General features: G+C 71.6%; 56 protein-coding genes (2 of these 56 running past the window's edge). 20 read left to right on the forward strand and 36 right to left on the reverse strand.

Features of this window, described 5'->3' with window-relative positions; genetic code table 11:
* A protein-coding gene (purL, locus tag AB0J40_RS05015) for a phosphoribosylformylglycinamidine synthase subunit PurL (protein ID WP_364448687.1) crosses the window boundary here: on the reverse strand, nt 1-1012 show its 5' portion. It extends 1271 nt beyond the left edge of the window; the window shows 1012 of its 2283 coding nt (coding positions 1-1012); its start codon is at nt 1010-1012; its stop codon lies beyond the left edge, outside the window.
* A gap of 312 nt (nt 1013-1324) precedes the next feature.
* Here purL and AB0J40_RS05020 point away from each other — a divergent pair, with 312 nt between their 5' ends.
* Genes AB0J40_RS05020 through AB0J40_RS05030 form a run of 3 tightly spaced genes read left to right on the forward strand, consistent with a single transcriptional unit; the run spans nt 1325 to nt 5187 of the window.
* Complete coding sequence (locus AB0J40_RS05020) at nt 1325-2959, forward strand: ABC transporter ATP-binding protein (protein ID WP_364447769.1); 1635 nt, start codon at nt 1325-1327, stop codon at nt 2957-2959.
* Nucleotides 2956-4701, forward strand: a complete 1746-nt coding sequence (locus AB0J40_RS05025) for an ABC transporter ATP-binding protein (RefSeq protein WP_364447772.1) — start codon at nt 2956-2958, stop codon at nt 4699-4701. The genes AB0J40_RS05020 and AB0J40_RS05025 overlap by 4 nt, the downstream gene beginning before the upstream one ends.
* 60 nt (nt 4702-4761) lie before the next feature.
* Nucleotides 4762-5187, forward strand: a complete 426-nt coding sequence (locus AB0J40_RS05030; RefSeq protein ID WP_364447774.1) for a pyridoxamine 5'-phosphate oxidase family protein — start codon at nt 4762-4764, stop codon at nt 5185-5187.
* 102 nt (nt 5188-5289) lie between these two features.
* On the opposite strand, the gene purQ is transcribed toward AB0J40_RS05030, so the two are convergent.
* Both purQ and purS read right to left on the reverse strand, forming a co-directional pair.
* The gene (gene purQ, locus AB0J40_RS05035; protein WP_364447776.1) at nt 5290-5967 is read right to left on the reverse strand and encodes a phosphoribosylformylglycinamidine synthase subunit PurQ; all 678 of its coding nucleotides are present in this window, start codon (nt 5965-5967) and stop codon (nt 5290-5292) included.
* Entirely contained in the window at nt 5964-6203 is a 240-nt protein-coding gene (gene purS, locus AB0J40_RS05040; RefSeq protein ID WP_125308766.1) for a phosphoribosylformylglycinamidine synthase subunit PurS, read from the reverse strand. The genes purQ and purS overlap by 4 nt, the downstream gene beginning before the upstream one ends.
* A gap of 149 nt (nt 6204-6352) precedes the next feature.
* On the opposite strand from purS, the gene AB0J40_RS05045 reads away from it, so the two are divergent.
* Nucleotides 6353-7912, forward strand: a complete 1560-nt coding sequence (locus AB0J40_RS05045) for a GMC family oxidoreductase N-terminal domain-containing protein (RefSeq protein WP_364447780.1) — start codon at nt 6353-6355, stop codon at nt 7910-7912.
* A gap of 367 nt (nt 7913-8279) precedes the next feature.
* Here the strand turns inward: AB0J40_RS05045 and AB0J40_RS05050 are convergent, their stop codons facing one another.
* Nucleotides 8280-9776: an aldehyde dehydrogenase family protein gene (locus AB0J40_RS05050; protein ID WP_364447783.1), complete on the reverse strand. Its 1497-nt coding sequence runs from the start codon at nt 9774-9776 to the stop codon at nt 8280-8282.
* Nucleotides 9777-9810: 34 nt separating this feature from the next.
* Complete coding sequence (locus AB0J40_RS05055) at nt 9811-10950, reverse strand: MFS transporter (protein WP_364447786.1); 1140 nt, start codon at nt 10948-10950, stop codon at nt 9811-9813.
* A gap of 61 nt (nt 10951-11011) precedes the next feature.
* On the opposite strand from AB0J40_RS05055, the gene AB0J40_RS05060 reads away from it, so the two are divergent.
* The 3 genes from AB0J40_RS05060 to AB0J40_RS05070 are packed head-to-tail and all read left to right on the forward strand — an operon-like array spanning nt 11012 to nt 13388.
* Entirely contained in the window at nt 11012-11944 is a 933-nt protein-coding gene (locus AB0J40_RS05060; protein ID WP_364447788.1) for a DUF5937 family protein, read from the forward strand.
* A 3-nt stretch (nt 11945-11947) separates the two neighbouring features.
* Complete coding sequence (locus tag AB0J40_RS05065; RefSeq protein ID WP_364447791.1) at nt 11948-12718, forward strand: tyrosine-protein phosphatase; 771 nt, start codon at nt 11948-11950, stop codon at nt 12716-12718.
* A 34-nt stretch (nt 12719-12752) separates the two neighbouring features.
* A complete protein-coding gene (locus AB0J40_RS05070) occupies nt 12753-13388 on the forward strand; it encodes an MBL fold metallo-hydrolase (RefSeq protein ID WP_364447794.1) in 636 nt (211 codons plus the stop codon).
* On the opposite strand, the gene AB0J40_RS05075 is transcribed toward AB0J40_RS05070, so the two are convergent.
* The 3 genes from AB0J40_RS05075 to AB0J40_RS05085 form a co-directional block, all read right to left on the reverse strand.
* Nucleotides 13385-14080, reverse strand: a complete 696-nt coding sequence (locus AB0J40_RS05075; protein ID WP_364447797.1) for a DUF2334 domain-containing protein — start codon at nt 14078-14080, stop codon at nt 13385-13387. The two genes, AB0J40_RS05070 and AB0J40_RS05075, sit on opposite strands and share 4 nt — an antisense overlap.
* A 74-nt stretch (nt 14081-14154) precedes the next feature.
* Nucleotides 14155-14619 (reverse strand): NADPH-dependent FMN reductase, encoded by a 465-nt coding sequence (locus AB0J40_RS05080; RefSeq protein WP_364447800.1) that lies wholly within the window; start codon nt 14617-14619, stop codon nt 14155-14157.
* Nucleotides 14540-15544 (reverse strand): phosphoribosylaminoimidazolesuccinocarboxamide synthase, encoded by a 1005-nt coding sequence (locus tag AB0J40_RS05085; RefSeq protein WP_364447803.1) that lies wholly within the window; start codon nt 15542-15544, stop codon nt 14540-14542. The genes AB0J40_RS05080 and AB0J40_RS05085 overlap by 80 nt, the downstream gene beginning before the upstream one ends.
* 47 nt (nt 15545-15591) lie before the next feature.
* Here AB0J40_RS05085 and AB0J40_RS05090 point away from each other — a divergent pair, with 47 nt between their 5' ends.
* The gene (locus AB0J40_RS05090; protein ID WP_364448689.1) at nt 15592-16398 is read left to right on the forward strand and encodes an SAM-dependent chlorinase/fluorinase; all 807 of its coding nucleotides are present in this window, start codon (nt 15592-15594) and stop codon (nt 16396-16398) included.
* Here AB0J40_RS05090 and AB0J40_RS05095 read toward each other — a convergent pair.
* The 11 genes from AB0J40_RS05095 to AB0J40_RS05145 form a co-directional block, all read right to left on the reverse strand.
* The gene (locus AB0J40_RS05095; protein WP_364447805.1) at nt 16281-17162 is read right to left on the reverse strand and encodes an MOSC N-terminal beta barrel domain-containing protein; all 882 of its coding nucleotides are present in this window, start codon (nt 17160-17162) and stop codon (nt 16281-16283) included. The two genes, AB0J40_RS05090 and AB0J40_RS05095, sit on opposite strands and share 118 nt — an antisense overlap.
* Nucleotides 17163-17205: 43 nt before the next feature.
* Nucleotides 17206-17946, reverse strand: a complete 741-nt coding sequence (locus AB0J40_RS05100) for an amino acid ABC transporter ATP-binding protein (protein WP_364447807.1) — start codon at nt 17944-17946, stop codon at nt 17206-17208.
* The gene (locus tag AB0J40_RS05105; RefSeq protein WP_364447809.1) at nt 17943-18695 is read right to left on the reverse strand and encodes an amino acid ABC transporter permease; all 753 of its coding nucleotides are present in this window, start codon (nt 18693-18695) and stop codon (nt 17943-17945) included. Before AB0J40_RS05105 ends, AB0J40_RS05100 begins: the two co-directional genes overlap by 4 nt.
* Nucleotides 18696-19463: an ABC transporter substrate-binding protein gene (locus AB0J40_RS05110; protein ID WP_364447812.1), complete on the reverse strand. Its 768-nt coding sequence runs from the start codon at nt 19461-19463 to the stop codon at nt 18696-18698.
* A 1-nt stretch (nt 19464) separates the two neighbouring features.
* On the reverse strand, nt 19465-20280 hold the full coding sequence (locus tag AB0J40_RS05115; RefSeq protein WP_364447814.1) for a transporter substrate-binding domain-containing protein: 816 nt from the start codon (nt 20278-20280) through the stop codon (nt 19465-19467).
* A 120-nt stretch (nt 20281-20400) separates the two neighbouring features.
* Nucleotides 20401-21828 carry an adenylosuccinate lyase gene (purB, locus tag AB0J40_RS05120; RefSeq protein ID WP_364447817.1) on the reverse strand — a complete coding sequence of 476 codons (1428 nt, stop codon included), beginning with the start codon at nt 21826-21828 and terminating at the stop codon, nt 20401-20403.
* Nucleotides 21829-21850: 22 nt separating this feature from the next.
* Nucleotides 21851-23182 (reverse strand): peptidoglycan recognition family protein, encoded by a 1332-nt coding sequence (locus AB0J40_RS05125; protein WP_364447820.1) that lies wholly within the window; start codon nt 23180-23182, stop codon nt 21851-21853.
* The gene (locus AB0J40_RS05130; RefSeq protein ID WP_364447822.1) at nt 23158-24030 is read right to left on the reverse strand and encodes a DUF4380 domain-containing protein; all 873 of its coding nucleotides are present in this window, start codon (nt 24028-24030) and stop codon (nt 23158-23160) included. Before AB0J40_RS05130 ends, AB0J40_RS05125 begins: the two co-directional genes overlap by 25 nt.
* Nucleotides 24024-25169 (reverse strand): galactonate dehydratase, encoded by a 1146-nt coding sequence (gene dgoD / locus AB0J40_RS05135; RefSeq protein WP_364447824.1) that lies wholly within the window; start codon nt 25167-25169, stop codon nt 24024-24026. Before dgoD ends, AB0J40_RS05130 begins: the two co-directional genes overlap by 7 nt.
* 13 nt (nt 25170-25182) lie before the next feature.
* Nucleotides 25183-25866, reverse strand: coding sequence for an SDR family oxidoreductase (locus AB0J40_RS05140; RefSeq protein ID WP_364447826.1), 684 nt, complete (start codon nt 25864-25866; stop codon nt 25183-25185).
* Between the two features lie 14 nt (nt 25867-25880).
* Nucleotides 25881-27920 carry a hypothetical protein gene (locus tag AB0J40_RS05145; protein WP_364447828.1) on the reverse strand — a complete coding sequence of 680 codons (2040 nt, stop codon included), beginning with the start codon at nt 27918-27920 and terminating at the stop codon, nt 25881-25883.
* 112 nt (nt 27921-28032) lie between these two features.
* Here AB0J40_RS05145 and AB0J40_RS05150 point away from each other — a divergent pair, with 112 nt between their 5' ends.
* The 3 genes from AB0J40_RS05150 to AB0J40_RS05160 all read left to right on the forward strand — a co-directional run bounded on the left by AB0J40_RS05150 (nt 28033) and on the right by AB0J40_RS05160 (nt 31227).
* The gene (locus AB0J40_RS05150; RefSeq protein ID WP_364447830.1) at nt 28033-28650 is read left to right on the forward strand and encodes a bifunctional 4-hydroxy-2-oxoglutarate aldolase/2-dehydro-3-deoxy-phosphogluconate aldolase; all 618 of its coding nucleotides are present in this window, start codon (nt 28033-28035) and stop codon (nt 28648-28650) included.
* Entirely contained in the window at nt 28643-29641 is a 999-nt protein-coding gene (locus AB0J40_RS05155) for a beta-propeller fold lactonase family protein (RefSeq protein WP_364447833.1), read from the forward strand. Before AB0J40_RS05150 ends, AB0J40_RS05155 begins: the two co-directional genes overlap by 8 nt.
* A gap of 389 nt (nt 29642-30030) precedes the next feature.
* Complete coding sequence (locus AB0J40_RS05160; protein WP_364447835.1) at nt 30031-31227, forward strand: glycosyltransferase; 1197 nt, start codon at nt 30031-30033, stop codon at nt 31225-31227.
* Here the strand turns inward: AB0J40_RS05160 and AB0J40_RS05165 are convergent.
* The 4 genes from AB0J40_RS05165 to AB0J40_RS05180 are packed head-to-tail and all read right to left on the reverse strand — an operon-like array spanning nt 31210 to nt 36254.
* Nucleotides 31210-33204, reverse strand: a complete 1995-nt coding sequence (locus AB0J40_RS05165; RefSeq protein ID WP_364447838.1) for an alpha-galactosidase — start codon at nt 33202-33204, stop codon at nt 31210-31212. The two genes, AB0J40_RS05160 and AB0J40_RS05165, sit on opposite strands and share 18 nt — an antisense overlap.
* A 14-nt stretch (nt 33205-33218) precedes the next feature.
* Nucleotides 33219-34040 (reverse strand): carbohydrate ABC transporter permease, encoded by an 822-nt coding sequence (locus AB0J40_RS05170; RefSeq protein WP_364447841.1) that lies wholly within the window; start codon nt 34038-34040, stop codon nt 33219-33221.
* On the reverse strand, nt 34037-34954 hold the full coding sequence (locus tag AB0J40_RS05175; RefSeq protein ID WP_364447844.1) for a sugar ABC transporter permease: 918 nt from the start codon (nt 34952-34954) through the stop codon (nt 34037-34039). Before AB0J40_RS05175 ends, AB0J40_RS05170 begins: the two co-directional genes overlap by 4 nt.
* Nucleotide 34955: 1 nt before the next feature.
* Nucleotides 34956-36254, reverse strand: coding sequence for an extracellular solute-binding protein (locus AB0J40_RS05180; protein WP_364447846.1), 1299 nt, complete (start codon nt 36252-36254; stop codon nt 34956-34958).
* 157 nt (nt 36255-36411) lie between these two features.
* Here AB0J40_RS05180 and AB0J40_RS05185 point away from each other — a divergent pair, with 157 nt between their 5' ends.
* From AB0J40_RS05185 to AB0J40_RS05195, 3 genes are read left to right on the forward strand one after another with little or no spacing between them, the layout of a single operon-like run.
* Nucleotides 36412-37122: a FadR/GntR family transcriptional regulator gene (locus tag AB0J40_RS05185; protein ID WP_364447849.1), complete on the forward strand. Its 711-nt coding sequence runs from the start codon at nt 36412-36414 to the stop codon at nt 37120-37122.
* Between the two features lie 58 nt (nt 37123-37180).
* The gene (locus tag AB0J40_RS05190) at nt 37181-37948 is read left to right on the forward strand and encodes an inositol monophosphatase family protein (protein ID WP_364447851.1); all 768 of its coding nucleotides are present in this window, start codon (nt 37181-37183) and stop codon (nt 37946-37948) included.
* Nucleotides 37945-38553 (forward strand): NAD(P)H-binding protein, encoded by a 609-nt coding sequence (locus AB0J40_RS05195; protein ID WP_364447853.1) that lies wholly within the window; start codon nt 37945-37947, stop codon nt 38551-38553. The genes AB0J40_RS05190 and AB0J40_RS05195 overlap by 4 nt, the downstream gene beginning before the upstream one ends.
* 75 nt (nt 38554-38628) lie before the next feature.
* On the opposite strand, the gene AB0J40_RS05200 is transcribed toward AB0J40_RS05195, so the two are convergent.
* From AB0J40_RS05200 to AB0J40_RS05215, 4 genes are read right to left on the reverse strand one after another with little or no spacing between them, the layout of a single operon-like run.
* Nucleotides 38629-39507, reverse strand: a complete 879-nt coding sequence (locus AB0J40_RS05200; RefSeq protein WP_364447855.1) for a LysR family transcriptional regulator — start codon at nt 39505-39507, stop codon at nt 38629-38631.
* A gap of 18 nt (nt 39508-39525) precedes the next feature.
* The gene (locus AB0J40_RS05205) at nt 39526-40122 is read right to left on the reverse strand and encodes a TetR family transcriptional regulator (RefSeq protein WP_364447858.1); all 597 of its coding nucleotides are present in this window, start codon (nt 40120-40122) and stop codon (nt 39526-39528) included.
* 34 nt (nt 40123-40156) lie between these two features.
* Nucleotides 40157-40873: a hypothetical protein gene (locus AB0J40_RS05210; RefSeq protein WP_364447861.1), complete on the reverse strand. Its 717-nt coding sequence runs from the start codon at nt 40871-40873 to the stop codon at nt 40157-40159.
* The gene (locus tag AB0J40_RS05215) at nt 40866-41375 is read right to left on the reverse strand and encodes a SigE family RNA polymerase sigma factor (RefSeq protein WP_364447864.1); all 510 of its coding nucleotides are present in this window, start codon (nt 41373-41375) and stop codon (nt 40866-40868) included. The genes AB0J40_RS05210 and AB0J40_RS05215 overlap by 8 nt, the downstream gene beginning before the upstream one ends.
* Nucleotides 41376-41512: 137 nt before the next feature.
* Between AB0J40_RS05215 and AB0J40_RS05220 the strand changes: the two genes are divergently transcribed.
* From AB0J40_RS05220 to AB0J40_RS05230, 3 genes are all read left to right on the forward strand, one after another.
* The gene (locus AB0J40_RS05220; RefSeq protein WP_364447867.1) at nt 41513-42535 is read left to right on the forward strand and encodes a GntG family PLP-dependent aldolase; all 1023 of its coding nucleotides are present in this window, start codon (nt 41513-41515) and stop codon (nt 42533-42535) included.
* A 32-nt stretch (nt 42536-42567) separates the two neighbouring features.
* A complete protein-coding gene (locus AB0J40_RS05225) occupies nt 42568-43146 on the forward strand; it encodes an HAD family phosphatase (protein WP_364447869.1) in 579 nt (192 codons plus the stop codon).
* Between the two features lie 86 nt (nt 43147-43232).
* Nucleotides 43233-44051, forward strand: coding sequence for an SAM-dependent methyltransferase (locus AB0J40_RS05230; protein WP_364447871.1), 819 nt, complete (start codon nt 43233-43235; stop codon nt 44049-44051).
* Here the strand turns inward: AB0J40_RS05230 and AB0J40_RS05235 are convergent.
* From AB0J40_RS05235 to purD, 9 genes are all read right to left on the reverse strand, one after another.
* Nucleotides 44048-44239 (reverse strand): hypothetical protein, encoded by a 192-nt coding sequence (locus AB0J40_RS05235; protein WP_086675979.1) that lies wholly within the window; start codon nt 44237-44239, stop codon nt 44048-44050. The genes AB0J40_RS05230 and AB0J40_RS05235 overlap by 4 nt on opposite strands.
* A gap of 102 nt (nt 44240-44341) precedes the next feature.
* The gene (locus tag AB0J40_RS05240) at nt 44342-45514 is read right to left on the reverse strand and encodes a pyridoxal phosphate-dependent aminotransferase (RefSeq protein ID WP_364447874.1); all 1173 of its coding nucleotides are present in this window, start codon (nt 45512-45514) and stop codon (nt 44342-44344) included.
* Between the two features lie 9 nt (nt 45515-45523).
* Nucleotides 45524-46651: a transglycosylase SLT domain-containing protein gene (locus AB0J40_RS05245; RefSeq protein ID WP_364447877.1), complete on the reverse strand. Its 1128-nt coding sequence runs from the start codon at nt 46649-46651 to the stop codon at nt 45524-45526.
* 20 nt (nt 46652-46671) lie between these two features.
* The gene (locus tag AB0J40_RS05250) at nt 46672-46983 is read right to left on the reverse strand and encodes a hypothetical protein (protein ID WP_364447879.1); all 312 of its coding nucleotides are present in this window, start codon (nt 46981-46983) and stop codon (nt 46672-46674) included.
* A gap of 133 nt (nt 46984-47116) precedes the next feature.
* On the reverse strand, nt 47117-47875 hold the full coding sequence (locus tag AB0J40_RS05255; protein ID WP_364447882.1) for an ESX secretion-associated protein EspG: 759 nt from the start codon (nt 47873-47875) through the stop codon (nt 47117-47119).
* A gap of 2 nt (nt 47876-47877) precedes the next feature.
* Nucleotides 47878-49446: a hypothetical protein gene (locus AB0J40_RS05260; RefSeq protein ID WP_364447884.1), complete on the reverse strand. Its 1569-nt coding sequence runs from the start codon at nt 49444-49446 to the stop codon at nt 47878-47880.
* A gap of 9 nt (nt 49447-49455) precedes the next feature.
* A complete protein-coding gene (locus AB0J40_RS05265) occupies nt 49456-50022 on the reverse strand; it encodes a DUF3558 domain-containing protein (RefSeq protein WP_364448692.1) in 567 nt (188 codons plus the stop codon).
* Between the two features lie 25 nt (nt 50023-50047).
* Entirely contained in the window at nt 50048-50428 is a 381-nt protein-coding gene (locus tag AB0J40_RS05270; RefSeq protein WP_208608264.1) for a hypothetical protein, read from the reverse strand.
* 114 nt (nt 50429-50542) lie between these two features.
* Nucleotides 50543-51814 (reverse strand): phosphoribosylamine--glycine ligase, encoded by a 1272-nt coding sequence (purD, locus tag AB0J40_RS05275; protein WP_364447886.1) that lies wholly within the window; start codon nt 51812-51814, stop codon nt 50543-50545.
* A 507-nt stretch (nt 51815-52321) separates the two neighbouring features.
* Here purD and AB0J40_RS05280 point away from each other — a divergent pair.
* The 3 genes from AB0J40_RS05280 to AB0J40_RS05290 form a co-directional block, all read left to right on the forward strand.
* Complete coding sequence (locus AB0J40_RS05280) at nt 52322-53458, forward strand: glycerophosphodiester phosphodiesterase (RefSeq protein WP_364447889.1); 1137 nt, start codon at nt 52322-52324, stop codon at nt 53456-53458.
* 44 nt (nt 53459-53502) lie between these two features.
* Nucleotides 53503-54423, forward strand: a complete 921-nt coding sequence (locus tag AB0J40_RS05285; RefSeq protein ID WP_364447891.1) for a serine hydrolase domain-containing protein — start codon at nt 53503-53505, stop codon at nt 54421-54423.
* 70 nt (nt 54424-54493) lie between these two features.
* Nucleotides 54494-55857, forward strand: the 5' portion of a protein-coding gene (locus AB0J40_RS05290; RefSeq protein ID WP_364447894.1) for an amino acid permease. The gene runs 181 nt beyond the window's last position; the window shows 1364 of its 1545 coding nt (coding positions 1-1364); its start codon is at nt 54494-54496; the stop codon falls past the right edge of the window.

The raw sequence follows: 55857 nt of genomic DNA on the forward strand, positions 1-55857 counted from the left end.
CCGCGCACATGCGCTCCTGCGACTCACTGGAGAGCACCTCGGCGGGCGTCATCCCGTTGGCGCGCAACGGAACGCGGTCGAGGTAGATGTGCATGCCGCCGTCGCCGGCCGCCGCCAGCTCGGACGTCGCGCAGGACAGCCCGGCGCCGCCGAGGTCCTGGATGCCGACGACCAGCTTCTGCGCGAAGAGCTCGAGGCAGCACTCGATGAGCACCTTCTCGGTGAACGGGTCGCCGACCTGGACGCTCGGGAGCTTCTTGCGGCCGGACGCCGACTCGTCACCCGAAAAGGTGTCACTCGCCAGGACGGAAACGCCGCCGATGCCGTCGAGGCCGGTGCGGGCGCCGAACAGGATGATCTTGTTGCCGGTGCCGGACGCGAACGCCAGGTGCAGGTCCTCGACGCGCATCGCGCCGACGCACAGCGCGTTGACCAGCGGGTTGCCCGCGTAGGACGGGTCGAAGACGAGCTCGCCGCCGATGTTCGGCAGGCCGAGGCAGTTGCCGTAGCCGCCGACGCCGGCCACGACACCGGGCAGCACACGCTTGGTGTCGGGGGCGTCGGCCGGGCCGAAGCGCAGGGCGTCGGAGACCGCCAGCGGCCGCGCGCCCATCGCCATGATGTCGCGGACGATGCCGCCGACGCCGGTCGCGGCGCCCTGGTACGGCTCCACATAGGACGGGTGGTTGTGGCTCTCCACCTTGAAGGTGACCGCCCAGCCCTCGCCGATGTCGACGACGCCGGCGTTCTCGCCGATGCCGGCCAGCATCTTGGCCTTCATCTCGTCGGTGGCGGTCTCCCCGAAGTACCGCAGGTGCTTCTTGGAGGACTTGTAGGAGCAGTGCTCGCTCCACATCACCGAGTACATGGCCAGCTCGGCGTCGGTGGGCCGGCGGCCGAGGATCTCCCGGATGCGGGCGTACTCGTCGTCGGCGAGGCCGAGTTCGCGGTAGGGCTGCGTGTGGTCCGGGGTCGCCCCGGCGCGCTCGGTGGTGTCAACGGTGCTGGTCACGGTGTCCGTGTCAGGGTTCGCCACGGCCGCCAGGATACGGGGCGCTCCCGGTGGCTCCGGACGGTGGGCCGCCGAAATCGGGCGGCCGCGGGGTGGGTGTGAGCGAGCCGACATCGCGGGCCCCGGAGCTGCCCTGGGGACAACTCCGGTTCGCGGGCACGGAACTGTCGGTCCCCGCGAGTAACGTTGAAACCGGGGGTCCCCCCAGCGGCGGGGGCCATCGCGAACGGCCGGGCGCGCCCGGACGCGCGGCCGGGGGTATGCCCGAAAATCGGTCGCCTTCCGCTGGTCGGCGGCTTACCGTCGGGAATCGTGCTTTCCGCCACATATCCCTTTCCGCCGCTGCGGCTGCCCGCGCGGCCGAGTGCGAGCCGCTTCCTGCTCGCCGTGTTCCGGGCCCGGCTCGGCACGGTGCTGGGCGCCGCCGCGCTCGGTGTCGTGTGGGCGCTGCCCGGTGCCCTGATGCCGCTGGTCGTCGGCCAGGGCATCGGTGCCGTCGGCGCGCACGACGGCGCCGGCGTCTGGCGCTGGGCGCTGGCCGCCGCCCTGCTCGGGGTGGTGCAGACGCTGACCGGGACCTGGCTGCACTTCCTCAACTACGGCCTGTGGCTGCACGGCGCGGGCTCGACCCAGCGGGCCGTCTCCGCGCACACCACCCGCGTCGGCGCCGGCCTGCGCGAGCAGACGACCACCGGCAACCTCGTCGCGATCAGCACGACCGACATCAACCACATCGGCAACACCGTCGAGGTGACCGGCCGGGCGTTCGGCTCGCTGCTGGCGTTCGTCGTGGTGGCCGTGTGGCTGATCTCGACGTCGCCGCTGCTCGGCGTGGTCGCGCTGGTCGGCGTGCCGGTCGCGGTGCTGGGCATCGGGCCGTTGCTCGCTCCCCTGCAGAAGCGCAAGGCGAAGCAACGCGAGAAGCGCGGCGACGTCAACGCGCTCGGCGCGGACATCGTGTCCGGCCTGCGGATCCTGCGCGGCATCGGCGGCGAGCGGCGGTTCTTCGCCCGCTTCCGCGAAACGAGCCAGCGGGTCCGGCGGGCCGGCATCGAGGTCGGCCGGGCCGAAGCGTGGCTGGCCGGGGCGGAGATCGCGCTGCCCGGCCTGGTCACCGTGGTGATCACCTGGCTGGGCGCGCGGCTGGCCGTGTCCGGGGAGATCGGCGTCGGGCAGCTCGTGGCGTTCTACGGCGTTTCGGCGTTCCTCATCTGGCCGGTCACCGCCGCCACCGAGGCGGTCGGGTCGATCACGTCCGGCCTGGTCGCGGCGCGGAAGGTGGCGGCGCTGCTGGCGATCCGCCCGAAGCTGGCGGACCCCGAACACCCGGTCCGGCTGCCCGACGGGCCGCTGGAGCTCCTCGACTCCGAGTCCGGCGTGCGCATCGCGGCCGGGCGGCTGACGGTCGTCGACTTCGGCGCCGACGGCGAAGCGGTGGCCGATCGGCTGGCCCGGTTCGCCGACCCGGCCGAAGGCGAAGAGGTGCTGGTCAACGGCATCCGGGCGGACCACGTCGCGCTCGCGGAGCTGCGGCGCCGGGTCGTCTACGCGCACAATCAGGACATCTGGTTCTCCGGCGTGCTGCGAGAGCAGCTGACACCGGCGCGGCCGGGCGGCGTCACCAGCACCGAAGCGCTGTACGCGGCTGACGCCGACGACATCGTCGAGGCGCTGCCCAACGGCGTCGACGAGGTGATCGGCGAGCGCGGGCGCGAAGTGTCCGGCGGCCAGCGGCAACGGCTGAACCTGGCCCGCGCGCTGGCGGCGGACGCCGACGTGCTGGTGCTGGACGAGCCGACGTCGGCGGTCGACGCGCACACGGAGGCACGCATCACCGAGCGCGTCGCGGCCCTGCGCCGCGGCAAGACGACGGTGGTGTTCAGCCAGAGTCCTTTGTGGACACATGTGGCCGACGAGGTTTTCACGGCGAAGGTAGTGACGGTATGAAGCGGCTCCCCACGGCGTCCCGGCGGGACGTCCGGCGCTGGGCGCTGAAGACGGCGGCGGTCCACAAACGCGAGTTCGGGCTGCTGCTCGGCGCGCTGTGCGTGGCGACGCTGATCGGACTGGCCGGGCCGCAGCTGCTCGGCGCGCTGGTCGACGACGTCGCGGCCGGCACGACGACGGGTCACGTCGACGTGCTGGCGGCGGTGTTCGTCGGGATCCTGGTGCTGCAGGCGGTGGCGCGGAAGATCGCGCGGATGCGCGGCGCGGTGTTCGGTGAGCTGGTGCTCGCCGAGACCCGCGAAGAGTTCGTCGGGACCGCGCTGCAGCTGCCGCTCGGCACGGTCGAGGCGGCGGGCACCGGTGACCTGCTCAGCCGGGCCACCACCGACCTCGGCCGGATCGACCACGCGGCGCGGTTCGCGGCGCCGGAGATCCTGATCGCGGCGGTGACCGTCGTGTTCACGGTCGTCGCGATGGTGCTGACGTCGCCGCTGCTCTCGCTGGGCCTGCTGGTCGCGCTGCCGCTGCTGGTGACCGTCAACGTCTGGTACCAGCGGCGGATCCCGTCGGTGATGCAGTGGATGCTCGACCGCTGGGCGGACCTGACCACCAGCGTCCACGAGACGGCGGAGGGCGCGCGCACGGTCGAGGCGCTCGGGCTCACCGAGCGGCGCGTCGACGCGGCGTACGACGCGCTGGACCAGAGCATCCTCGGCGAGCGGCGGATGCGGGCGCTGCAGCTGCGGTGGCTGCCGTCGCTGGAGATCAGCTACGTGCTGCCGCTGGCGGTCATGCTGCCGCTCGGGCTGCTCGCGTACACGCGCGGCTGGGCCGGACTCGGCGAGATCACCACGATGCTGCTGTACGTCCAGGCGATGTCGGCGCCGCTGAACGAGGCGCTGTTCTGGCTGGAGGACCTGCAGGTCGCGGCGGCCGCGGCGCGGCGGATCCTGGGCGTGCGCGAGGTGGCCGTCGAGGAGTCGCCGAAGGTGACGGAGGTGCCACGCGGGCGGGACATCGACGTCCACGGGGTCCGGTTCGCCTACACGGCCGACCGCGAGGTGCTGCACGGCATCGACCTGCGGGTGCCGCGCGGCGAGCGGCTGGCGATCGTCGGCCCGTCCGGCGCGGGCAAGTCGACGCTCGGCCGGCTGCTGGCGGGCATCGCGGCGCCGTCGGCCGGCTCGGTTCGCATCGGCGGCCAGGACGTCTCGGCGCTGGCCGACGACGTCCTGCGCGGCGAGGTCCTGCTGCTGACCCAGGAGCACCACGTGTTCTCGGGGACGCTGCGGCAGAACCTGGCGCTGCCGGCGCGTCGTGCGGGCGGCGACTGGACGGACGAGGAGCTGCTCGCGGCGCTCGACTCGGCGGGCGCGTCGGAGTGGGTGGCGACGCTGCCGTCCGGGCTCGACACGAAGCTGGGCTCGGGCGAGCACCCGGTGCCGGCGGCGATCGCGCAGCAGCTGGCGCTGGCCCGCGTGGTGCTGGCGGACCCGCACACGCTGGTGCTGGACGAGGCGACGTCGCTGCTGGACACGGGCTCGGCGCGCGATCTGGAGAAGTCGCTCAACAGCGTGCTCTCCGGGCGGACGGTGATCGCGATCGCCCACCGCCTGCACACGGCGGCGGCCGCGGACCGGGTCGCGGTCGTGGAGGGCGGCCGGATCACGGAGCTGGGGCCGCACGCATCGCTGCTGGCCGCGGGCGGCTCGTACGCCCGGCTGGTGGCGGCGGCTTCGTAGCCCGGAATGTCCGGAGTGTGGGGCTGGTTACTCCCCGGGTAGGCCTACTTGGGGAGTGCCATGTCGTTTGTGATGACCGCTTCGGAGCGCGAAGAGTTCTTGAGCGGGGTGCACGTGGGGGTCCTGGCGGTGGAGCGCGCCGGCCGGGCGCCGCTGGCGGTCCCGGTCTGGTACGACTACTCGCCCGGCGGCGAAGTGCTGATCTGGATGGAGCGCGACACGGTCAAGGACCGGGCGATCACCGCGGCCGGCCGGTTGAGCTTGGCGGTCCAGGACGAGAACCCGCCGTACAAGTACGTGACGGTCGAGGGCCCGGTGGTGGCGAACGACCAGCCCCCGACGCGCGAGCTGGCGCTGCGGATCGCGGGGCGGTATTGGCCCGAGGAACAGGCGACGGCGTACGTCGACGCGGCGCTCGGGGAGCGGTCGGTGCTCGTGCGGGTGCGGCCGGAGAAGTGGCTGTCGAACGACCAGAGCAAGAGCTGAGCAGTTCCGGGACTGTGGACAACTCGGGTCCCCAGCCCCGGAAACGCGCCGGTTCTGTCGGTGGCCCCCGGTAGAATGGTTACCGGGGGCCGAGGCCCGCCCTCAGGCCTTGACCAGCGCGTCCACCGCGCTGAAGAACATGCCCAGCCCATCGTCCGACGGGCCGGTCAGCGCGTCGATCGCGTGCTCCGGGTGCGGCATCAACCCGACGACCCGGCCGTTCTCCGAGCGGATCCCGGCGATGTCGTTGCGCGACCCGTTCGGGTTCCCGCCGACGTACCGGAACACCACGCGGCCCTCGGCCTCCAGCTCGTCCAAAGTGGACTGCTCGGCCACGTAGCAGCCGTCGATGTTCTTCATCGGAATGAGGATCTCGGCACCCTCGTCGTACCGGGTCGTCCACGCGGTGGACGTGTTCTCCACCCGCAGCCACTGGTCGCGGCAGATGAAGTGCAGGCCCTGGTTGCGGATCATCGCGCCCGGCAGCAGGCCGGCCTCGCAGAGGATCTGGAACCCGTTGCAGATGCCGAGCACCGGCATGCCCGCGCGCGCCGCCTCGATCACCGGCGTCATCACCGGCGCGAACCGGGCGATCACGCCCGCGCGCAGGTAGTCGCCGTAGGAAAACCCGCCCGGGACGACGACCGCGTCGACGTCGTGGAGGTTCTCGTCCGCGTGCCACAGCGGCACCGCCTCCGCGCCGGCGTACGTGACCGCGCGGGCCGCGTCGCCGTCGTCGAGCGTGCCCGGGAACGTGATGACGCCGATGCGCGCGCTCACGCGTCCACCCGCTTGATCGTCCACTGCTCGATGACCGGGTTCGCGAGGAAGCCCTCGGCGATCTTCTCGAGCGTCGCGTCGTCGACCGTGTCGTCGACCTCGATCTCGAAGTGCTTGCCCTGGCGGATCTCCTTGATCCCGGTGAAGCCGAGGCGGCCGGCGGCGCCGAGCGCGGCCTGCCCCTGCGGGTCGAGGATTTCGGGCTTCGGCATGACGTCGACGACGACTCGGGCCACGGCAGGCTGCTCCTTATTCACGCAGGTCGTGGGTACCCTCCGAGCATAGTTCACCCAGTTCGGCAGCCCGCGAGGACCTAGACTGGCCGTACGCGCCGCGCTGCGCCATGATGAGTCGTTGACATCGCGCCAACAGCTGTGGAGGCACCGTGGACTCCTACGACTACGTGATCGTCGGCGCCGGGAGCGCCGGGTGCGTGCTGGCGAACCGGCTCACCGAAGATCCGTCCGCCCAGGTCCTGCTGCTCGAAGCGGGCGCGGCGGACGCCGCCGACGAAATCCACATCCCGGCCGCGTTCCCGTCGCTGTTCAAGACCAAGTGGGACTGGAACTACGAGACCGTCGAGCAGAAGCACACCGGCAAGACGGCCTACTGGCCGCGCGGCAAGATGCTCGGCGGCTGCTCGTCGATCAACGCGATGATCTACATCCGCGGCAACCGCGCCGACTACGACGGCTGGCGCGATTCCCACGGCGCCGAAGGCTGGGGCTGGGACGACGTCCTCCCGTACTTCAAGCGCGCCGAGGGCAACCAGCGGCTCGACGGGCCCCTCCACGGCACCGACGGCCCGCTCCACGTCGAGGACCGCCGGTTCACCCACGAGCTGTCGACGGCGTGGGTCGACTCCGCCGTCGCGTGGGGGCTCAAGCGCACCGACGACTTCAACGGCGAGAGCCAGGAAGGCGCCGGCGTCTACCAGGTCACCTGCAAGAAGGGCCGGCGCTGGTCGACCGCCGACGCGTACCTGCGGCCCGCCATGGAGCGGCCGAACCTCACGGTGAAGACGTGCGCGCCGGCCACCCGGGTGGTCTTCGAGGGCACGCGCGCGGTCGGTGTGTCCTATTTGGACAACGGTGTCGAGACGACCGCGCGCGCGTCGGCCGAAGTGATCCTCTCCGGTGGTGCGGTGAACTCCCCGCAGCTGCTGATGGTGAGCGGTGTCGGCCCGGCCGAGCACCTGCGCGAGCACGGCATCGACGTCGTCGCCGCGCTGCCCGGCGTCGGCGAGAACCTGCACGACCACCCGGCGTGCGGGATCATCTGGTCGACGCGCGGCACCACCGACCTGGTCGACGCGGCCACGCCGGCCGGTCTCGTCCGCTACCAGCTGACGAAGCGCGGGCCGCTGGCGTCGAACATCGGTGAGGCGGGCGCGTTCTTCCCGACGGCCGACGGGCTGCCGGCGCCGGACATGCAGATCCACGTCGCGCCGACGCTGTTCTACGACAACGGCATGCGCGAGCCGACGGTCCCGGGGTTCACGTCGGCGGCGACGCTGGTGGACGTCGCGAGCCGCGGCCGGCTGCGGCTGAAGTCGGCGAACCCGTTGTGGAAGCCGGAAATCGACCCGGCGTACTACGCGGAATCGGTGGACATGGACCGGATGGTCGCCGGGCTGCGGGCGTTGATCGAAATCGGTCGCGTGGGGCCGCTGAAGCGGTTCCTGGACCAGCCGTTCCTGCCCGCGCGGCACGATTTGAGCGATTCCGAGCTGGCCGAGCACATCCGCGAGAACACGCAGACGCTTTATCACCCGGTGGGGACTTGCTCGATCGGGTCGGTGGTCGATCCGCAGCTGCGGGTTCAGGGGGTTGAGGGGCTGCGGGTCGTGGACGCGTCGGTGATGCCGGTGGTGCCGCGCGGGAACACCAACGCGCCGACGATCATGGTGGCCGAGAAGGGCGCGGATTTGATCCGGGGGCGGTGAGGGCGGGCCTCGGCTGCGTATTTCCCGGCCGGAGACTTGCCCGGGGAGTCGGTTTGCCCGCGCGAGCGTCCGAACCGCCGGGGAGCGAGCAGCCTGGGCAGTCCTGCCCCCGTCGCCGGGTTGGTTTGCGGAGCCCGGCCGAGGCGAGGCCCGGCGCGCCGGCAGGGCGAGCCAAGCCATGCCGCTGCGCGCGCACGGACGGTGGGGGTTGCCGCGCGATTGCCGTGGAATACCGCCGCGCTCGGGGGGAGGCGACCAGCTTTGGGGCGGGCCTCGGCCCCCGGTAACCATCTTACCGGCGACCACCGACAGAACCGGTGCGGTTCCGGGGTTGTGGACACCAGTTGTCCACAACCCCGGACCGACCTCAGCGCTTGCCGTGCAGGATGGTGACCAGCTTGGCCACCAGTGCGTCCGTTGATTCCTTGCGGCTGAACGACGTCAACGTCAGCGGGGCCGTGAACCGCTGCCGGGCGATCGCCTTCGTGCGGGCGAACTCGCGCAGGCCCTCCGGGCCGTGGATGCGGCCGAAGCCCGAATCGCCCACGCCGCCGAACGGCAAGGAGGCGATTCCCGCGAACGACAGCGGTGCGTTGATCGCCGTCATCCCCGTGCGCAGCTTCTCCGCCAGCTCGACCCCGCGGGACTTCGAAAACACCGTCGACCCCAAGCCGTACTTCGTGCTGTTGGCCTTCTCGACCGCTTCGTCCATCGAGGCGACCTTCGCGATCGTCACCGTCGGGCCGAACGTCTCCTCGGTGACCGCTTCCGAATCCTCCGGGACGTCGACCAGCACCGTCGGCTGCGCGTACCGGTCGCCGACCGCTTCCTCGCCGCCCAGGACCGCCTTGCCTCCCCGGGCCAGTGCGTCCTGGATGTGCCTCTTGATCACGCCCAGCTGGGACGGCATCGTCACCGGGCCGTACTGCGCGGCCTCGTCCGAGCCCGCCCGGACGTCCTTCGACTTCTCGACCACCTTCGCCACGAACTCGTCGTGGACCTTCTCGTGGACGTACACCCGCTCGACGCCGATGCACGTCTGGCCCGAGTTCGAGAACGCGCCCCAGACCGTCGCGTCGGCCGCCGCGTCCAGGTCCGCGTCCGCGTCGACCAGGACCGGGTCCTTGCCGCCCGCCTCGATGACCACCGGGGTCAGCGTCTCCGCCGCCGCGGCCATGATGCGCTTGCCCGTCGCCGTCGAGCCGGTGAACGCGATCTTGTCGACACCGGCTCGCACCAGCGCCGCGCCCGTCTCGCCGAAGCCCGTGACCAGCTGCAGCACCGGCTGCTCCGGGACGATCTCGGCGAACGCGTCGACCAGCCACTTCCCGACGCCCGGCGTGTACTCGCTCGGCTTGAACACCACCGCGTTGCCCGCCGCGAGCGCGTACGCGATCGAGCCCAGCGGCGTGAACACCGGGTAGTTCCACGGGCCGATCACGCCGACCACGCCCAGCGGCTGGTACTCGACCGTCGCCGCCTGGTTCGACATCAGCAGGCCGGCCGAGCGCTTCTGCTTGCCGAGGATCTTCTTGGCGTGCTTGCCCGCCCACGCGATGTGCTCGATCGCCAGGACGCTCTCGAGCTGCGCGTCCGCGATCGGCTTGCCGGTCTCGTCGCGGACCACCTGGCACAGCTGCGGCAACCGCCGCGTCAGCACGCCCTTCCAGCCGCGGAGCCGTTCGGCGCGCCCCGCGAAGCCCAGCCCTTCCCACCACTTCGCCGCGACACGCGCTCGCTCGACGGCCGCCTGGACGTCCTCGGCGCTGTGGACGGGGTAGGTTCCGACCACCTCGTCGGTCGCCGGGCTGAGCGAGTCGAAGGTCTCGCCGACCGACGTCGGCTTCGGCTGGACGGCAGTCATCGGCGTCTCCCTGGAGGTCGCGGGTCAGCCCAGGTTACGGCGTTACTGACATTGTGCCAATAGCTCGCACGGGCTTCGCCACCAGCATTCCACCGGCGATCGCCGCGGCAAAGACACCGAACAACGGGGTGACCCACAGCGGCAGCACGCCGACCGCCAGCGACCCCAGCCCGAAGCCGCCCGCCTGCACCGTGAACGATAACGAGAACCCCGCCGACCTGCGGTTCTTCGGCAGCAGCCGCTGCAGGTTGACCGAGGTGGCGGCGACCAGCGGACCCGTGCAGGCGCCGATCAGGGCCACCGAGCCGAGGAGCCCGGCCCAGCCGAAGCCGCCCGCGAGGGTGAGCCCGCCGATGACGAACCCGGCGAGGAACAGCCGCGGGTCGCCGGTCTTGCCGCGCCACGCGTAGAGCGCGCTGCCCGCGATGCTCGCCCCGCTCAGCACGGCGATCACGACCGGCGCCACCGTCTCGGGCGCGCCCAGCCGCTGGACGAGCGGGAGCGGCGCCACCTCGATCGTCGACAGCAGCAGCCCGACGGTGAACGCGCAGCCCAGCCACGGCAGGTAGGTGGCGAGCCGCGCGGGAGGGACGTCGGCTTCGGATTCCACCCGTTCGTGCTCACGAACACCGCGCGGGACGAGCAGCGCCGCCGCCACGCAAGCGACCGCCATCGCGGCGAGCGGGACGAACGTGCCGGCCAGGTCGAGCAGCGCGACCAGCGCCGGACCGCCGATGAGGATCCCTTCGAGGAGCATCGCGTCGACGGAGATCGCGCGTGGCAGCAGCTCGTCGTCGACGGTGTCCGCGAGGAGCGTCCGGAAGCCGCCCGACAACGCGCCGCCCGCGATGCCGGGCAGCAGGACGAGTGCGACCAGGACCGGGGCGGGTGCGTCGGCGGCCAGCGCCAGCACGACGTACCCGGCCGCGGTCAGCAAGAGCAGCGCGGGCAGGCCCCGCGCCGGACCGACGCGGTCGAGCAGGCGCCCGACCGGCACCGCGCAGACCATCTCGGCGGCGACGTAGACCGACATCAGCACGCCGCCGAGCCGGTAGGAGCCGGTCGTCGCGGTGGTCAGCAGGGTGAACGCGAGCGGCGCCATGGTGGCCGGGAGCCGGGCGAACTGGACGCCCGCCGACCAGCGCCAGTAGGCGCGATGGGTGAACAACGACATGCCGGTAGCGTCGTTCGCCGCTCGCGAGGAGCACACTGATTCGGGTGAGGGCGAATCACCGATGATCGAGCTGGTCCTGACGGCGGCGGGCGCGCAGCGCGTCCGGTTCGCGATCTCGCCGTTGGAGGAGGTGCTGGGCGCCGTCCAGACGCTGCTCGGCGTCCGGCGGCACCCCGCGCACCTGCCGTGGCTGCCGGCCATCCCGGACGTGCCCGAGCTGGCCGCGGTCCTGAGCGCGCGGCACTACATCACCGAGTTCCTGAGCCCGCCGCCCGACGGCCCGGAGACGACGGCGTCCGCGCAGCTGCGGGCCGTGCGGGCGACGCCGCCGGCGCAGGTCGCGCTGGAGCTGGGGATGGTCGACGCCGACCTGTCGCTGCTGCCGGCCGACCCGGCGGCCGCGCGCGACCTGCTGGCCTCACAGCTCGAGACGGTCTGGCACGCGCTGCTCGCGCCGGAGTGGCCGCGGCTGCGCGAGCTGCTGGCAGCGGACATCGCGTACCGGACGCGGCAGCTGGGGTCCGGTGGGATCGCGGCGATGCTCGCGGAGCTGCACCCGCGCGTGCGGCTGTCGGAGACGTCGGTCCTGGTGGACGTCCAGGCCCGCGAGCGGCTGGAGCTCGACGCGCGCGGGTTGCTGCTGATCCCGGCGGTGTTCGCGTGGCCGAACGTCGGGGTCGTGACGGTGCCGCCGTGGCAGGTTTCGCTGCTGTACCCGGCGCGGGGCGTGGCTTCGCTGTGGACGTCCCCGACCGAGCCACCGGAGGCCCTGGCCGAGGTCCTGGGCCGGACGCGGGCGCTGCTGCTGACGAGCCTGGACCGCCCGGCGGCGACGACGGAACTGGCCCGGCGCCACGGCTTGGCCCCGGCGACGGTTTCGGCGCACCTCACGGCGTTGCGCGCGGCGGGGTTGCTGGCGTCGGAACGCCGCGGGCACCGGGTGCTGTACCGGCGCACGGAACTCGGCGACGCGCTGCTCACCGGCAAACTGTGACGGGTGACCAGAACAGTGGCTTGGGAAGGTTTCCACAACACCAGGGACCTGGGCGGCCTGCCGACGCGCTCGGGCCGCGCGACCCGCCGCGGCGCGTTCTTCCGAGCGGCGGACCTCCGGTTCGTCACCGATGCCGGCTGGGCACAGGCGCGCGAGGCCGGCGTCCGGACCGTCATCGACCTGCGCAACCCCGACGAGATCCGGCCGACGGCGGACGCTCCGACGGCGCTGGCGGGTTCCGCCCAGTTCGCCGCCGCGGCCGGCGTCACCACGCCGCCGGGCATCGACCGCGTCGAGGTGCCCCTCGACGACATCGGCGACCTCGAGTTCTGGCGGTACGTCAACGGCGAGCGGCTGAACGGCTCCCCGCTCTACTACCCGGTCTTCCTCGACCGGAAGGCCGAGCGCTGTGCCGCCGTCATCGAAGCGATCGCGGAGTCCGCCCCCGGCGGCGTCCTGTTCCACTGCGGCGGCGGGCGCGACCGGACCGGTCTCGTCGCGCTCCTGCTGCTGGCGCTGGCGGACGTCACCCCCGACGCCATCGCCGCGGACTACGACCTGTCCACCGAAGCCCTGAAACCGCTGTACGCCGCGATGGGGGCCGAAGACCAGGGGCCGGCCATCGCGGCGCTCCTCGCGCAGCGGGGTACCACGACCGCGGCGGCGGTCCGGGCCACGCTCGACGGGTTCGACGTCGAGCGGTACCTCCTCGACGCCGGGGTCGCCCGCGGCGACCTCGACGACATCCGGCGCCGGCTCGTGCACCAGGACTAGGCTGGAAAAGACCCCCCGTTAAGGAGAACCAACGATGCGTATCGTCCATTTCGGACACGCCTGCCTGTTGCTGGAGACCGGCTCCGAGCGGATCCTGATCGATCCCGGGGCGTTCTCCACCGGGTTCGAGGGCGAGCGTGAGCTGTCCGCCGTGCTCGTCACGCACCAGCACTTCGACCACCTCGACGTCGAACGGCTGCCGAAGGTCCTCGAAGCCAACCCGGACGCCAAGCTGATCGTCGATCCCGGGTCCGCGCCTGAGGTCGAGAAGCTGGGCGTCCAGTTCGAAATCGCCAATGTGGGTGACGCATTCGCCGTCGGGGACACCTCGATCAAGGCCGTCGGCGGTCAGCACGCCGTCATCCACGCCGACATCCCCGTCATCCCGAACATCGGGTACGTCTTCGACGACGGCGCCTTCTTCCACCCCGGTGACTCGTTCTTCGTGCCCGAGCAGAAGATCGACGTGCTCGGGCTGCCGACCGGCGCGCCGTGGCTCAAGGCCGGCGAGGCCGTCGACTACCTGCGGGCCGTCGCGCCGCGGGCGGCCGTGCCCATCCACGAAGCCGTGCTCGCCAACCCGGCCATGCACTACGGCCTCTTCGGGAACCTCGCGCCCGAAGGAACCGAGGTCAAGGTGCTGGAGCGGGCCGAACCCACGAAGTTCTAGACCGCGACCGCGCGCAGCGAACCGTAGGTCGCGCCGAAGGCCCGGTTCTCCAGTGCGACGTCCACCGCGTCCAGCAGCGCCTGGCGGAGGCCGGGGCGGGTCAGGTCCGCGGCATCCACCCCCAGCCGGACCAGCCCGCCCCGGCGGGCCGACCGCGCCGCCGCCAGCACCAGCGCGAAGCAGCGCACCGTCTCCGTGCGGTGCGACTGGCTCGTGAACTCACTCACGCGCGCCCGGCGCACCTCGCCGGTCACCAGGTCGCGGACCGCGCCGAGGTCCGCGCACAGCCGGAAGCCGTGCTCGGCCAGCGCCTGCAGCGTGCCCTGGGAGGCGATCCAGCGCGGCGGCGCGAAGCCGTCGACCGACAGGCCCGCGGCGTCCAGCGCCGCCTTCGCCGCGATCAGCCGCAGGCGCGCCTCGTGCGCCGGCAGCGTCGCGAACTCCGCCTTCTTGCCCAGGTACACCGTGCGGTGCGTGGGCGTGACGGTGTGGTCGTAGCCGTGCAGCAGCACGGAATCGCCGGCGCGGGCGCGGGTGCGCACCCACTCCGTCACCGGACCTTCGCCGGTGCGGGCGGCGTACAGCACGGACAGCGGCACCTTGCGGCGGTCGAGCTCGGCCGCGAGGTCGGCGCACCGGTGCAGCGTGCGCGGGGTGATTCCCGACAGCGAAACCAGCAAGCGAGCGTCCACGCCACCATTGGGACGCACGCGTCTGACGTCGCCGTGAACTGCGCAGAACGGGCGAGCGTCCGTTGCCGGAAGCGTCAGGCGGCTTCACGCAGCCGGGCGACCGCCACGGCGATCCGGCCGCGCAGGTCGGGGTCCGCCACTTGGCCGTCGGCGACGTCCGCCCGCGAGACCGGGATCCGCGCGCACGCCTCTTCGACGATCTTCGCGCCCGCGTACGTCAGCACCTTGCGCAGCGAGTCGTGCGCGTCGCGGCCGCCCGTCGGGGCCGCCACCGACGACGCGTTGATCCACGAGACCGGCTTGCCGTAGATCTCGCCGCCGCCGACCGTCCAGTCCAGGAGGTTCTTGAACGAGCCCGGCAGGCCGCCCGCGTACTCCGGCGTGCAGATCAGGATCGCGTCCGCTTCCGCGATCGCCGCGCGCAGCTCCGCGACGGCCGGGTGCAGCGGGTCGCGGTCGTCATCGGGGTTGAAGTGCGGCAGGTCGCCGAGGCCGGTGTACGTCTTGCTCGCGGTGAGGGTCGCGACGGTCCCCAGCACCGCCGCATTGCCCGAGCCTGCTCGCAGGCTGCCGCAGATCAGCAGGATCACGAGGCCAGTCTGCCAGCGAAAGCCCGGTGACGCGGTGGTACGCCTCGATGTACCGGTCGCGCGTGGCCGTCACCACTTCCGGGGGCAGCGGCGGCAGCGCGGACACGCAGTCCCAGCCCGACGCCGGCCCGACCAGCCAGTCGCGCACGTGCTGCTTGTCGAACGACGGGCAGGGGCGGCCCGGGCGGTGGCCGTCGGCCAGCCAGTAACGCGCCGAATCCGGCGTCAGCAGCTCGTCGGCCAGCACGAGCTCGCCGCGGGCCCCGATGCCGAACTCGAACTTCGTGTCGGCGAGCAGCAGGCCCTGCTCCGCGGCCCGCGCGGCGCCCCGGCGGTACAGCTCGAGCGAGGCCTCGCGGACCTCTTCGGCGAGCGTGCGGCCGAGGACCGACACGAACGTGTCGAAGTCGATGTTCTCGTCTGGCTCGCCGGGCCGCGCCTTGGTGGACGGCGTGAAGATGGGCTCCGGCAGCCGGGCCGACTCGGCCAGCCCGGACGGCAGCTCGAGCCCGCACACCGAGCCGGACCGCCGGTAGTCCGCGTACCCGCGGCCGGTGAGGTGGCCGCGGACGACGGCCTCCACCGGCAGCATGTCGAGCCGTTCGACCAGCAGCGCCCGGCCGCGGAACGCCGCGGGGACCAGCGGCCCGTCCCAGGCCACGACGTGGCTGGGCAGGACGTCGGCCAGCTCGCCGAACCAGAACACGCTCATCGCGGTGAGCACCCGGCCCTTGTCCGGGACGGGGGTCGGGAACACGCGCTCGAAGGCCGAGATGCGGTCGGAGGCGACGAGCAGCAGGTGCTCGTCGCCCACGGCGTAGAGGTCGCGGACCTTGCCGGAGGCGAGCCGCTCGGGGGTGGGGAGGGGTGTCACGCGCTGAACCCTAACGGGCACCCTCCGCCACCATGGATGATGCTCACATGGCGTACGACTGGATCTCGGTGACGACCGACTACGGCCTGCGCGACGGCTTCGTGGCGGCCTGCCACGGCGTGATCGCGCGGCTCGCGCCCGCCGTGCGGGTGATCGACGTGACCCACGAGGTGCCGCCCCAGGACATCCGGCACGGCGCGATGGCGCTGGCCCAGACCGTCCCGTTCCTCCCGGAGGCGGTGCACGTCGCCGTCGTCGACCCGGGCGTCGGCACGGCCCGGCTCGGCGTGGTCGTCGTCGCCGAGGGCGGGTTGCTGGTCGGGCCGGACAACGGCCTCCTGCTGCCGGCCGCGCACGCCCTCGGCGGGGTCCGGGAGGCCTACGAGCTGGCCGAGCCGTCGCTGCGGCTGCCGGTCACGTCGGCGACCTTCCACGGGCGGGACGTCTTCGCGCCCGCGGCCGCCCACCTGGCGCTGGGGGTCGCGCCGAGCGAGTTCGGCGCGCGCGTCGACGACCTGGTCGAGCTGCCGGAGCCGTTCGTGGCGGCGTTCCCCGGGAAGCTGGTGTCGGAGGTGCTGACCGTCGACCACTTCGGCAACGTCCAGCTCGCGGCGACGCCGGCGGACCTGGAGCTGTCGGGGCTGTCCGGCCCGGTGTCCGTGCACAGCGAGCGGGTCGCCGTGACCACCGAGATCGGGCGGACCTTCGCCGACGTCCCGGCCGGCGCGAGCGTCCTCTACACCGACTCGGCGGGCCGGCTCGCCGTCGCGGTCAACGGCGGTTCGGCCGCGGCGGTGCTGGGGCTCGGACCGGCCCAGGAGTGCACGATCACCTCGTCGCCGACCGCGAGCTGACCCGGCCGCAGTACCGCGGCCTTCATCCCGAACGTCACCCCGCCGTCGGGGTGACGGCGGTAGCCGGCGAGTGTCCGGATCGGCTCGGGGCCGGCCTTCTCGCCGGTCTCCTGGTCGACCATCGGGACCGTGCAGCGCACGCACTGCTTGGCGTACCCGAATTCCGCGGTGCCGGCGGTCATCGCGCGGACCTCGTCCTCGGTGTGCGGCTCGACCCAGCCGGAGACGACGACGTTGGGGCGGAAGCGGTCCATCGGCACCGGCTCGCCGCCGCGTTCGAGGATGCGCGCGTTCAGGTTGTCCAAAGAGGACTCAGCGGCGACGAGCAGGGCGTGCCCGTCGGCGAAAGCGGCCGTGCCGGGCGTCTCGCCGCTCGTCACGCGCTCGTGGTCCGGTGCGACGCCGATCAGCACCGACGGCAGGCCGAGCAGCTCCGAGAACCACTCCGCGGCTGCCTCGCCCTGGTGGATGCCCTCGCCGTGCCAGGAGAACGTCGAACCCGGGTGGCGCGGGCCGTCCTGCCGGACGTCGATTTCGAGGTCTTCGCGGCCGGGTGCGGACAGCGTCAGCCGATCGCCCCGGAGGCGGGGCCGGACCGCGGCCAGCACCGGGTGGCGGCGCTGGCTGCGGAAGTCCCCGTCGGGCGCGACGACCTCGAAGACGCGGTCGTGCGCCAACCCGGCCGGGGTGACCTCGGCGACCGGCACGTCGGTGCCGGCGCAGCCCTTGACCGGGTAGTACGTCAGTCGCGCGATCCTCGCCATGCCCGCAGGCTACCCGGGGCGTGGCCGGCCAAGCCCCTCGTTTTCAGAGCACCTGTGACAGGAATCGCCGCAGGCGGGGGCTCTGCGGGTCGTCGAACACCTGCGCCGGCGGGCCCTGCTCCACGATGCGGCCCGCGTCCATGAACGCGACTTCGTCGGCCACGTTGCGGGCGAAGCCCATCTCGTGCGTGACCACGATCAGCGTCAGACCGCGCGAGGCGAGCCCGGCCATCAGGTCCAGCACACCCTTGACCAGCTCCGGGTCGAGCGCGCTGGTGGCCTCGTCGAAGAGCATCACCTCGGGGTCCATCGCCAGCGCCCGGGCGATCGCGACGCGCTGCTGCTGACCGCCGGACAGCGCGCTCGGGCGGTACGGTGCCTTGTCCGCCAGGCCGACCTCGGCGAGCCGGGCGCGGGCGATCGCCGTCGCCTCCTCCTTGCCCAGCTTCTTGACGCTGCGCAGCGGCAGCACGATGTTGTCCAGCACGCTCCGGTGGCCGAAGAGGTTGAAGTGCTGGAACACCATGCCGACACGCTGGCGCAGCGCGTCCGGGTCGGCATGGATCACCGACTCGCCGTCGAGCAGCAGATCGCCGGAATCGGGCTCCTGCAACCGGTTCACGCACCGCAGCAGCGTCGACTTGCCGGACCCGGACGGCCCGATCACGCACGTCGTCCTGCCGCGGTCGACGCGCAGGTCCACTCCGCGCAGGACTTCCAGCGTCCCGAAGCGGACGTGGACGTCCCGCAGCTCCACACTGGACGATCGCACCGCCGTCGTCACGAGCCGGCCTTTCCACTGGAGACGAGGTCGAGTTCCGGTTCGGCGGCGCGCACCTTGCGGCCGGTCCGGAGCAACTTGTCGATGTGGTTCACCAGGTGCGTCAGCGGCACGGTGATCACCAGGTAGACGAACCCGGCCGCGACCAGCGGCGACAGGTTGCCGGTGTTGGCCGCGAGGTCCTGCCCGATCCGGAACAGCTCGCGCTGCTCGGACAGCAGGCCGAGGAAGTACACCAGGCTGGAGTCCTTGATCAGCGCGATGAACTGGTTCACCAGCGCGGGCAGCACGCGCCGGACGCCCTGCGGGATGATCACCAGCAGCATCGCCTTGCCGTAGCTCATCCCGAGCGCGCGGCTGGCTTCCAGCTGTCCGTTGTCGACGCTCTGGATGCCGGACCGGAAGATCTCGCCGATGTACGCGGCCGCGATCAGGCTGAGCGCCAGGATGCCGAGCGGGTAGGGGTTGGTGCCGACGACGTCGCGCGCCACCGTGCCGAGCCCCTGGCCGATCACGAGGATGGTCAGGATCGCCGGCAGGCCGCGGAAGACGTCGGTGTAGACCCGCGCCGGCCAGCGCAGCCAGCGCTTGGTGGACAGGCCCATGACGGCCAGCACCATGCCGAACACGATGCCGATCAGCCCGGACGTCAGCGCCAGGACGAGTGTGTTGAGCAGGCCCGTCTTCAGCAGGTCGGGGAAGACCTGCCAGATGTACTCCCAGTTCAGGAAGGTGTCGAGGAACTGCTCCATCTACTGCCCCGGCTTGAATTCGGCAGGCACGGGCGCGGTCGGCTCGAACCGGTCGTGGACTTTGAGCCACGTCCCGTCCGCGACGACCTTCTTGATGCCGTCGTTGAGCTTGTTCGCGAGTTCGTCGTCGCCCTTCTTGACGGCGAAGCCGTGCGGGATGGTCGTGACGATCGACTTCGCCACCTTGAGCCCCGCGTTGTTCTTCGCGTAGTCCTCGGCGGTGGCCTGGTCGAACACCGCGCCGTCGACCGCGCCGGTCTTGAGCGCGCTCAGCGCGGCGGCGTCGTTCGGGAACCGGACGACCTGCGCGGCGGGCGCGTTGGACGCCAGCCAGTTGTCCGACACCGTGCCCTGGACGACGCCGATCCGCTTGCCCGACAACGAGTTCTCGTCGGTGATGCCGGCCGTGTCGCGGGCCGCGATGCCGAGGGCCTGGTAGTTGTAGGGCTCCGAGAAGCCGACGGTCTTCTTGCGGGCGTCGGTCTGCGCGATGGCCGAGCTGCCGATGGCGAAGGTGCCGTTGGCGACCTGGCCGAGCAGGGCGGAGAAGTCGGTGGCGACGAACTCGAGCTTCAGGCCCTCCTTCTGCGCGATGGCCTTGAGCAGCTCGTTGTCGAACCCGGTGAAGGTGCCGTTTTCCTGGTAGGCGTTGGGTTTCGAGTCACTGAGCGTGCCGACGCGCAGCGTCGAGGAAGCGCTGTCCGAACCGCTGCCGCACGCGGTCAGCGTGAGCGCGGCGGTCAGTGCGGTGATGATCAGCTTCTTCATCTCAGACACCCACGTTCTTGACCGGCAGACCCGGCCCACCCTGCTGCAGTTCCTTCGACAGCGGCGTGGTCTTGTAGAACTGCGCGTAGATCCGGGCCACCGTCCCGTCGGCGACCGCCTTCGCCAGCCCGTCGTTCAGCTTGTTCAGCAGCTCCGTGTTCTTCTTCGCCACCGCGAACGCCGACGGGGTGTCCTTGTCCTCGACGGTGTAGCCGAGCTCCAGCGGGACCGCCGGGTTCTGGTCCAGGTACTTCTGGCCGATGTCCTGCGGGACGACCCAGCCGTCGAGCGTGCCGTTCTTCAGCTGCGCGAAACCCGCGTTGTAGTCCGGGAACCGGACCACCTGCGCGCCGGCGGTGCGGCCCGCGAACTCGTCCTGGACCGATCCCTGGACGACGCCGAGCCGCTTGCCCGCGAACGCCGACGGGTCCTTCAGGTTCGCGCCCTTGGCCGTGACGATCGTCGTGAAGCCCGTGTTGTAGCCGTTGGAGAACGCCACCGTCTTCTTGCGCGCCTCCGTGCTGGAGATCGTCGAGCTGCCGATGTCGAACTTGCCGTTCGCCACGCCCGCCAGCAGGCCGGCGAACTCCGTGCCGACGAACTCCACCTCGAAGCCCTCACGCTTGGCGATGTCGCGCAGCAGTTCGTTGTCGTAGCCGGTGAACCGGCCGTTCTCCAGGTAGATCGACGGCGGGGCGTCGCTCAGGGTGCCGACGCGCAGGGTGGTCGAACCACTGTCCGAGCCGCAGGCGGTCAGGGTCAGCGCCAGCGCGCCCGAGGTGACGAACGCGGCGATTTTCGACAGCGTGGATCTCATCGCTTCTTCCATGGTTGAGCGCGCGCGGGTCGCGCGCGAAGAACACGGGGTCAGCGACCGAGATTAGGGATTTCGCCCGTTCGAGTGGATTCGTTCCAATCCGTGGACGGGTGCGTCAGCTCACAGGATCGGCTGCGGCGCGTAGCCCGCGGCTTCGGGGAACCGCTCCAGCACCCGCGCCACGCGCTCGGCCACCTGCTCGACCTGACGGCCCGCCGTGCCGGTGAAGGAAATCCGGTCGGCGAGGAGTTTGTCCAGCTCACCGCGGTCGAGCGGGATGCGCTCGTCGGCGGCGAACCGGTCGAGGAGGTCGTTCTCCGCCCGGCCTTCGCGCATTTCGAGCGCGACGGCGACGGCGTTCTCCTTGATGGCTTCGTGGGCCGTCTCACGTCCGACGCCCGCGCGGACCGCCGCCATGAGCACCTTCGTCGTGGTGAGGAACGGGAGATAGCGATCCAGCTCACGCTCGATCACCGCCGGGAAGGCGCCGAATTCCGAAAGGACCGTGAGGAACGTCTCCAGCAGGCCGTCGAGCGCGAAGAACGCGTCCGGCAGCGCGACGCGGCGGACGACCGAGTCGGAGACGTCGCCCTCGTTCCACTGGTCGCCGGCCAGCTCGCCGATCATCGACAGGTAGCCGCGCAGCACGACGGCGAGGCCGTTCACGCGCTCGCACGAGCGGGTGTTCATCTTGTGCGGCATGGCGGACGAGCCGACCTGGCCGGGCTTGAAGCCCTCGGTGACCAGCTCGTGGCCCGCCATCAGCCGGATCGTCTTGGCCAGGCTGGACGGCGCCGCCGCGAGCTGGACCACAGTGGACAGCACGTCGAAGTCGAGCGACCGCGGGTACACCTGGCCCACGCTCACGAACCGGCGGCCGAAACCGAGGTGCTGCATCACGCGGTCTTCGAGCTGGTCCAAAGTGGACTCGTCGCCGAGCAGGTCGAGCATGTCCTGCGCGGTGCCGACCGGGCCCTTGATGCCGCGCAGCGGGTAGCGCTCGATGAGGTTGTCGAGCCGCTCGAAGGCGACGAGCAGCTCGTCGGCCGCCGTGGCGAACCGCTTGCCGAGGGTGGTGGCCTGAGCGGCGACGTTGTGCGACCGACCGGCCATGACGGTGTCGGCGTGCTCGACGGCGAGCGCGGCCAGCCGCGCCAGCACGGCGGCGACGCGGGTGCGCACCAGCTCCAGCGAGCGGAGCAGCTGCAGCTGCTCGACGTTCTCGGTGAGGTCGCGCGAGGTCATGCCCTTGTGGATGTGCTCCTGGCCGGCGAGCTCGCTGAACTCCTCGATCCGTGCCTTGACGTCGTGGCGGGTGACGCGCTCCCGTGCCGCGATCGACTCGAGGTCGACCTGCGAATGGACCCGCTCGTACGCCTCGACGACGCCGTCCGGCACCTCGACGCCGAGGTCCTTCTGCGCCTTGAGGACGGCGATCCAGAGCTGCCGCTCGAGGACGACCTTCTGCTCCGGCGACCAGAGCGAGACCAGCTCCGCCGAGGCGTAGCGGGCGGCGAGCACGTTCGGAATGCGGGGCTTGTCCGTCACGCCCTCACGATACCTGCGCAGGTCAGCAGGGTTGCACGTCGGCGGCCTTCACGTAGACGACCCGGTGGTTGTAGGACAGCTGGAGGTACTTCGTCCCGCCTGTGACCAGGGTGTGGTTGGCCGGCACGCCCGCCGGGTCGAACCGCGCGTAGTAGTTCTCGGCCCGGAACTCGCCGGTGACGACGTAGCTCTGGCCCGCGGGCAGCGTCCACGGGATGGCGCCGACCGTCCAGATCGGGTCGAACGGGATCTCGGCCGGGTATTCGGACTGCTCGGGGAACGCGCGCCCGTACAGCGGCACCGACGTGGCCGCGGTCACGCGCCGGCCGTGCCCCGGGACGGTCGCGCGGTGGCCCGGGTTCTCGAACCACGCCTTCTGGCCGCCGTACCAGATGGCCGTCCAGTCGCCTTGCTCGCCGGCGAGCACGTACGAACGGCCCGCGACGGCCTTGTCGCTCCAGTCGTCGATCGCGGTCGTGCCCGCCGACCCGTCCGGGTGCACGACGGGGTCGGTGATCAGCAGGGACGCGGCGTCCGGCGCGGTGTGCAGGTAGACGAAGTTCGCGCCGTGGGCCGGCAATGGCGTGCAGGTGCCGCCGCCGCAGGTGGTCAGCTCGGGCTGGTTCGCCGCGTAGTCCGGCCTGATCGTGACGACCGGGCTGCCCGCGTCACCGGTGGCCTTGACCGGCGCGCCGAGCAGGTCCATGTAGTGGTTCCAGTCCCAGTACGGGCCCGGGTCCCAGTGCGCGGCGGCGAAGTTCGTCGTGCGCTCGCGGGAGATGTCCTCGTGGCCGAGGATGTGCTCGCGGTCCAGCGGGATGTGGTACTTCGCCGCCAGGTACTTCACCAGGTTCGCCGAGGCCTGGTACATCTGCTCGGTGTACCAGGTGCCGCCCTCGGCGGCGATGCCTTCGTGTTCGATGCCGATCGAGTGCTCGTTCATCGTCCAGTTGCCGGCGTGCCAGGCGACGTCCTTCGTCGGCACCATCTGCGTCACCTGGCCGTCGGACGAGCGGATCACGTAGTGCGCGCTCGACCCGCTCGACGGCTTCTGGAAGGTGGCGATGGCCTGGTCGTACGGGCTGACACCGCTGCCGGGCAGGCTTTCGGTGTCGTGGATGACGATGTACCGGATCTGCTGGCCGTCGGCCGGGCGGTTCGCCGGGTCGTAGTTCCCGTAGTTGTTCGGGTCGCCGTGGTCCGCGCTCGCCCAGTCGTAGGCGGCGGGCACGAACCGGCAGTCGAGGTTCGCCGGGCATTCCGGCGCTTCCTGCGCGTGGGCCGTGACGGGCAGGGCGGCGGTGACGGCCAGCGCGAACACCGCGGCGGTCAGGCTTCGGACGGTGAAGGGCACACGCCATCTTCCCGGATCATGGCGCGGATCAACAAGCCGGTCTTCTCGCCCGGCCCGAGAGTCGTCAAGGGACCGAGGACTTCCAGCTCGACGATCCGCGCGGGCGGGTCCAGGTTTCCCAGTTCCTCGAGCGGTGCCGGAAGCGGGTGCTCCAGCCAGATCTCCAGCGGCGAGCCCTCGTCCGGGTACTCGCCGGCCGGGTCGACGGCGAAGCTCAGGGTCAACGGGCCGTACGACACCCAGCCCGCCGAGCCCGGCACGCCGAGCTTGCCCACGACGTCCTGCGGCGGCACGACCAGCCGGTCACCGTCCACTGTGTACTCCGGCGTGCCGGTGCCCGCGACGAGCGCGACGACGTCCGGCCGCCGGAGGCCAGCGATGACGGTCCCGCCGCCGGGCAGCTGGGTCACGTTCCACAGTGCCCACCGCACCGGCCGATCCGCCGTGTTGGCGGCGGTCAGCCGCAGCTCGTAGCCGTCGTCGAGGATGGTGATCGCGCGCGTGAAGCGCAGGCCGGTGCGCGGGTCCGGCGCGCTGGTCATGGTCACCGTGTCGCCGTCGACGACCGCCGCGTACGGCCCGGAGTCCAGGACCGGGTCGGGCGGCCCGGGCCACTGGTCCGGCCCGGCCCAGCCCTGCGGGGCGGGCCACGTCTTGTCGCCGCCGTAGTTGACCCAGTCGCCCATCCGGCCCGAGTTGGGCGCGTACTCGCCGCCCAGGTCGTCGTCGAGCAGTTTTTCGTTGCGCCACAACAGTTCCGTGTCGCGGTACCGGACCGACAGCAACCGGCCGCCGAGTTCCGGTACCAGGCCGAGCCGCAGGTCGCCGCGACGGAGCCAGGTCACCATTCGGCGAGCCCGCCGTCGTCGTGGCGCCACACCGGCGAGCGCCAGGTGTGCCCGACCTCGTCGGCGCGGCGGACGGCCTCTTCGTCGACCTCGATGCCGAGCCCCGGCTTCAGCGGACGGGCCGCGTAGCCGGCCTGGAAGGCGAAGAGCGACGCGTCCACGAGGTACTGGTGCTCCCGACCCTCGTGGTAGTGCATGCCGACACTCTGTTCCTGGATCAGGAAGTTCGGCGTCGCGAAGGCGACCTGCATGGACGCGGCCAGCGAGATCGGCCCGAGTGGACAGTGCGGCGCCAGCGAAGCGCCGTAAACCTCGGCCAGCGCGCCGATCCGCCGCAGCTCGGAGATGCCGCCGGCGTGCGACGGGTCCGGCTGGACGACCGCGACGCCCGCGTCGAGCACCGGCTTGAACTCCCAGCGCGAGTAGAGCCGTTCGCCGAGCGCGATCGGCACGGTGGACGCCTCGACGATCGAGCGCAGCGCGTCGCCCTGGGTCTCCGGCAGGATCGGCTCCTCGACGAACATCGGCTGGACGTCTTCGAGCAGCTTCACGAGCCGTCGCGCCATCGCGGGCGAGACGCGGCCGTGGAAGTCGATCGCGAGGTCGCGGTGCGGGCCGAGCACCTCCCGCGCCTCCCACGCGCGCGCCACCGCCGCGTCGGCCTCGGCGGGGGACGCGATCGCGGCCAGCGGGCCGGCGACGTTCATCTTCACCGCCGTGAACCCGGCCTCGACCTGCGCGGACACGGCTTCGCGGATGCCGGCCGGGCGGTCGCCGCCGACCCAGCTGTAGACGCGGACGCGGTCGCGGACCGGGCCGCCGAGCAGCTCGTGCACCGGCGCGTCGCGGACCTTCCCGGCGATGTCCCACAGCGCGTGGTCGTAGCCCGCGAGCGCGCTGGAGAGCACCGGGCCGCCGCGGTAGAAGCCGCCGCGGCGCAGTACCTGCCAGTGGTCCTCGATGCGCAGCGGGTCCTGGCCGATCAGCAGCTCGGACAGCTCGTGCACGGCCGCGCGCACGGTCTCCGCGCGGCCCTCGACCACGGGCTCGCCCCAGCCGCTGACCCCTTCGTCGGTGCTGACCTTGAGGAACAGCCAGCGCGGCGCGACCAGAAACGTTTCAACCCCGGTGATCTTCACTCGTGTCCCCCATCTACGCGGAATCCTTGGCGGCGGACCAGCCGCCGTCGACGGTCAGCTCGGCCCCGGTGACGAACGACGCCGCGTCCGAAAGCAGGAACGCGATCACGTTCGCGACCTCGGCCGGGTCGCCGAGGCGGCCCGCGGGCGTCGCCCGCGCGCTGCGTTCGCGGTCTTCCGGCGAGATGCGGTTCCAGGCTTCGGTGAGCACCGGTCCCGGCAGGACGGAGTTGACCCGCACGTCCGGGGCGTATTCGACGGCCAGCTGCCGGGCCAGCGCGACCAGCGCGCCCTTGCTGGCGGCGTACGCGGGGTGGCCCGGCAGCCCGAAGTGCGCGTGCACCGACGAGACCAGCACGACCGCGCCGCCCGTTTTTCGCAGAGAAGGCAGGCAGGCCTTCAGGGCGAGGTAGGTGCCGGTCAGGTTGACGTCGAGCTGGCGCTGCCACTCGGCGCGGTCGATCTCGTGCAGCGGCCCGGTGCTGGGGACGTAGGCGTTGCTGACCAGGGCATCCACCTCGCCGATGTCGGCCCAGGTCGCTTCGTCGCCGACGCTGCCCCGGAGCGGGACGACGCCGTCGGGGAGTTCGGCGATGTCCACGCCCAGCACGCGGTAGCCGTCGTCGAGCAGCTTGCGGGCCGTCGCCAGCCCGATCCCGGACGCCGCTCCGGTCACCACCGCGGTGCGCGTGGACATCGCCTCTCCCTGTGTCAGAACTTCGCTACGTGGACATGGTCGTCCGGCCCGCGGGCGGCGAACCACAGCGACGCGCCGTCGGACGCCGCGCCCAGGGTTCCCACGATGCTCCCGCCCGGGTACTCCGGCCGTTTGAACCAGCCGGCCCACGTGCCGGACCAGTCGTTGGCCCACAGCGTGTAGTCGCTCGCGGACGCGGTGAGCGCGACCTTCGCCCCGACCGCGACGAGCGTCGGGCTGCTGCTGACCGTGCCGCCGATGGACGTCCAGTCCGACCAGGTGCCGCCGGTCTTCGTACGCACCCAGACGCTGTCGTCGGCGGTGCGGACGGCGACGACCGTGCCGCTGGTCGACGTCGCCGCGCCGGGCCGGCCGTAGACCGGCTTGCCGCCGGGCGCGCCGAGACCGGACCACCGACCGTCGGCGGTCCGCTGCCAGACCTGGCCGTCGCCGCCGCGGACGAAGACCGTCCCGTCACTGGTCACGGACGGCGAGTCGGTGAGCGTGCCGCCGAGCCGCTTCCAGTCACCCCAGCCCTTGGCGAAACTGCGCTGGTAGAGGGCGTTGTCCAGGCCGCGGACGTAGACGTCGACGCCGCTCGGCGTGGCGACGGCGGCGGGCTGGCCGAGGAACCTGCCGCCCACCTGACGCGATCCGTCGAGGCCGTTCTGCTGGAGGTTCCCGGCGGCGTCGCGGAAGAACGTGACGGTCTTGCCGCCGGTGCGCACGACCGCCGGGCTGGCGGACGCCGGACCGCCGACGTCGTCGCCGGGGACGAGGTCGGTGCCGTGCAGGCGGAGGAACGCCGTGCCGTGCGCGGGGACGGTGACCGTGTATTCGCCGACGGCACTCCCGCGGTCGGCGCGAGCGCGGAGGTCGCGGACGGCCACCCGGCCGTCGAGACCCGCGTCGGCGAACTTCAGTGTCATTTGCGTCGGCGCTTCACCGCGGTTGAGCAGCACCACGGCCCGGTCCCCGCGCTGGGAGAGGACCTTGCTGTAGGTGTCGGTGCTGCCGGTCGTCGCGACGCGGACGCCCTGGATGCCGAGGCGGTCCTGGTTGACGCCGACGATTTCGGGGTTCTTGAGCGTGTTCAGCATCGACGTCGGGAGCGTGCGGGGGTCGGAGCCGAGGATGAGCGGGGAGGCCATCTCCGCCCACATGACGAACTGGGTGGTCGACTCCTCCTCGTTCAGCTCGTAGGTGCCCTGCTCGGTCTTGCGCATCGGGATGAGGTAGTCGGGGTCGTTGTAGTGCCCCGGCCCGTTGGCCTCGGGGTGCGCCGCGTTGGCGTCCATGTTGCGCAGGACGTCCGTCCAAATGCCTTCGTACGGCGTGCCGAACGCGATGTCGGTGCTGGTGCGCCAGGAGTCGGCGACGAGCGGGCCGTAGCTGTAGGCGATGCCGGCGACCTGGTCGGGCCCGTGCGGGACGCCCCACTCGTCGGTCACCGGGTTGCAGATGTTGAGCACCATCGGGCGCCCCGCCTTGGCGAGGGCCTGGCTGAACTGCGTGAACGCCTCGGCGGGCTTGAGGTTCTGGGCGATGCCGCAGAGGAAGTCGACCTTGACGGCGTCGAACTTCCAGCTCGCGAACCGCTTGGTGTCCTGCTCGTAGTAGCCGCCGGAGCCGGCCGCGCAGTTCTTGCCGTCGGAGGCGCCCGCGTCGGTGTAGATGCCGGCCTTCAGACCCTTGCCGTGCAGGTAAGTGACCAAAGTGGACAGTCCACTCGGGAACTTCGCGGGGTCCTCGTGGAGGTTGCCTTGAGCGTCGCGCGGATCGGGTGCCGTCCAGCCGCCGTCGATCCAGACGTACCGGTAGCCGGCGTCGCGCAGGCCGCTGTTGACGAGGAAGTCCGCGACGGACTTGACCGACGCCTCGCTCGGGGCGCCGAGGCCGTAGTAGGTGTTCCAGCCCATGTAAGGGGTCTTCGCGACCCCGCTGTCGTAGTAGTCGGGAGCGCCTTGGTCCACGGCCGGGGTCGCTTGCGCGGGGGCCACGGCGACCGCGGCCGCCATCGCGGCGACCACCGCGAGGGATCTCTTCAAGAGCATGTGCCGGACGCCTTTCTCCGGTGAACTGCGAGCCGGGAGCAGCATGCCGGGGACCGTCGTCGCCCGTCAAGAATAAATCCTAAATTAAGATTTCACGAGGTATGCTCGGCCGATGAGCTACCGGTGGGAGATCACAGCGAACGTCCTGCGCCAAGGCGTCATCGGCATCGTGCGCACCCACGACGCCGAGTCGGCGGTCTCCGCCGCTCGCGCCGCGCTCGAAGCCGGGCTGCGGGCGGTCGAACTGCCGCTGACCAACCCCGGCGCCCTCGACGCCATCGCCGGGCTCACCGCCGCCTACCCGGACGCGACGATCGGCGCCGGCACCGTCCTCGACGAGACCTCGGCGGTGCTCGCCATCCGGGCGGGCGCCCGGTTCCTCGTGTCGCCGTCGGTGAACACCGCCGTCATCCGTACCGCTCACCGGTACGGTGCCGCCGCACTGCCCGGGGCCGGTTCCGTCACCGAAATCGTGCGCGCGCTGGAAGAAGGAGCCGACGCGGTCAAGGTTTTCCCCGCGTCCGCGCTGACCCCGTCATGGGTCAAGGACGTACGGGCGGCGCTTCCCCAGGCGCCGCTCGTGCCCACCGGCGGCATCGGGCCCGAAGACGTGCCAGGCTGGCTGGCAGCGGGCGCGGTGGCGTGCGGGGTCGGCTCGGCGCTGACCCGCGGCACCACCGCGGACATCTCCGCCCGGGTCGAGACGCTGTTGAGGAGCGCGCATGGCTGAGCTGGTCTTCGTCGGGTGCTACACCGGGGAAGCGGGGAACGGCACGGGGATCACGACGTTCTCCCGGTCCGCCGCGGGCGAGCTGCACGAGGTCGCGTCACTCGCCCTCGAGTCGCCGTCGTGGCTGACCCGGCACCCGTCGCTGCCGGTGCTGTACGCGGTCAACGAGACCGCCACCGGCGAGGTCACGGCGCTCTCGTTCGACGATGCGGGCAAGTTGTCGGTGCTGGGCACGGCCGAGACGGGTGGCGCGCACCCGTGCCACCTCGCGGTGACCCCGGACGGCCGGTTCCTCCTGTGCGCCAACTACACCGGCGGCAGCCTGGCCGTGTTCGCGCTGTCGCCGTCCGGCTCCATCGAAGCGCGGACCGCGCTGGTCCGGCACGAAGGCAGCGGCCCGCGCACCGACCGCCAGGAGGCCGCGCACGTCCACATGGCCGTTCCCGGCCCCGGCATGGTGAGCGCGGTCGACCTCGGCACGGACGAGATCCGCAGCTACACGCTGTCTTCCGACGGTTCGGTCGAGCTGCTGGCGGTCTCGTCGCTGCCGGCGGGCACCGGACCGCGGCAGCTGGTCCGCCGTCCGGGCACGGACCTCGCGTACGTCGTCGGCGAGCTGGCCGGGACCGTCGTGACGGTCCGGGAGACGTCGCCGGGCGCGTTCGAGGTGGTCGCGTCCACGCCGTCGACACTGTCTTCGGTGACCCCGAACCTGGTCGCCCACCTGGAGCTGACCGGCACGCGCATGTACGTGTCCAACCGGGGCCCGGACTGCGTGACGGAGTTCGCCCTCGACGAGGCCGCGGCGGTGGCCGACCAGGCGTGCGGCGCGAACCCGCGCCACTTCGCGTTGGTGGACGGCACTTGCTACGTGGCGGCGCAGTCGGAGGACGCGATCACGGCGTTCGCGCTGACGGCTTCGGGGGAGGCGGAGCTGAAGTACTACCCGACGGGTTCGCCGACGTTCGTGCTGCCGGTTTCACTGCCTTGAGCCACACTCGGCGGGGAGCAGGAAGTCCCCGGCTCCCGCGACCGCGCAGCGGACGGGGACCGCGGCCACGCGCGGACGGCCGGAGGCCTGACCGAGCTCCATGGCGGCGGTCAGCAAGTCCGCGGCGATCACCCGGACGATCGGGTGCCCGTGTTCGACGATGTCCAGCAGGATGGGTGCCGCACCGAGGTGGCGGCGGCCAGCTCACGCAACACGGATCCGACGCTGTCCGGCTCGTACCAGCCGGCCGGCCCGGGAACGGCGTGCCAGTCCACTGCGGACACCCGGCCTCCCTCGTACTCAACGTATAGCGCACCCCCGGGCTTGCGGCAAGACCCCGTGCGTCCCGCAGAATCGGCGCACTGCTCATCAACCTGGGGGTTTGCGCGATGCGTGTGCTGCTGTCCACCTACGGCTCCCGCGGCGACGTCGAGCCGCTGGCGGCGTTCGCGGTGCGGCTGAGGGAACTGGGCGCCGAAGTCAAGGTGTGCGCGCCGCCGGACGAGGACTTCGTGCGGCGGCTGGCCGCCGTCGACGTGCCGCTGGTGCCGGTCGGGCCGTCGGCGCGCGAGCTGACGAAGGCCGCGCCGGCGCCGTCTTCGCTGCCCGAGCGGGCCGCGCGGTTGATCGCCGCACAGTTCGACGTCATGCCGGCGGCCGCCGAAGACTGTGATGTCCTGGTCGCCACCGGCATGGTGCCGACCGCGGCCGGGGCGCTGTCGGTGGCCGAGCTCGTCGGGATCCCGGCGCACTACGTCGCGTTCCAGAAGCTGTCGCTGCCGTCGCCGCACCACGCGCCGCTGCCCTACCCCGGCCGGCCGCACCCGCCCGGCGTCACCGACAACCGGGCGCTTTGGGACGTCGACCGCGAAAGCTTGAACGTGCTGTTCGGACCGGGCCTCAACGCGAGCCGGGCCGCGCACGGCCTGCCCGCGGTGGACGACGTCCGCCGGTTCGTCGTCGGCGAGCGGCCGTGGCTGGCGACCGACCGCGTCCTGGACCCGTGGCTACCGGGCGACGGCCTCGACGTCGTCCAGACCGGCGCGTGGATCGTGCCGGACGAGCGGCCGCTGCCGGCCGATCTGGCGGAGTTCCTGGCCGACGGCGAGCCACCCGTGTACGTGGGGTTCGGGAGCATGCCGATGCACGCGGCGGCGGACGTCGCCGAGGTGGCCGGGTCGGCGGTGCGGGCGCACGGCCGGCGCCTGGTGCTCAAGCGGGGCTGGGCGGGCCTGACCGTCGACGGCGACGACGTCTTCCTCGTCGACGAGGTCAACCACCAGGCGCTGTTCCCGCGGGTGGCGGCGGTCGTGCACCACGGCGGCGCCGGGACCACGACGACGGCCGCGCGCGCCGGCGTCCCGCAGGTCGTCGTCCCGCAGGCCACCGACCAGCCGTACTGGGCGGCCCGGGTCGCGGCGCTCGGTGCCGGCGTGGCCCACGACGGTCCGGTGCCGACGGCCGAATCCCTGACGGCAGCCCTCGGGGCGGCCCTGGCTGTGCCGGATCGCGCCGCCGAAGTGGCGGCCCTCGTCAGCACCGACGGCACGGTGGCGGCCGCGAAGCTGCTACTGGGATCGGCGTAGAACCACGATGTCCGCGTCGTGCGAGGCCGTCCAGTCGAAGGGGAGACCCGCGTACTTCAAGTGAACGCCCGAGTACCGGGCGCCCTCATCGTCCACATAGGACGACTCCGGGCGCACGTCGAGGCGCACGCGCGACGAGCGGCCCGGCACCAGCGGTGCGCCGGTCAGTTCTCCGGTGTTCCACGCCAGTACCACCACGGTGTCGCCGTCTTCCGAGGTGTACTGGATCGCGCCCGCCAGGACCCGGGCGACGCCGTGGTGGACGACGTCCCGGATCGACTTGTACACGGCCACCAGCGAAGCCGCCTCCGCGTGCTGCTCGGCCGTCCACTTGGAAAGGTCCGCGCCGATCCCCAGCACCCCCGCCATCGCCGTGACGAACCGGAACCGCAGCGACCGCGGCCGCGGGTCGAAGACACCCGGGGAGTCCGTGACCCACGAACTCATCAGGTGCGGCGCGTGCATCAGCAGGAACCCGTCCTGGATGGCCAGCCGGTCCAGGGGTCCCGTGTTGTCGCTCGGCCAGACGACGTCGGTGCGCGCGACCGTCGCCAGGTCGGTCCGGCCGCCGCCGCCCGCGCACGCCTCGATCGTGACGTGCGGGTGCGCGGCGCGCAGGTGGTCCAGCACCGACAGGTACCCCGCCACGTGCTCGGCGTCCAGGTCCGCGTCCGGCGAACCCGGGCGGCCGCGTTCGGTGGGCGGCCGGTTCATGTCCCACTTCAGGTACGAGATCGGGTACTCCGTCAGCAGTGAGTCCAGAGTGGACTTCACGAACGAGACGACTTCGAGCCGGCCGAGGTCCAGCAGGAGCTGGTTGCGGATCAGCGTCGCCGGGCGGCCGTCGATGCGGTACACCCAGTCCGGGTGCTCGGCGTACAGCCGCGACTTCGGGCTCACCGCCTCCGGCTCGACCCACAGCCCGAACTCCAGCCCCAGTTCCCGCACCGCCTCGACGAAGCCGCCGAAATCCGGCTCGGCCGGGGTCCAGTCACCGAGGCCGCCGGTGTCGTCGTCGCGGCCGGTGAACCAGCCGTCGTCCACCACGAACAGCTCGACACCGAGGTCGGCCGCTCGCTTCGCCAGCTCCAGCTGACGATCGCTCCGGACGTCGAAACCGGTGGCTTCCCAGGAGTTGTAGAGCACCGGACGCGGGCGCTGCCAGCGCGAGCCCGCCAGCACGCGGTCGTAGTCGTGCCACACCGACGCGAGTCCGGCGAGTCCTTCCACACTGGACGCCAAGGCGACCGCGGGCGTCTTCAGGGAACCGCCCGGTTTCAGCGACACCGGCCCCGGTGACGGCAGCCGTCCGGCCCGGACGCGCGTCAGGCCCGACGGCTCCACGTCCGCCTCGATCGACCAGGAACCCGGCCACTCCAGAGAAACACCCCAGGCCGGACCACCGGCGGAGTCCTGCACCGCCAGCCACGGCACGTGCGCGTGCCCCGGGACGCCGAACCGGCTCTCCATCCGGAACCCTCCAGCGGGCAGATCCACCGTGCGCCGCGTGAACTCCTGCGACCACTGGCCGGTCAGGTAGGTCAGCCGGGCACCGGAAACCGTGGGGACGCAGACACCCGCCGAACCCAGCCGGTCGAACTCCAGTGCCGACGAGCCCGTGTTCTCGAACTCGACCCACCGGGTCAAGACGTCCGTCTCGGGCACCGGCCGGTAGCAGAGCACGGCGCGCAGCCCGGTCAGCTCGTCGAGGAAAGCCAACCGCAGGTCGTCGTCCGTGGAAGCCGATTCGAACCGCCACCACGAACCGCCGCGCACCGAGACGTCCGCGCCGGAGAACGGGCGCAGACCCAGCGGGGCGTACTCGACCGGGGCCGCGTCGGCTTCGGTGATGAAGTGGACCGCGCCCGCGTTGGTGAACACCGAGGGCCCGTCTTCGATCCCGTGTGGACCCCACGCCACCAGCTCGAGCCAGCGCTCGGTGGGGTCCAGCGCCACGGTGTACGAAGTGGACTTCATGGACACGGTCCACGTCACTTGATCGCCCCGATCGCCAAGCCCGAAATGAAGTGCTTCTGGAACCGCAGGAACACGGCTACCGTCGGCACGGCCGCGATGACCGACCCCGCCGCGATCACGTTCCAGTTGGACACGTACTGCCCCTGCAGGCCGAGCAGCGCCGGCGTCACCGGCATCACGGTCCCGGTGCGCAGCACGGTGATCGACCACAGCAGGTCGTTGAACGTCCAGGTGAACGCCAGCGCGCCGAGCGCCGCGAGCGCCGGGCGGGTCATCGGCAGGATGATCCGCCAGAAGATCTGCGCGACGCCGGCGCCGTCGATCAGCGCCGCCTGCTGGATCTCGCCCGGGATCGACCGCATGAACCCCTGCAGCACGAACGTGTAGAAGCCGAGCCCGAACCCGACCTGCACCACGATCAACGCCGTCAGCGTGTCGTAGATGCCCAGCAGCTCGGCCAGCTTCGCCACCGGCACGAGCAGGATCTGCGGTGGCAACAGGTTTCCGGCCAGCATCACCAGGATGATCGTGCGGCGGAACGGGATCTCGTACCGGCTCAGCGCGAACGCCGCCGCGGAGCTGAGCAGCAGCGCCAGCAGCACGGTCGGGATCGTCACGAGCAGGCTGTTGAGCATCGCGTGCCCGCCGCCGCCCTCACCCCAGGCCTGCCCGAAGCCGTCCAGGGTGAACGACGCCGGCAGCGCGCCGAGGCCGTTCGACGCGATGTCCGAAAAGGACCGGACGCTGGTCGTCAGCACCAGCAGGATGGGCAGCAGCCACAGCACGGACAGCCCACCCGCGAGCAGGTGGAACCCGAAGGTCCGCGTACTCCTCACGAGTCCTCCCGGAACGCGCGCACGAGGTAGGTCACGATCACGCCGAACGCCAGCACGAAGATCACCACGGCCAGCGCGGACGCGTACCCGAGCCGCAGCGACTGGAACGCCGTCGCGTACATGTACGTGCTGAGCAGTTCGGACGAGTGGTACGGCCCGCCCTTCGTCATCGACCACACGACGTCGAACGACCGCAGCGAGTCGATGATGATCACCGACAGGACGACGGAGTTGACGCTGCGCAGCTGCGGCCACGTCACGTTGCGGAACTGCTGCCACGCCGTGGCACCGTCCAGTTTGGCCGCTTCGTAGAGCGCCGGATCGATGCCCTTGAGGCCGGCCAGGTACAGCACCATCACGTAGCCGAGCTGCCGCCACAGCGCCGGGACGAGCACCGCGTACAGCGCCGTCTTCGGGTCGGCCAGCCAGGCGTGCTGCCAGCTGCCCAGCCCGATCGCGCCGAGCACCTTGTTGAAGACGCCGTCCGGCTGGTAGATCACCTGCCAGATCAGCGAAGTCGCGACCAGCGAGAACACCACCGGCGTGAACAGCGCGGCCCGGTAGAAGCCCACCCCGCGACGCTCGCGCTGCAGCAGCGTCGCCAGCGCGAGCCCGCCGACGGCCGAGAGGCCGCCGAAGAGCACGAGCCAGAGCACCGTGTCGAGCGCGGCGGTCTTGAAGATGTCGTCGGAGAACATCTCGGCGAAGTTCCCGAGGCCGACGAACGTGGGCGCCGAGACGCCGTCCCAGTTCGTCAGCGCCAGGTAGAAGCCCTGCAGCGCGGGCCAGAACACCCAGAACCCCTCGACGACGAGGGGTACCAGGACGAACGCCAGCAGCACCGGCGAGATCCGGCGGCGCCGTTTCGGGGCCCGCGCCGCGGTTTTCGGCCGTTCGGCGGTCAGCACCGCCATGTCAGGACTGCCAGACCTTCTGCGCGGCGGTCTGCCAGTCGCGCAGGATCGAGTCCAGCTCGTTGGGCTTCTGGATGAACCGGATCAGCGCGGCGTCGGCGGTCGGCTGCAGCGCGTCGGAGGAGTCGCGGTTGAAGAACTGCGTGATCTCCTTGGCGTCGGCGAGCATCTTGCGTCCCTTTTGGACCAGTGGAGTTCCGTTGTCCTTGGCGGAAGGGTTCGTCGGCAGGACCGTGCCGGAGGAGTTCTTGATGTACAGCTCCTGCGCCTCGGCCGTCGCGACGTACTTGAACCACTCCTTCACCTCGGCGACGTGCGGGGTGCGCGCGCTGGCGAAGAAGCCGTCGGTCGGGCCCTCCTCGGCCACCGGCACGGCCGGGTCGAGGATCGGGAACTGGAAGAAGTCGAGGTCGCCGAGTGCGTCCTTCGGGGCGGCGTCGGCGAAGAACGTGCCGGTCAGGACCATGCCGGTGCGGCCCTGCAGCAGCACGGTCGTGGCGTCCTGGAACGCGATCGCGGTGCCGTTCGGGTCGAAGTACGGCAGGGCCTGGCGCCACGGGTCGAAGATCTTCTTGACGCGCGGGTCGTCGAAGCGCTGCTTGCCGGATAGGAGCTCGCGGTGGAAGGGCGCGCCGTTGATCCGGATGTTCAGGTAGTCGAACCAGGCCGACGCGGTCCACGGCGTGTTGCCGCCGGCGCCGAGCCCGATCGGCGCGATTCCCTTGCCCTTCAACGTTTCGCACAGCGCGAGGAACTCGGTCCAGTTGGTCGGCGGCTGCACGCCCCACTTCGCGAAGTTGGACTTCCGGTAGAAGAAGCCCCACCAGTAGTAGGACGTCGGGACGAAGACCTGGTGGCCGGCGCCGTCGCCGGAAAGCGCGCGGAACGCGGCGCTGTAGTCGCCCATGGTCTGCCAGACGTCGCCGACGTCGAGCAGCAGGCCCTTGCGCGCGTAGCCGGACAGCAGCGAACCCGGGTACCACGTGAAGGTGTCCGGCGGGTTGGCCGCGGTCAGGTAGCTGGGCAGCTGGGTGCGGAAGGTTTCCGACGCGACCGTGTTGACGGTCGCCGTCGCGCCGCCCTTGTCGCCGAACGCCTTGGCCAGCGCTTCGATCGCCTTCTTCGCCTCGGGCGAGGAGAGGTTCGACTGGACGGTGACCGCGCCCGCGGCCTGCTTGACCGGGCCGGAGTTCGCGGAGGTGGCGCAGGCGGCGAGGAAGCTGCCCGAGCCGATGGCACCCAGCCCGGCGAGGCTCGCGTTGCGCAGGAAACGACGGCGGGACAGGCCGGCACTCGTCATGTCGTGACCCCTTTGTCTTGGTGCCCGCTCGGGCGTGACTGCTGCCAAAGAGTGCAACCGGGCGCCGCCGGTGTCAAGATGTATTCATAATTTATGACGACTTCGGTCGCAGCGTAGGATGGCCCGACCACGAACCACCAGTCGAGAGGGCCCTCCATTGACCGAACACCGGCCACGCGGGCTGCACGGCCAGACCGTGGAGGCACTGGCCAGCCGGATCCTCTCCGACGAGTGGGGCGAGGGCACCGTCCTGGACCTGCCCGCGCTGCGCGAAGAGCTCGACATCAGCCTGACCGCGCTGCGCGAGGCGCTGAAGGTGCTGGCCGCGAAGGGGATGATCGACGCACGGCAGAAGCGCGGCACGTTCGTCCAGCCGCGCGAGAAGTGGAACATGCTCGACGCCGACGTCATGCGCTGGCAGACCGCGGCCGCCGACGACCCCGGCCTGCTCGACGAGCTGACCGAGGTCCGCGCGGTCGTCGAGCCGGCCGCGGCGCGGATCGCGGCCGAGCGGGCGTCGGACGAGGACCTCGAGTCGCTGCGGGAGGCGCTGGCCGACATGGCCGCGGCGGGCGACGACGCCGAGGCGAGCGTCCAGGCCGACCTGGCCTTCCACCGGCGGCTGATGACCGCCACCCACAACAACTTCCTGATGCGGATGGAGCGGATCATCGCGATCGGGCTGGCCGAGCGCGACAAGCTCGTGCACGGGGCGTCGGCGGCGGAGGACCCGGTGCCGAGCCACCGCAAGGTGTTCGACGCGATCGTGGCCGGCGATCCGGCGGCGGCCGAGCAGGCGATGCTCGCGCTCGTCACGAAGTCCCGCGACGACCTGGCGAAGGCTCAGCGGAAGCCTGCACGAGGGTAATTCGTCGAGTAACAAAGTTGCATTTGAATCAGGCTTCCGGCCGTGCCGTAATGGCTTCATGACTGACGTTCTGAACACGATGGTTGCCGCGGCCGCGGCGGCCGCCCAGGCTTTGCTGGCTTCGTACGACCCGGCGAGCCGTCCGCCGGACCGGGAAGCGATGTACGCGCTCGGCACCAAGCTCGAGGCGACGTCGACCGCGGTGGTGCGGTCGGCGCTCGACGGCGTCGACGGCGTGGGCTGGTGGGACGAGGACGAGCGCGGCCGGGAGCTGCCGCCGGGGCGGTGGTGGGTGGTCGACGGCGCCGAGGGCGCGGTCAACCACGTGCACGGCCTGCCGGAGTGGGCGGTGACGATCACGCTGATCACGGACGGGCAACCGGAGCTGACGGTCGTCCGCCAGCCGATCGGCGACCTGACGTACACCGCTTCGCGCGGACAGGGCGCTCACCTCAACGGGTCGCCGTTGCGGGTGTCGGCCAAGACGGACTTGTCGGCCGCCGCGGTGACGGCGAGCCAGGCGGGCAACTCCCCGGCGGTCCACCAGCGGTTCGCGGGTGCTTTCGCGGCCATGGCGTCGAAGGCCTTGCTGGTGCGCAACACGATTCCGACGGTGTTCCCGTTGCTGGGACTGGCCGCCGGGCAGTACGACGTCTTCTGGCAGTACGAGCCGGATCTGCCCGGCACTGCTTCCGGTTCGCTGCTGGCTCTCGAGGCGGGGGCGGTCGTTTCGGACTTGTCGGGTGGTCCGTGGGACGTGAATTCGCCGGACATCCTCGTCGCCGCCCCGGGTCTGCACGCCGCGGCGCTGGAGGTGCTCGCGTGAGCCGGGTGGCGGTGCTCGGTGCGTCGGGCGCGGTGGGCGGCGAACTGGTGAAGCAGGCGTTCGAGCGCGGACACGAGGTGGTGGCCATCAGCCGTCGCGCGTCGGCTACCGGGGAGCGGCTGAGGTCGGTCGCGGCCGACGTCCACGACGCCGCCGCGATCGCGGACGCGTTGCGCGGCAGCGAAATCGTGCTCGACGCGCTGGGCCTGCGGAAGGGCGATCCACCCGGGGTGCTGACGGCGGGCGCCCGCGCGGTGGTGGCCGCGGCACCGGCGCGCGCCGTGTCGGTGGGAGCGCTCGGCACCGGACCATCGGCCGCCGCGGCCGACTGGCTGAGCCGGACGGTGGTGGCGCGGCTGCTGAAGGCCGAACTGCCGGACAAGGTCGGCGCGGACACGGCGATCCTCGGCATGGGCGGAACGGTGGTGCACGTCGGCCCGATGAAGAGCGGCCCGACCAGCCCGACCCGGCGCTCGGTGCGGCTCGACGCGGTGCCGCGCAGGCTGTTCCCGGCGACGATCAGCCACGCGACGGTGGCCGCGGCCATGCTCGACGCGGCGGAGAACGGCCCGCGCGGCGAAGTCCTGGTGGCCCTCTCCAAGTGACCTCGTGAGTGAGAAACAGTGTTCTAACCCTGTTTCTCACTCACGACGAGCCGCGGCAGACTGCGCGACCGGCGGCTAGGCCAGTACCTCCGCCAACGCCGTCCGGCAGTGGCCTCTCAACCACTCGTGCGCCGGGTCCGTGTCGTAGCGGCTGTGCCAGCTCACCACCACCGGCGCACCCGGCAGGTCCATCGGCAGCTCCGTCGCCGCGAGACCGAGGTCGGCGCGGGCCTGTGCGGTGGCCCGGTCCGCCACGACCCCCACCACCTCGCTGTGCGCGATCGCCTGCAGCGCCAGCGCCACCGTCGGCAGCGCCGCCACCACCCGGCGGCGCAGCCCCAGCTCCGCCAGCACCTTGTCCACCCCGTCGCGCAGCCGCCCGCGCCGCGACACGATCACGTGCTCCGCCGCCGCGAACTCCTCGATGTCCAGCTGCCGCCCGGCGCGGGTCACCAGCACCAGCCGGTCCTCGCCAACCACGAGATGGCTGATCTCCGGGGACGCCGGCACCGTCGCCCCGACCTCCAGGTCGACGTGCCCGCGGGCCAGGTCCGGCGTGTCCACCGGCGCCTCCGCCAGCAGCCGCAGCCCGATTCCCGGTGCCTCGGCCGACGCCGTGCGCAGCAGCGCCGGGAACAGTGCCGCCAGCAGCGCGTCGTGGCCCTGGATGGTGAACGTGCGCCGCAGCGTGGCCGGGTCCACCGTGCGGGCCGGGGCCAGCACCCGGTTCGCGCGAGCCACCAGCGTGCGGACCTCGTCGCGCATCGCCAGCGCGCGCGGGGTCGGGGTCATCGTGCGGCCGGTGCGCACCAGGATGTCGTCGCCGGTCGTCGCGCGGATCCGGGCCAGCGTGCGGCTCATCGCCGGCGGCGTGAGGTGCAGCCGGTCGGCCGCCGCCTGCACGGAGTTCTCCTCCAGCAACGCGTCCAACGCCGTCAGCAGGTTCAGGTCCACCTGCACGACAGTAACGACTCAGGTGCCGTCGAGTGCGTTCTGGAGCATGCGCGACGCCGCCGCGCGCGGGGCCGGGTCGACCGCGATCAGCGCGTTGACGACGGCGCCGTCGACCAGGGCGATCAGCCGCTCGAGCTCGTCGGCCGAAACCGGCGTGCCCGAGCGGGCGAAGATCTCCGTCAGCAGTTCGTTGAGCTGGGCCGACAGCGTTCGCATCAACGGCCGCAGGTACGGCCGGCGGCCGGTCGCGACCAGCCGCTCGTACCGCAGCAGCACCGCCTCCGCGTCCGCCTCCGGGTCGTCGGTCTCCGGCCCCAGCAGCATCTCCAGCACCAGCTCGACGGTCGCCTGGACGCCGCGGTTGCGCGTCGCCAGCTCCTCCAGCCGGCGGCGGCCCGTCTCCAGCTCACCCTGCCCGTGGTGCTCGACGGCCGCCGTGACCAGGTCTTCCAGCGAGTCGAAGTAGTACGTCGTCGAGGCGAGCGGCAGGCCGGCGCGCTCGGCGACCGCCCGGTGCCGGACGGCGTCGAACCCGCCCTCGACGAGCAGTTTCGCGGCGGCCTCGACGAGCGCGGCGCGCCGTCGCTCCCCCTTCGGGGTGGTCGCAGCGGTCATGACCGGTCATTCTGCCAACCGGGCGGACCCGGGCTCAGAAGCGGGCCGCGAGATGGTGCGCGAACGTCTCCACCTGCCCCGCGTACGGCGCCGTCCCGCCCGAAGACGGCACGCTGACCAGCACCAACGCCCCACCGGACGCGGTCGCCACCTGGGCCGTCACCGTGCCGGCGGGCTGGGACTTGAAGACCACCGGAACGCCCTTCGGGTACACCGCCGCGGAGACTTCGCCACCCGCGACCGGGAACCCGGCGGAGCGGGACACCGTCGAACAGGCGCCGCCCGGGACAGCCGGGGTACCGGCGACGTGGCCGGGGAGCTCGCCAGCGAGGGCTGTGGCGAGCTCCCCGTCCACCTCTTCGCACCCGGAGGCGCCTTCGGCCAAGTGGCCGGTCTTCCCGCCCTGGTCACCTCCCTGCCGAGGTGGTTCGGACGAGAAGTTCGGTGACTCCCCACCGATCTCAGGACGTGCCGGGCTGATGCCGGGTTGCCCCGAGCCCGGCCCCGATTGCGACGACATCACGCCGTCGCCCGCGGCCGTCATCGACTCGGGGGTACCCCCGGACAGCAGTCCGTATGCGCCGAAGCCGACCACGACCAGCGCCGCGGCGCTCACGCCGGTGGTGATCCGGTTGCGACGCCGCACGGTCTGGCGGCGGGATTCGCGGACGACGTCGTCCTGCGTGAAGCCCGGCGAAGGCGCGTCGCCGGGCGCGGCGGAGAACAACGAACGCAGCTCCTGCTCATCCATTGGTCTCCACCTCCCGTTCCAGCACCTGCTTGAGGTTTGCCAGCCCGCGCGCGGTCTGGCTCTTCACGTTGCCTTCGCTGCAGCCCAGCGCCTTCGCCGCGCCGGTCACGTCGAGCCCTTCGAAGAACCGCATGACCAGGACCGCCCGCTGCTTGGGCGGCACTTCCTTCAACGCCGCGAGCAGGTCTTCCCTGGTCGCGACGAGGTCGTCGAGGCCGGGCGTGTCGTCGGCGGGCTCGGGCAGCGTCTCGGTCTGCCACTCACGCCGCCACGGCCGCCGCGATTCGTCGATCGACGCCCGGACGAGCGTCTTGCGGACGTACGCGTCGGTCGCCGCGGGATCCCTGATCTTCTTCCACCTCCGGTGCAGCGCGACGAACGCCGTCTGCGCGAGGTCGTCCGCCCGGTGCCAGTCGCCGCAGAGCATGTACGCGGTCCGGCGCACGGCGTCCCGCCTGGCGGCGAAGTACTCCGCGAACTCCTCCTCGTCGCGCTGGTCCACGCGCAGTCGTGCTCCGCTCTGGTTGTCGTTCGCCCATGAGGACGGAATCAGGGGCGTCCACGGTTGCACGGACCGAGTGGGTTCGACCACTCCGGGGCTGATTGATCCCCACGAGGTGGGTGTGATGTGATCGCTCCGTGACCTTCACGCTGCCGCCGCTGGACTTCCGCTCCGACACCGTCACCCGTCCGGATGACACGATGCGCGCGGCGATGGCGTCCGCCGAGGTCGGGGACAACGTCCTCGAACGCGACCCGACGGTCCAGCAGCTGGAAGAACGCGCCGCGCACGTCCTGGGCATGCCGGCCGCGCTGTGGGTGCCGAGCGGGACGATGGCGAACCTCGTCGCGCTGAGCCTCCACCTGCAGCGCGGCGACCGGTTCCTGGCCACGCGGGGCGCCCATGTGCTGTCCAACGAGCTCGGCTCGGCGGCGTGGCTGGCCGGCGGGATGCCGGACATCCTCGAGCACGACGGCGGCCCGGGCCGCCCATCGCCCGACGCCCTCGCGGCCGCGATCGGACAGCCCGGACCGTACTTCACATTACGGACATCGCTGCTCTGCCTCGAGAACACGCACAACGCGGCCGGCGGCGCGGTGACCCCGCCCGACGAGCACGCCCAGCTGCTGTCCGTCGCGAAGGAAGCCGGCCTGACCGTGCACCTCGACGGCGCCCGGCTCTGGCAGGCCGCGGTCGCGCTGGAGGTGCCGCCCGCCGCGCTGACCGTCGGCGTCGACACCGTGTCGGCCTGCTTCAGCAAGGGACTCGGCGCGCCGGTCGGCTCGGTCGTCGCGGGCAGCACCGCCTTCGTCGAGCGGGCCCGCCGGATGCGGCAGATGCTCGGCGGCGGCGTCCGGCAGGGCGGCGTCCTGGCCGCGGCCTGCCTGGTCGCGCTGGACCGGATCCCCGACCTGGCCGAGTCGCACGAGAACGCGCGCCGGCTCGCCGAGGGCCTGCGCGAGCACGGCTGGCCGACGAACGAGCCGGACACCAACATCGTGCTGGCCGACGTCCCCGACATCCCGACCGCGCTCGCGTGGCTCGACTCGCTCGGCGTCCGCGCGGTGCCGATGGCGGGCCGGGTCCGGTTCGTGACGCACCGGGACCTGAGCGCCGCCGACGTCGAAGAAGCCTTGCGCCGGATCAAGACCGGCGCGTGACTCCACTGGGACACTAGGAAACTGGGGCAACCGTGAACTGGATCGTGTTCGACTACGGCGACGTGCTGAGCAAGCCGAGCCTGGCCCGGCCGGACCTGGCCGCGCGCATGGGCGTGCCGCTGCCGGAGTTCGAAAAGGCGTACTGGGACTACCGGATTCCGTACGACGCGGGGAGCACGCCGCTCGAGTACTGGCAGGCGGTCGGCGACGCGCTGGGCGTGTCCGTCGACGAAGCGCTGTCGGCCGAGCTGACCCGCGTCGACGTCGAGGGCTGGGGCCACCTGGAACCGTCGTCGGAGGCGCTGCTCGAAGCGCTTTCCGAGGCGGGCGCGTCGCTGGCGCTGCTGTCGAACGCCCCGGTGGTGTTCGGCGAGTGGGTCCGCGCGCAGGAGTGGGTCCGCCACTTCCGCGTCACGCTCTTCTCGGGCGACGTCCGGTGCGTGAAGCCGGACGCGAAGATCTTCCGCCTCCTGCTCGACGAGCTGGGCGCCGAGCCGGCGGACTGCCTGTTCTTCGACGACCGTCCGTCCAATGTGGAGGGTGCACGGGCGGTGGGGCTGAAGGCCGAGGTGTGGAACGGCGCCGAGGCGGCGCGGGCCTGGCTCGGCTGATCTCACCCGCACCGCACGTCCGCCTACCGCTGGTGATCGTTCGTGGCCTAGGCTGCACGCGACCCCGACTTCCCCGGTAGGCCGCCATGACGAGCGAACGACCGTCGGCCCGCGTCGACTTCGACCGGCCGAGCATCGCCCGCGTCTTCGACGCGCTGATGGGCGGCAAGGACCACTACGAGGCCGATCGCGCGGTGCTGCGGCAGATCCTGGAGATCGCGCCGGAATCCCCGGCGATGGCGCAGGAAGTGCGGCAGTGGCTCGTGCGCGCCGTGCGGTACCTGACCGAACGGCTCGGCGTCGACCAGTTCCTCGACCTCGGCTCGGGCTTCCCGACGGTGGAGAACACCCACCAGGTGGCGCAGAAGTACAACCCCGAGGCGCACGTCGTCTACGTCGACAACGACCCGGTCGTGCAGGCGCACGGCCGGGCGTTGCTCGTCGACAACGACTTCACGCACATCTCGGGCAACGACCTGCTGCACCCGGCCGAGACCCTCGCCGACGACACGGTCAAGCAGTACCTCGACTTCGACCGGCCGGTCGGGCTGGTGATGTGCGCGGTCATCCACCACATCGCGGACCTGGAGCAGGCGCGGCAGGTGGTCAAGTCCTACGTCGGCGCGGTGGCGCCGGGGTCGTACCTGGTCCTGCTGCACCAGCACAACCCCAGCGACGGCTCCGCGGCGGCCGCCGTCGCGACGGAACTGCAGCAGCGGTACAGCGGCACCGGGCTCGACACGCTCTACCGCACGCGGGCCGAGATCGCGTCGTTCTTCGACGGCCTCGACCTGCTCGAGCCCGGGTTGACGGCGCCGCACCTGTGGTGGCCGGACGGGCCGCGCCTGGCACCGCTGACGCCGGTCAACTGGACGTCACTGGGCGGCGTGGCGCGGATCCCCTAGTAGCGGTTGATGCGCCGCGGGTCCTTGCGGCCGCCGGTGATCGCCTTGTAGCCGGCCGCGCCGAGGAAGGCGATGCCGCCGATGATGGCGATCCAGAGGACGGCCTTGAACACGAAGCCGATCACGGCGCCCAGCACCATGAACGCCACCCAGGCGACGATCAGGCCGCCGACGATCTTCCAGAACATGGCTTCCTCCGATTGCTCCCGTGGCCGCTGGCGGCCCGATGCCTCCACTGTGGCACCTCGGTGGGAGAAACTCCCCTTGCCGAGCCAACGTTCAGGGATGAATCAGGGTTCCCCCTGGCGCAGCCACCCCCCGAGCCGCCGGACGCCTTCGTCGATGTCCTCGGCGCTGCCGGCGAAGGAGAACCGCACGTACTTGCCGCCGTCGACCGGGTCGAAGTCGACGCCGGGCGTGATGGCGAGGCCCGTGTCGGCGAGCAGCCGCTGGCACCAGCTCAGGCTGTCCTCGGTGTACGCGCTGACGTCGGCGTAGGCGTAGAAGGCGCCGTCGGCGGGCGCGAGCTTGTCGATGCCGATGCCCCGCAGGCCCGCGAAGAGCCGGTCGCGGTTCGCGCGGTAGTGCTCGACGTGCGCGTCGGCCTCCGCGTACGCCTCCGGCGTGAAGGCGGCGAGCGCCGCGTACTGCGACACCGCGGGCGGGCAGATGGTGAAGTTCCCGGTCAGGACGTCGACGGCGCGGTGCAGCCGCTGCGGCACGAGCATCCAGCCGAGCCGCCAGCCGGTCATCGCGAAGTACTTCGAGAAGCTGCCGAGCACGAGCGGCTCGCGGCCGTACTGCCACGCGCAGTCGAGCTCGGCGCCGTAGGAGATGCCGTGGTAGATCTCGTCGCTGATCAGCTGCACCCCGTGCGACGAGCACCAGCCGGTGATGGCGGCCAGTTCGCCGGGCGGCAGGACGGTCCCGGTCGGATTGCTCGGGCTGGCGACGATCAGCCCGTCGATCGGGCCAAGCTCGTCGAGCAGCCGCACGGTGGGCTGGAAGTTCGTCTCGGCGGTGGTGGCGAACTCGACGACCTCGCAGCCGAGGACCGACAGCAGGTTCCGGTAGGCGGGGTAGCCGGGCCGGGCCATGGCGACCTTGGCGCCGGGGTCGAAGGCGCTGAGGAAGGCGAGCAGGAAGCCCCCGGACGAACCGGTGGTCATGACGACGTCGTGCGCCTGCACGTCGAGGTCGTACTTCCGCCGGTAGTGCCCGGCGACGGCCTCGCGCAGCTCGGGGATGCCGAGCTGTTCGGTGTAGCCGAGGGTGGAGTTGTGGAGGGCCTTCGCGGCCGCTTCGAGCACGGGCTGCGGAGCGGGAGCGGAGGGCTGCCCGGCGGCGAGCGACACGAGATCGCCGTGACTGCGCTGCCGGGCGCCCGCCGCGGAGAGGACGTCCATGACGTGGAAGGGCGGCACACCGGCCCGCAGCGCGGGACCCGCCTCGAGGTCGGCCATGGGGCCAGGCTAGTAGCCCCGGTAGGCACCTCCGTGGGCCATGGCCTTGATGCCGGGCACGTTGTCGAGGCTGCCGTAGCGGTCGAAGGAGTACCGGACGCCCGCGATGATGTTGTCGACCGGGTTGTAGATGTTGTCGTGGCCGGGCAGCTTGTGGGCGTTGAACGTCGAGTCGATGCATTGCATGAGCCCCTTGGACGGGTGCCCCGCGGCGGCATTGGAATCCCAATTGTTTATAGCGTTTGGATTCCCGCCCGACTCGTGCTGGATGATCGCCCAGATCTTGGGGATGTCGGCGTCGGTCACCGGGATGCCCGCGGCCTGCAGTGCCTTCATCGCTTCCTGGATCCACTGCTGGACGTTCCCCGGGGGCGGCGAGGACGGGGGACCGCCGCTCGGGCCGAGGCCGCCACCACCGCCGCCTCCACCTCCGCCGCCACCGCCGTGGTGGGAGGAGCCGTTGCTGTGGATGCCGCCGGTGCTCTTGGGCGCCGCCGCGGAGCTGGCCGGGAGCGGGACCTGGTCGTAGCCGCCCTCGATCTGCTGGGACATCAGCTTCTGCGACGCCTTGATCGCCGTGTCGGCCTGGGCCTGCAGGCCCGCCACGTCACCGTCGAAACCCGCGGTGATGTCGTGGATGTCCGTCTTAGCCTTCGCCAGGATCTCGTCGGCGCTGGGGCTCGGTCCCGGCTTTCCTTCCTCGTGCGCCTTCTTCGCCGCGGCCAGCGCGTTGTTGATCTGGGTCTCGGCGGTGGCGTTGCGGGCGTTGACCGCCTTCTCCGCGGCCAGCTGCTTGTCCCCGACGTTCTTCTTGATCTGCTCGAGGGTGGACGCGAGGCTGTCGAGGTCCTTGGCGACGTCCTCTAGGTGGGTCTGGACCTTGGTGCCGGCGTCGCGCACCTGGCGGACGTAGGTGAAGAACTGGTCCGCCGCGGGGCCGGCCCAGACACCGCCGTTGAGCGCGTCGGTCGAATTCTTCAGCGACGCATTGTGGTCGCCGGCGTTCTTGCCGGCCTCGCGGAACTGCGTCGCCGCCGCGGTGATTTTTCCCAAATCGACCTTTTCGACCTGGTCCACCTTCTTCATGAAAGCTTCCCAGTTGTCCGGCGTTCCGGCGCCGACCGCGTTCAAGCCCACTCTCGTGCCCCCTGCTCAGTTCACTTGTCGACGTGGAGGGTCAGGTCGCTCGCCCCGACCTGGTCGGTCTCGGCGATCAGCCCGGCGGCCTTGCGCATGGCGAACCCCAGCGCCTCCATGTGCTTGCCCGCGGCGTCGAACTGGCTGTGCACGCCGTCCTTGAACTTGCCGACCGCGCCGTGCGCGTCGCCCGTCTCGTCCATCCCGCCGAAGGGGCTTTCCTTCTCGTGGTCCAGGCCGGTGACCTTCTGCTTGGACTTCTCGAACTCGTCCTTCAGCTTCTCCACCTGGCCGGCCGCGATGGCCATCGATTCGGTGTCGTAGACAGGCACGGTTCGTCATCCCCTTCGGAAACTCGTATCCGCCCGATCAGACGTCGCCATGACCGGGACGGTTCCCGCGCTTACTTTATGACTTCCCGAGGGGCGCGCGTACGGATCCCGGGCAACTTCCACCCGCCCGCGCTCAGGCCTCCGCCACCAGTTCGCGGATCCGGGTCGCCAGCAGGGCGTTGTCCGCCGGGGTCACGGTCGCCCATTCGCGGCCTTCGCGGTCCGGTGCCACCTGGAACAGGTAGCGGCCCGCATCCGTGTCGAAGAACGCCACCACGCGGCCCGCCCGGTGGACCACGCCGTCGCGGCCGACGCGCTCCGCGCCGAACTGGCCGCGGGCCTCCTGGCCCAGCAGCATCCCCGACAGCTCCTGGGCGTGGAACAGCTCGACGCCGCGGTCCTCCAACGCCGTGACCAGCGCTTTCGCGTCGCCCTTCGCCGCCGAATCCGCCGCTCGCAGGACGTCGTACGGAATGCTCACCGTCTGGCCGATGCCCGGGCCCAGGTCGCCCGCGACCGAGACCGCCGCCTCCGCGAGGCCGTCCTCGGTCGCCGGGATCAGCCACACCTCGCCGTGGTCCACCACCGCCAGGACCGCCTGGCCGCGGGCGCTCACCACGCGGCCGCGGATCTCGCGCTCGGCCCACACCCAGACGTCGATGCCGTACTGCGGGCGGGCCAGCAGGTGCAGCTGGTCGGCCACCTCGCCGGTCACCCGGCGGTTGCGGGCCAGGCGCCGCTCGCTCAGCGACGCCCACGCCGCGTCCACCAGCTCCCGCCGTTCGGTGTGGGTGGTTCCTTCGCTCGGCACGTCCAGCGCGACGTGGCGGCGGGGCAGCTCGAGCGACTCCCAGAGCACGTCGAACTCGTGCGCGGACAGCACCAGCGACACGGTCAGCGCCCGTCCCCTTCGTGGTCACCGATCACGTCGGGCGAGACCATCCGCTGGTCGGCGAACAGGTCCTGGTCGTCGACGCCGTAGCGGCGGACGTGCTCGGCGTCGTCCTCGTGCGGGGCCGCCTCGGCCAGGAACTTCGCCTCGCCGGGCTTCTGCTTCGGGCTGATCTGCTCCGACTTGCGCAGCGCGGCGGCCTCCTCCTCGGGCAGCTCGCCGACCGGCAGCGGCCGCACCGGGCCCTTCGCCGGGCCCTTTTCGCGCCGCTGGCGTTCCTTGTCGCCGCTCAGCGCGCCACCGGCCGCGCCGGCGCCGATCGCCGCCGCGCCCGCGCCGATCTCGCCGGGGGTCGCGCCGGGCTTGACGGCGAACCCGCGTTCGGCCGTGAACTGGCCGGGCGGGAGCGGGGCCTGCGGCATCGAGCCCACCGTGCGGCCCTTGGCCAGCAGCCCGTCGGGGCCGCGGCCCGCCGAGCTGTCGAGGCCGGTCGAGCCGCTGGACGCGCCTCCGCCGCCGCCGAGCGACTTGATCGGCGCCGTCGCCGGCGACGAGCCGGGCGGCAGCGCGCCGGGCGCACCCGGCGGGACGAACTGGTCGCCGGCTCCGACGGAAAGACCGGGCGAGAAGTGGGTGGAGTCACCGGACGCCGTGCCGCGGCCCGGGGCGTTGACCCAGCCGGGCGAGGGCGTCGCCGTCGGCGGCTTCGCGCTCGACGGAGTCGTCGACGAAGGCGTCGTGTGCTGCGCGGCCGGTGCGGTCACCGATCCCGTCTGCCGCGGCGGCTGCGCCACGGGCCGGGACGGCTGCTGCGCCGCGACGCCGTAGACCGGGGTCGGCGGGTCGGCGTGGACCATGTGCGACACCGGCTGCACGACCGGCGGGTCGACGTGCACCGACCGGACCTTGTCCGAGGCGGGCTTCACCCCGCCGTCCGGCGTCACCGCGACGGCGGCGCCCGCGACGTCCAGCACGCCCGGCGCGATCCCGGGGGCGGCCAGCTTCAGCGACTCGGGGTCGGACAGCGACTGCGTCGAGAGCAGGTTCGTGCCGCTTTCCTGCGCGTACTCGTTGAGCGCCTGCTTCGCCTGCTCCTTGGCGTTGTTCGCGGCCTCGACCTGACGCGCGTGGTCGGTCTCGAAGCCGATCAGGGACAGCAGCAGGCCGTCGGTGAGCGTGTAGCCGCCCGCGCCCTTCCGGACGGTCTCGGCGTCCGGCAGCTTGTACTTGGTGCGGTTGAAGGACTCGCCCTGCTCGAACACCATTTCGGCGGCGTGCGCGACCTTCGTCGTGGCGTCCTGAGAGAACCCGGCCTGCTCGGTGAGCACCTGGCTCGCCGCGCCACCCGCCTGGCTCTGCCACTCGACGCCGAGCTTCAGCAGCTGCGCGCGCAGCGTCTGGTCGGTGTGGGCGAGGGCGGTCGCGACGGCCTTCAGCGCGTCGACGGCCGTGCCGATGCTGCCGGTGCCGTCGCCGTTGACCATCCGCGTGATCTGGTCGGCGATCGCGGTGTTGGTCCAGCCGTCGAACCGGTGGTTCTGGATGCCGGCCGCGAGCTCGGAGAATTCCACGCGCCCTCCCTAGTTGCGTGCTTTCAGGGTCTGCACGGCGATGTCGGCGGCGTGCACCGACATCTCGCACAGCTGCGGCTGCGTGAGCTTGCCGCGGGTGATGGCGAAGGTCTGGACGGCCAGGGTCTGGCCGCGTGCGACCCCGACGAGCGCCTCGCAGTCGGCGGGGTCGCCCGCCGCGCGGTAGTTCGTCAGCGCCGGGAAGCCGTCGATCGTCTTCGGCTCGGTGGTCATGCTGTTCTTCCTGCGGGCCCCGGTGATCCACTCGCCGAGGTCCGCGGTCACGGCCCGGACGTGGTAGGCGTGCACCGGCTCGGCGCCGTCGGCGTCGAACACGCACGTCGGCCCGTCCTCGGACGGGCCTTCGCGGGGCGTGCTGGTGATCTTCAGCGCGTCGAGCTGCACCTGCGGGAAGACTTCGCACAGGTTGACGCCCTGCAGGGGCAGCTCGGCCGGGCGCTGCGGCAGCTGGGCCGCCTTGGCGCTCTGCGACGCCGCCGTCGCGGCCGTCTCGACCGGGTACGGGGTACCTTCGGTGCCCGCCGAGCAGCCGGCGAGCGCCGCCGTCGCGAGCACGCCCCCGGTGATCCGCAGCGTCCGGCTACGCACCGTGCTTGCCGCGGTCACCGAACACCGCCGCCTTCTCCTCGTCGCTGACCTTGTAGTCCTTGGCGGCGTCACGCAGCTGCGAGACGAGGCGCTTCAGGCCGGCGACGTACTCGCGGACCTGACCCGCGTAGGAGCGGTCGCCGTCGGCGATCAGGGAGTTCCAGGCCTCGATGGACTGGGTGCTGATCACGTCGGCCGACGGCGCGTCGATCCGCAGCAGGCCGAGCTTGGTCAGCAGCTGGTCTTCGAGGGCGTTGGCCTGCTCTTCGACGATCCGGGCGACGTCGAGCAGCTTGTCCGGGTGGACCAGGACGTCCGCGGCCGCCGGCGCCACCGGGACGGCCGGGCTCAGGTCGTACGAGGGTCCTGACATGCTCTCCCCTGACGTCATGCGGACAGTGACCGGCCGACTCCCGTCGAGGTTACCAACCCACGTGTAGGCGCAGCCTGAGGTTGGACGAAGACCGGACGCCGCCGGTTCCCCCGATCAGGCGCGCTGTTTCGCCGGGGTGCCGACCTCGCCGTTCGCCGCCTTGAGGGCGATGTCCGTGCGGTGGTGCGAGCCCGCGAGGTGGATCTTCTCGACGGTCTCGTACGCGTGCTTGCGCGCCGACTTGAGCGTCTTGCCGGTGCCGACGACCGAGAGCACGCGGCCGCCCGAGGAGACGACGGCGCCGTCGTCGCGGCGGCGGGTGCCCGCGTGCAGCACGCCCTCCAGCTCGGCACCGCCGATGACGTCGCCGGTGCGCGGCTTGCCCGGGTAGCCGTCGGCGGCGATCACGACGGTGACCGCGGCGCCGTTCGCCCACTCCAGCGGCGGGTGCTCGGCGAGCTTGCCGGTGGCGGTGGCGTGCATCAACCCGGCGATCGGGGTGCGCAGCAGGGCCAGCACGACCTGGGTCTCCGGGTCGCCGAAGCGGCAGTTGAACTCGATGACCTGCGGGCCGTCGGAGGTCAGCGCGAGCCCGGCGTAGAGCAGGCCGGAGAACGGCGCCCCGCGCCGGACGAGCTCGTCGGCGACCGGCTGGACGACCCGCTCGACCAGGTCGTCGACCAGGTTTTCGGGCGCCCACGGCAGCGGCGCGTAGGCGCCCATGCCGCCGGTGTTGGGGCCGGCGTCGCCGTCGCCGACGCGCTTGAAGTCCTGCGCGGGCAGCAGCGGGACGACGGTGTTGCCGTCGACGAAGCAGAACAGCGAGGCCTCCGGGCCGTCCAAAAAGGACTCCAGGAGGACCGGGTGGCCGCCGTCGAGCAGCATGATCGCGTGCTTGCGTGCGACGTCGTAGTCCGTCGTGACGACGACGCCCTTGCCGGCGGCGAGGCCGTCGTCCTTGACCACCCAGGTGGGGCCGAAGCGGTTGAGCGCGGCATCGAGGCGGGCCGGGTTGTCGACCACCTCGCTGCGCGCGGTCGGCACGTTCGCGGCGGCCATGACGTCCTTGGCGAAGGCCTTCGAGCCTTCGATGCGAGCGGCGGCGGCCGAGGGCCCGAAGCAGGCGATGCCGGCCTTCCGGACGGCGTCGGCGACCCCGGCGACGAGCGGCACCTCCGGCCCGACGACGACGAGGTCGGCCTGCCAGCTCTTGGCGAGCGCGGCGACGGCTTCGGGATCGGCGGCTTCGACACCGAGCTGCTCGGCCACGGCGGCGGTCCCGGCGTTGCCGGGCGCGCAGGCCAGCGCGGTGACCGCGGGGTCACCGGAGGCCGCGAGGACGAGGGCATGCTCACGGGCGCCGGAGCCGATTACCAGTACGCGCACGGAGCACAGCGTATCCGGCCGGGTTCGCGGCGGACATTTCGCCGTCGGTCGGCAGCTGGGGTGGGCGGGAGGCCACGCGCCGTTCAGGGGCTCGGCGGGGCCGGCTGGCCACTCGGCGAGCGATCCGCCGGCCGCCCCCAGCGAAACGGCAGTGCCGAGGTCGGCCGGGTTCGCGGCGGACCGGGCAGGTCGCTGACGGGCTTGTCCACAAGTCGCCGCCGTTGTGGACTACTCGGCCTCCGGCCCCGGCGATCCGGACGTTTCGTCGGAGGGCGCCGATACGCTGGAAGCGGGGCTGCCCCCAGGGAGGGCGGGGCGCCGCTCGGCCGGGGCGCCGCTCGGCCGGGGCGCCGCTCGGCCGGGGCGCCGCTCGGCCGGGGCGCCGCGCGGGCAGGAGTCCATGCGCCGTTCACCGTCCGGTTCGCCCGGATACGCACTTCGGATGCTTGCGACATCGAGGGTTGCGCGGGTAGTCAGGGTCAACCCTGTGGGAAAAGAGGTCACCAGATGAAGCGCAAACGTGTCGGCGTACTGGCACTCGCCGGACTGGCGCTGCTGAGCGTCACCGGGCTGGCCGTCGGGTCGGCGAGCGCGTCGGAAACCGGGTCCGCCGATGCGGCCGCGCACGGGCGGGGCCACGATGACCCCGTGATCGTCGGACACCGCGGTGCCCCCGGCTACCGGCCGGAGCACACCCTCGCCTCCTACGAGCTCGCCTTCCGGATGGGCGTCGGCTTCGTGGACGTCGACCTCGTGCCCACCAAGGACGGCCAGCTCGTCGCCCGGCACGAGCCGGAGATCGGCGGCACCACCGACGTCGCGAAGCACCCCGAGTTCGCGAACCGGAAGAAGACGCTCGTCATCGACGGTGTCTCCACCACCGGGTGGTTCACCCAGGACTTCACGCTCGCCGAGCTGAAGACCCTGCGCGCGGTCGAGCGGATCCCGCAGAACCGCCCGCACAACACGCTGTACAACGGGCGCTACCAGATCGCCACCTTCCAGGAGGTGCTCGACCTGACCAAGCGGCTCGGCAAGGAGCTGCACCGGACGCTCGGCACCTACCCCGAGGTCAAGCACTCGACGTTCTTCTCCTCCATCGGCAACCCGACCGAGCCGAAGCTCGTCGCGCTCCTCAAGCGCAACGGCCTCGACCGGCCGGACGCGCCGGCGATCATCCAGTCGTTCGAGGTGTCGAACCTGATCGAGCTGCACAAGCAGGTCCGGACGCCGCTGCTGCAGCTGACCTCGGCGACCGGCGCCCCGGCGGACTTCGTCGCGAAGGGCGACCCGCGGACGTACGCGGACCTCGTCACGCCGCAGGGGCTGCGCGAAGTCGCGAAGTACGCGAAGTACCTCGGGCCGGACAAGGCGCAGGTCATCCCGCGGGACAAGAACGACAACCTGGGCACGCCGACCGCGCTCGTCGCCGACGCGCACCGGGCGGGTCTGAAGGTCCAGCCGTACACGTTCCGGAACGAAAACCCGTTCCTGCCGGCGAACCTGCGCTCGTCGGCCGAGCCGGACGCCTACGGGGACGTCTTCACCGAGGAGGCCGCGTTCCTCGAGGCCGGCGTCGACGGCTTCTTCGCCGACCAGCCGGACACCGCGCTCGAGTCGCTGCACGCGTTCCTGGGCCGGTAGAAAACCGCTTTGCCGGGAAGGGCGCTTCCGTGGACGCTGGGTCCGTGGAAGCGCCCTTTTCCGGTGTCGTGCTGGTCAGCCGCGGCGACGAGACGCTGCTCGCCGAGGCGTCCGGGTACGCGCACATCGCCCACGGCGTCGAAAACACCATCGACACGCGGTTCGCGATCGCCAGCGGCACCAAGGGGTTCACGGCGCTGGTGGTCGTCGGCCTGGTCGCCGAGGGGCGCCTCTCGCTCGGCACCACGGCACGGGAGGTCCTCGGCGGCGACCTGCCGCTGATCGACGACCGCGTGACCGTCGAACACCTGCTGACGCACACGTCCGGCATCGGCGACTACTGCGACGAAGACGACGAGGCAGGGCCGCCGCCGACGCCCCTGCTGGCCACGTCGGCCGACTACCTCGCCGCGCTCGACGGCTTCCCGCAGCGGTTCCCGCCGGGCGAACGCTTCCACTACAACAACGGCGCCTTCGTCGTGCTCGGCCTGATCGCCGAACGGATCGCGGGCATACCTTTCGCCGACCTCGTGCGGACGCGCGTCACCGAGCCCGCGGGGATGACCGACACGGCGTTCCTGCGCTCGGACGCGCTGCCCGCCCGGACGGCCACCGGCTACCTGGAAGACGGCCGCACCAACGTGTTCAGCCTCCCGGTCGTCGGCCACGGCGACGGCGGGATCTACAGCACTGCGCCGGACTTCCGGAAGTTCTGGCGCGCTCTGTTCGACGGCCGGATCGTCCCGCGCGAGTGGGTCCGGCGGATGCTGCGCGGGGAGCGCTACGGGCTCGGCTTCTGGCTGCCGCGGCCGGGCGTGGTCCGGCTGGAGGGCGGCGACCACGGCGTCAGCTTCCGGAGTACGCACCAGCCGTCGTCCGGGGTCACCGCGACGCTGATCTCGAACGACCACCGAGGTGGCGGGCCCCTGCTCGCGCGGCTGGACGAGTATTTGACGAAGGCTTGACACCCTCCGGGACCAAGGCTACCTTCGGCGAATTCAATGGTCTGGCCGCATACCTTTCAAGAGGTGCCCGATGGATGTTTCCGACCAGCAGACCACCCCCGACCACGCCGACGAAGACAGCGCGCGCCTGCACCAGCTGGGGTACGCCCAAGAGCTCAAACGGACGATGTCCGCGTTCTCCAACTTCGCCGTCTCGTTCACGATCATCTCGATCCTCTCCGGCTGCCTGACGCTCTACGGCTTCGGCATGAAGACCGGCGGACCCGCCGCGATGATCTGGGGCTGGCCACTGGTCGGGGTGTTCGTCATCCTGGTCGGGCTCGGCATGGCCGAGGTCTGCTCGAGCTACCCGACCGCGGGCGGCCTCTACTACTGGGCGGCGAAGCTCGCGCCGGACAGGTCCGGACCCGTCTGGTCGTGGTTCACCGGCTGGTTCAACCTCATCGGGCAGATCGCGGTCACCGCGGGCATCGACTTCGGCGCGGCGCTGTTCCTCAACGCGTTCCTCGACCTGCAGTGGGGCTACGAGGCGACGCCGGGGCACACGATCCTGCTGCTCGCGATCATCCTCGTGGTGCACGGCCTGCTGAACACCTTCGGCGTCCGGATCGTCGCGATCCTCAACAACGTCAGCGTGTGGTGGCACCTCATCGGCGTGCTGGTGATCGTCGGCGTGCTGGTCTTCGTGCCGGCCAAGCACCAGGACGCGTCGTTCGTCTTCGGCAGCTTCGTCAACCAGACGGGCTGGGGTTCGACCTTCTACGTCTTCGCACTGGGTCTGCTGGTGGCCCAGTACACGTTGACCGGTTACGACGCATCGGCGCACATGACCGAGGAGACGAAGAGCGCGGCGACGGCCGGGCCGCGCGGCATCGTCATGTCGATCGTCGTCTCGCTCGTCGCGGGCTGGATCCTGCTGATCGGCCTGACGTTCGCGATCCAGGACTACGACGGCGCCGTCGGCTCGGCCACCGGCGTCCCGCCCGCGCAGATCTTCATCGACGCCACCGGCGCGGTCACCGGCAAGTTCCTGCTGCTGATCTGCATCGGCGCGCAGCTGTTCTGCGGCATGGCGTCGGTTACGGCGAACTCGCGGATGATCTACGCGTTCGCCCGCGACGGCGCGATCCCCGGATCGGGGTTCTGGCACAAGATCAACAAGCGGACGCAGACGCCGACCAACGCCGTGTGGCTCGCTGCGGGCGGCGCGCTGGTCCTGGCGCTGCCGTACCTGTGGAGCGCGACGGCCTACGCGGCGGTGACGTCGATCGCCGTCGTCGGGCTGTACGTGGCGTACGTGATCCCGGTGTTCCTGCGCGTCCGCCGCGGCGACTCGTTCGAGCCCGGACCGTGGTCACTCGGCAGGTGGGGCAAGCCGGTCGGCATCATCGCGACGATCTGGGTCGTGCTGATCTTCTTCCTGTTCATGCTGCC

Origin of the sequence: Amycolatopsis sp. NPDC049691 (genome assembly GCF_040675005.1) — a bacterium.
Lineage (GTDB): Bacteria > Actinomycetota > Actinomycetes > Mycobacteriales > Pseudonocardiaceae > Amycolatopsis.

Coding starts and splice junctions, on each gene's coding strand:
- AB0J40_RS05025 (WP_364447772.1), top strand. CDS start 2,956: ATGAAGCGGCTCCCCACGGCGTCCCGGCGGGACGTCCGGCGCTGGGCG.
- AB0J40_RS05030 (WP_364447774.1), top strand. CDS start 4,762: ATGTCGTTTGTGATGACCGCTTCGGAGCGCGAAGAGTTCTTGAGCGGG.
- AB0J40_RS05050 (WP_364447783.1), bottom strand. CDS start 9,776: ATGACTGCCGTCCAGCCGAAGCCGACGTCGGTCGGCGAGACCTTCGAC.
- AB0J40_RS05055 (WP_364447786.1), bottom strand. CDS start 10,950: ATGTCGTTGTTCACCCATCGCGCCTACTGGCGCTGGTCGGCGGGCGTC.
- AB0J40_RS05060 (WP_364447788.1), top strand. CDS start 11,012: ATGATCGAGCTGGTCCTGACGGCGGCGGGCGCGCAGCGCGTCCGGTTC.
- AB0J40_RS05070 (WP_364447794.1), top strand. CDS start 12,753: ATGCGTATCGTCCATTTCGGACACGCCTGCCTGTTGCTGGAGACCGGC.
- AB0J40_RS05090 (WP_364448689.1), top strand. CDS start 15,592: ATGGCGTACGACTGGATCTCGGTGACGACCGACTACGGCCTGCGCGAC.
- AB0J40_RS05095 (WP_364447805.1), bottom strand. CDS start 17,162: ATGGCGAGGATCGCGCGACTGACGTACTACCCGGTCAAGGGCTGCGCC.
- AB0J40_RS05105 (WP_364447809.1), bottom strand. CDS start 18,695: ATGGAGCAGTTCCTCGACACCTTCCTGAACTGGGAGTACATCTGGCAG.
- AB0J40_RS05110 (WP_364447812.1), bottom strand. CDS start 19,463: ATGAAGAAGCTGATCATCACCGCACTGACCGCCGCGCTCACGCTGACC.
- AB0J40_RS05115 (WP_364447814.1), bottom strand. CDS start 20,280: ATGAGATCCACGCTGTCGAAAATCGCCGCGTTCGTCACCTCGGGCGCG.
- AB0J40_RS05130 (WP_364447822.1), bottom strand. CDS start 24,030: ATGGTGACCTGGCTCCGTCGCGGCGACCTGCGGCTCGGCCTGGTACCG.
- AB0J40_RS05140 (WP_364447826.1), bottom strand. CDS start 25,866: ATGTCCACGCGCACCGCGGTGGTGACCGGAGCGGCGTCCGGGATCGGG.
- AB0J40_RS05145 (WP_364447828.1), bottom strand. CDS start 27,920: ATGCTCTTGAAGAGATCCCTCGCGGTGGTCGCCGCGATGGCGGCCGCG.
- AB0J40_RS05150 (WP_364447830.1), top strand. CDS start 28,033: ATGAGCTACCGGTGGGAGATCACAGCGAACGTCCTGCGCCAAGGCGTC.
- AB0J40_RS05155 (WP_364447833.1), top strand. CDS start 28,643: ATGGCTGAGCTGGTCTTCGTCGGGTGCTACACCGGGGAAGCGGGGAAC.
- AB0J40_RS05160 (WP_364447835.1), top strand. CDS start 30,031: ATGCGTGTGCTGCTGTCCACCTACGGCTCCCGCGGCGACGTCGAGCCG.
- AB0J40_RS05165 (WP_364447838.1), bottom strand. CDS start 33,204: ATGAAGTCCACTTCGTACACCGTGGCGCTGGACCCCACCGAGCGCTGG.
- AB0J40_RS05175 (WP_364447844.1), bottom strand. CDS start 34,954: ATGGCGGTGCTGACCGCCGAACGGCCGAAAACCGCGGCGCGGGCCCCG.
- AB0J40_RS05180 (WP_364447846.1), bottom strand. CDS start 36,254: ATGACGAGTGCCGGCCTGTCCCGCCGTCGTTTCCTGCGCAACGCGAGC.
- AB0J40_RS05190 (WP_364447851.1), top strand. CDS start 37,181: ATGACTGACGTTCTGAACACGATGGTTGCCGCGGCCGCGGCGGCCGCC.
- AB0J40_RS05205 (WP_364447858.1), bottom strand. CDS start 40,122: ATGACCGCTGCGACCACCCCGAAGGGGGAGCGACGGCGCGCCGCGCTC.
- AB0J40_RS05210 (WP_364447861.1), bottom strand. CDS start 40,873: ATGGATGAGCAGGAGCTGCGTTCGTTGTTCTCCGCCGCGCCCGGCGAC.
- AB0J40_RS05230 (WP_364447871.1), top strand. CDS start 43,233: ATGACGAGCGAACGACCGTCGGCCCGCGTCGACTTCGACCGGCCGAGC.
- AB0J40_RS05235 (WP_086675979.1), bottom strand. CDS start 44,239: ATGTTCTGGAAGATCGTCGGCGGCCTGATCGTCGCCTGGGTGGCGTTC.
- AB0J40_RS05240 (WP_364447874.1), bottom strand. CDS start 45,514: ATGGCCGACCTCGAGGCGGGTCCCGCGCTGCGGGCCGGTGTGCCGCCC.
- AB0J40_RS05270 (WP_208608264.1), bottom strand. CDS start 50,428: ATGTCAGGACCCTCGTACGACCTGAGCCCGGCCGTCCCGGTGGCGCCG.
- AB0J40_RS05280 (WP_364447889.1), top strand. CDS start 52,322: ATGAAGCGCAAACGTGTCGGCGTACTGGCACTCGCCGGACTGGCGCTG.